The sequence below is a fragment of the Thalassospira profundimaris genome (assembly GCF_003326675.1).
GTDB classification, from domain to species: Bacteria; Pseudomonadota; Alphaproteobacteria; order Rhodospirillales; family Thalassospiraceae; genus Thalassospira; species Thalassospira aquimaris.
Window position 1 is genome coordinate 288,358 of record NZ_JPWF01000006.1, and the last position, 45,717, is coordinate 334,074.

General features: G+C 54.5%; 44 protein-coding genes (1 of these 44 only partly in view). 26 read left to right on the forward strand and 18 right to left on the reverse strand.

The window, feature by feature from the left end; all coding sequences use genetic code 11:
* Together TH19_RS11200 and TH19_RS11205 are read left to right on the forward strand one after the other, a co-directional pair.
* Nucleotides 1–902: the 3' portion of a phosphoethanolamine transferase gene (locus tag TH19_RS11200; RefSeq protein ID WP_114102431.1), read on the forward strand. The gene continues 811 nt to the left of window position 1, outside the view; the window shows 902 of its 1,713 coding nt (coding positions 812–1,713); the start codon falls outside the window, past its left edge; its stop codon occupies nt 900–902.
* Between the two features lie 65 nt (nt 903–967).
* Nucleotides 968–1,588, forward strand: a complete 621-nt coding sequence (locus TH19_RS11205; RefSeq protein ID WP_114102432.1) for a TetR/AcrR family transcriptional regulator — start codon at nt 968–970, stop codon at nt 1,586–1,588.
* Between the two features lie 21 nt (nt 1,589–1,609).
* Here the strand turns inward: TH19_RS11205 and TH19_RS11210 are convergent, their stop codons facing one another.
* A complete protein-coding gene (locus TH19_RS11210) occupies nt 1,610–2,032 on the reverse strand; it encodes a secondary thiamine-phosphate synthase enzyme YjbQ (RefSeq protein ID WP_114102433.1) in 423 nt (140 codons plus the stop codon).
* Nucleotides 2,033–2,235: 203 nt separating this feature from the next.
* On the opposite strand from TH19_RS11210, the gene TH19_RS11215 reads away from it, so the two are divergent.
* From TH19_RS11215 to TH19_RS11230, 4 genes are all read left to right on the forward strand, one after another.
* Complete coding sequence (locus TH19_RS11215) at nt 2,236–2,556, forward strand: hypothetical protein (RefSeq protein WP_114102434.1); 321 nt, start codon at nt 2,236–2,238, stop codon at nt 2,554–2,556.
* 124 nt (nt 2,557–2,680) lie between these two features.
* Nucleotides 2,681–3,238 (forward strand): cupredoxin domain-containing protein, encoded by a 558-nt coding sequence (locus tag TH19_RS11220; RefSeq protein WP_114102493.1) that lies wholly within the window; start codon nt 2,681–2,683, stop codon nt 3,236–3,238.
* A 79-nt stretch (nt 3,239–3,317) separates the two neighbouring features.
* Nucleotides 3,318–5,018, forward strand: coding sequence for a copper resistance system multicopper oxidase (locus TH19_RS11225; RefSeq protein ID WP_114102435.1), 1,701 nt, complete (start codon nt 3,318–3,320; stop codon nt 5,016–5,018).
* Nucleotides 5,019–5,024: 6 nt separating this feature from the next.
* Nucleotides 5,025–5,750 carry a copper resistance protein B gene (locus TH19_RS11230; RefSeq protein WP_114102436.1) on the forward strand — a complete coding sequence of 242 codons (726 nt, stop codon included), beginning with the start codon at nt 5,025–5,027 and terminating at the stop codon, nt 5,748–5,750.
* A 72-nt stretch (nt 5,751–5,822) separates the two neighbouring features.
* Here the strand turns inward: TH19_RS11230 and TH19_RS11235 are convergent, their stop codons facing one another.
* Nucleotides 5,823–6,650: a DODA-type extradiol aromatic ring-opening family dioxygenase gene (locus tag TH19_RS11235; RefSeq protein WP_114102437.1), complete on the reverse strand. Its 828-nt coding sequence runs from the start codon at nt 6,648–6,650 to the stop codon at nt 5,823–5,825.
* A gap of 208 nt (nt 6,651–6,858) precedes the next feature.
* Here TH19_RS11235 and TH19_RS11240 point away from each other — a divergent pair, with 208 nt between their 5' ends.
* A complete protein-coding gene (locus tag TH19_RS11240; RefSeq protein ID WP_114102438.1) occupies nt 6,859–7,911 on the forward strand; it encodes a helix-turn-helix domain-containing protein in 1,053 nt (350 codons plus the stop codon).
* Between the two features lie 35 nt (nt 7,912–7,946).
* On the opposite strand, the gene TH19_RS11245 is transcribed toward TH19_RS11240, so the two are convergent.
* Complete coding sequence (locus TH19_RS11245) at nt 7,947–8,510, reverse strand: isochorismatase family protein (protein WP_114102439.1); 564 nt, start codon at nt 8,508–8,510, stop codon at nt 7,947–7,949.
* 303 nt (nt 8,511–8,813) lie between these two features.
* Here TH19_RS11245 and TH19_RS11250 point away from each other — a divergent pair, with 303 nt between their 5' ends.
* From TH19_RS11250 to TH19_RS11270, 5 genes are read left to right on the forward strand one after another with little or no spacing between them, the layout of a single operon-like run.
* The gene (locus TH19_RS11250; protein WP_181846391.1) at nt 8,814–10,730 is read left to right on the forward strand and encodes a TonB-dependent receptor domain-containing protein; all 1,917 of its coding nucleotides are present in this window, start codon (nt 8,814–8,816) and stop codon (nt 10,728–10,730) included.
* 39 nt (nt 10,731–10,769) lie between these two features.
* Nucleotides 10,770–11,780, forward strand: coding sequence for an ABC transporter substrate-binding protein (locus TH19_RS11255; protein ID WP_114102441.1), 1,011 nt, complete (start codon nt 10,770–10,772; stop codon nt 11,778–11,780).
* A gap of 21 nt (nt 11,781–11,801) precedes the next feature.
* Nucleotides 11,802–12,614, forward strand: coding sequence for an ABC transporter permease (locus tag TH19_RS11260; RefSeq protein WP_114102442.1), 813 nt, complete (start codon nt 11,802–11,804; stop codon nt 12,612–12,614).
* A complete protein-coding gene (locus tag TH19_RS11265) occupies nt 12,614–13,354 on the forward strand; it encodes an ABC transporter ATP-binding protein (RefSeq protein ID WP_114102443.1) in 741 nt (246 codons plus the stop codon). The genes TH19_RS11260 and TH19_RS11265 overlap by 1 nt, the downstream gene beginning before the upstream one ends.
* On the forward strand, nt 13,354–14,553 hold the full coding sequence (locus TH19_RS11270; protein WP_114102444.1) for an NnrS family protein: 1,200 nt from the start codon (nt 13,354–13,356) through the stop codon (nt 14,551–14,553). Before TH19_RS11265 ends, TH19_RS11270 begins: the two co-directional genes overlap by 1 nt.
* A gap of 106 nt (nt 14,554–14,659) precedes the next feature.
* Here the strand turns inward: TH19_RS11270 and TH19_RS11275 are convergent, their stop codons facing one another.
* Nucleotides 14,660–18,373 (reverse strand): vitamin B12-dependent ribonucleotide reductase, encoded by a 3,714-nt coding sequence (locus TH19_RS11275; RefSeq protein WP_114102445.1) that lies wholly within the window; start codon nt 18,371–18,373, stop codon nt 14,660–14,662.
* A gap of 949 nt (nt 18,374–19,322) precedes the next feature.
* Here TH19_RS11275 and TH19_RS11280 point away from each other — a divergent pair.
* The 7 genes from TH19_RS11280 (at nt 19,323) to TH19_RS11310 (ending at nt 23,304) form a co-directional block, all read left to right on the forward strand.
* Nucleotides 19,323–19,685: an NADH:ubiquinone oxidoreductase subunit NDUFA12 gene (locus tag TH19_RS11280; RefSeq protein WP_114102446.1), complete on the forward strand. Its 363-nt coding sequence runs from the start codon at nt 19,323–19,325 to the stop codon at nt 19,683–19,685.
* A gap of 128 nt (nt 19,686–19,813) precedes the next feature.
* The gene (gene mlaD / locus TH19_RS11285; protein ID WP_114102447.1) at nt 19,814–20,266 is read left to right on the forward strand and encodes an outer membrane lipid asymmetry maintenance protein MlaD; all 453 of its coding nucleotides are present in this window, start codon (nt 19,814–19,816) and stop codon (nt 20,264–20,266) included.
* A gap of 149 nt (nt 20,267–20,415) precedes the next feature.
* On the forward strand, nt 20,416–20,658 hold the full coding sequence (locus TH19_RS11290; RefSeq protein WP_114102494.1) for a hypothetical protein: 243 nt from the start codon (nt 20,416–20,418) through the stop codon (nt 20,656–20,658).
* A gap of 8 nt (nt 20,659–20,666) precedes the next feature.
* Nucleotides 20,667–21,113, forward strand: coding sequence for a DUF2155 domain-containing protein (locus tag TH19_RS11295; RefSeq protein ID WP_114102448.1), 447 nt, complete (start codon nt 20,667–20,669; stop codon nt 21,111–21,113).
* Between the two features lie 330 nt (nt 21,114–21,443).
* Nucleotides 21,444–22,037, forward strand: a complete 594-nt coding sequence (locus tag TH19_RS11300) for a YceI family protein (RefSeq protein ID WP_114102449.1) — start codon at nt 21,444–21,446, stop codon at nt 22,035–22,037.
* An 89-nt stretch (nt 22,038–22,126) separates the two neighbouring features.
* Nucleotides 22,127–22,720, forward strand: coding sequence for a cytochrome b (locus TH19_RS11305; RefSeq protein WP_114102450.1), 594 nt, complete (start codon nt 22,127–22,129; stop codon nt 22,718–22,720).
* On the forward strand, nt 22,720–23,304 hold the full coding sequence (locus TH19_RS11310; protein ID WP_258547920.1) for a YceI family protein: 585 nt from the start codon (nt 22,720–22,722) through the stop codon (nt 23,302–23,304). Before TH19_RS11305 ends, TH19_RS11310 begins: the two co-directional genes overlap by 1 nt.
* 104 nt (nt 23,305–23,408) lie before the next feature.
* Here the strand turns inward: TH19_RS11310 and TH19_RS11315 are convergent, their stop codons facing one another.
* From TH19_RS11315 to TH19_RS11325, 4 genes are all read right to left on the reverse strand, one after another.
* Complete coding sequence (locus tag TH19_RS11315; RefSeq protein ID WP_114102451.1) at nt 23,409–24,143, reverse strand: glycoside hydrolase family 25 protein; 735 nt, start codon at nt 24,141–24,143, stop codon at nt 23,409–23,411.
* A gap of 243 nt (nt 24,144–24,386) precedes the next feature.
* Nucleotides 24,387–24,554 (reverse strand): hypothetical protein, encoded by a 168-nt coding sequence (locus TH19_RS22755; protein WP_181846392.1) that lies wholly within the window; start codon nt 24,552–24,554, stop codon nt 24,387–24,389.
* 275 nt (nt 24,555–24,829) lie between these two features.
* Nucleotides 24,830–26,530, reverse strand: a complete 1,701-nt coding sequence (locus tag TH19_RS11320) for a methyl-accepting chemotaxis protein (protein ID WP_114102452.1) — start codon at nt 26,528–26,530, stop codon at nt 24,830–24,832.
* A 320-nt stretch (nt 26,531–26,850) separates the two neighbouring features.
* On the reverse strand, nt 26,851–27,549 hold the full coding sequence (locus TH19_RS11325) for an alpha/beta hydrolase (RefSeq protein WP_114102453.1): 699 nt from the start codon (nt 27,547–27,549) through the stop codon (nt 26,851–26,853).
* 552 nt (nt 27,550–28,101) lie between these two features.
* Here TH19_RS11325 and TH19_RS11330 point away from each other — a divergent pair.
* Nucleotides 28,102–29,439, forward strand: coding sequence for an MATE family efflux transporter (locus tag TH19_RS11330; RefSeq protein WP_114102454.1), 1,338 nt, complete (start codon nt 28,102–28,104; stop codon nt 29,437–29,439).
* A gap of 174 nt (nt 29,440–29,613) precedes the next feature.
* Here TH19_RS11330 and TH19_RS11335 read toward each other — a convergent pair whose 3' ends face one another.
* On the reverse strand, nt 29,614–30,093 hold the full coding sequence (locus tag TH19_RS11335; RefSeq protein ID WP_114102455.1) for an Lrp/AsnC family transcriptional regulator: 480 nt from the start codon (nt 30,091–30,093) through the stop codon (nt 29,614–29,616).
* A 458-nt stretch (nt 30,094–30,551) separates the two neighbouring features.
* On the opposite strand from TH19_RS11335, the gene TH19_RS11340 reads away from it, so the two are divergent.
* Nucleotides 30,552–31,049 carry a GNAT family N-acetyltransferase gene (locus TH19_RS11340; RefSeq protein WP_114102456.1) on the forward strand — a complete coding sequence of 166 codons (498 nt, stop codon included), beginning with the start codon at nt 30,552–30,554 and terminating at the stop codon, nt 31,047–31,049.
* A 3-nt stretch (nt 31,050–31,052) separates the two neighbouring features.
* Nucleotides 31,053–31,505, forward strand: coding sequence for an Rrf2 family transcriptional regulator (locus tag TH19_RS11345; RefSeq protein WP_114102457.1), 453 nt, complete (start codon nt 31,053–31,055; stop codon nt 31,503–31,505).
* Nucleotides 31,506–31,583: 78 nt separating this feature from the next.
* On the opposite strand, the gene TH19_RS11350 is transcribed toward TH19_RS11345, so the two are convergent.
* On the reverse strand, nt 31,584–33,488 hold the full coding sequence (locus TH19_RS11350) for a DEAD/DEAH box helicase (protein ID WP_114102458.1): 1,905 nt from the start codon (nt 33,486–33,488) through the stop codon (nt 31,584–31,586).
* Between the two features lie 211 nt (nt 33,489–33,699).
* On the opposite strand from TH19_RS11350, the gene TH19_RS11355 reads away from it, so the two are divergent.
* On the forward strand, nt 33,700–34,260 hold the full coding sequence (locus TH19_RS11355) for a hydrolase (protein WP_114102459.1): 561 nt from the start codon (nt 33,700–33,702) through the stop codon (nt 34,258–34,260).
* A complete protein-coding gene (locus TH19_RS11360) occupies nt 34,257–35,018 on the forward strand; it encodes an alpha/beta fold hydrolase (RefSeq protein ID WP_114102460.1) in 762 nt (253 codons plus the stop codon). The genes TH19_RS11355 and TH19_RS11360 overlap by 4 nt, the downstream gene beginning before the upstream one ends.
* A gap of 11 nt (nt 35,019–35,029) precedes the next feature.
* Here the strand turns inward: TH19_RS11360 and TH19_RS11365 are convergent, their stop codons facing one another.
* Both TH19_RS11365 and parE read right to left on the reverse strand, forming a co-directional pair.
* Entirely contained in the window at nt 35,030–35,614 is a 585-nt protein-coding gene (locus TH19_RS11365; protein WP_147250755.1) for a hypothetical protein, read from the reverse strand.
* A 233-nt stretch (nt 35,615–35,847) separates the two neighbouring features.
* The gene (parE, locus tag TH19_RS11370) at nt 35,848–37,830 is read right to left on the reverse strand and encodes a DNA topoisomerase IV subunit B (protein WP_114102462.1); all 1,983 of its coding nucleotides are present in this window, start codon (nt 37,828–37,830) and stop codon (nt 35,848–35,850) included.
* Between the two features lie 293 nt (nt 37,831–38,123).
* Between parE and yciA the strand changes: the two genes are divergently transcribed.
* Both yciA and TH19_RS11380 read left to right on the forward strand, forming a co-directional pair.
* Nucleotides 38,124–38,549, forward strand: coding sequence for an acyl-CoA thioester hydrolase YciA (gene yciA / locus TH19_RS11375; RefSeq protein WP_114102496.1), 426 nt, complete (start codon nt 38,124–38,126; stop codon nt 38,547–38,549).
* Between the two features lie 34 nt (nt 38,550–38,583).
* Nucleotides 38,584–39,003 carry a hypothetical protein gene (locus TH19_RS11380; RefSeq protein ID WP_220151727.1) on the forward strand — a complete coding sequence of 140 codons (420 nt, stop codon included), beginning with the start codon at nt 38,584–38,586 and terminating at the stop codon, nt 39,001–39,003.
* 61 nt (nt 39,004–39,064) lie between these two features.
* Here TH19_RS11380 and TH19_RS11385 read toward each other — a convergent pair whose 3' ends face one another.
* From TH19_RS11385 to TH19_RS11410, 6 genes are read right to left on the reverse strand one after another with little or no spacing between them, the layout of a single operon-like run.
* A complete protein-coding gene (locus tag TH19_RS11385) occupies nt 39,065–40,072 on the reverse strand; it encodes a dipeptidase (RefSeq protein ID WP_114102463.1) in 1,008 nt (335 codons plus the stop codon).
* Nucleotides 40,073–40,105: 33 nt separating this feature from the next.
* A complete protein-coding gene (locus tag TH19_RS11390) occupies nt 40,106–40,870 on the reverse strand; it encodes an ABC transporter ATP-binding protein (protein ID WP_114102464.1) in 765 nt (254 codons plus the stop codon).
* An 8-nt stretch (nt 40,871–40,878) separates the two neighbouring features.
* Nucleotides 40,879–41,721, reverse strand: a complete 843-nt coding sequence (locus TH19_RS11395; protein ID WP_114102465.1) for an ABC transporter ATP-binding protein — start codon at nt 41,719–41,721, stop codon at nt 40,879–40,881.
* A gap of 2 nt (nt 41,722–41,723) precedes the next feature.
* Complete coding sequence (gene nikC, locus TH19_RS11400) at nt 41,724–42,647, reverse strand: nickel transporter permease (RefSeq protein ID WP_114102466.1); 924 nt, start codon at nt 42,645–42,647, stop codon at nt 41,724–41,726.
* A 2-nt stretch (nt 42,648–42,649) separates the two neighbouring features.
* Nucleotides 42,650–43,717: an ABC transporter permease gene (locus TH19_RS11405; RefSeq protein WP_114102467.1), complete on the reverse strand. Its 1,068-nt coding sequence runs from the start codon at nt 43,715–43,717 to the stop codon at nt 42,650–42,652.
* Between the two features lie 16 nt (nt 43,718–43,733).
* Nucleotides 43,734–45,323: an ABC transporter substrate-binding protein gene (locus tag TH19_RS11410; protein ID WP_114102498.1), complete on the reverse strand. Its 1,590-nt coding sequence runs from the start codon at nt 45,321–45,323 to the stop codon at nt 43,734–43,736.
* Nucleotides 45,324–45,717 lie beyond the last annotated feature (394 nt).

The following is a 45,717-nucleotide window of genomic DNA, read 5'->3' on the forward strand; positions in this document are numbered from 1 at the left end:
AAATCGACGGGCTTCTGGCGTTTCAGAATGTGCAGTCATGTGGCACGGCAACGGCGGTTTCGGTGCCTTGCATGTTTTCGCCGATGGATCATGCCAATTATGATGGCGAAGCCGCACGGCATAGCGAAAGCCTGATGGATGTTCTGAACCGGGCCGGGGTCAAGGTTCTTTGGAAGGATAATGACGAAGGATGCAAAGGGGTGTGTGACCGCATTCCGACCATCGAAATCGCCGCCAAGGATTTCCCGGAAGACTGCGCACTTGGCACCTGTTTTGACGAGGTGATGTTGCGCAATCTTGATCAGGAAGTGAGCGACAAGGCGCAGAACCAGTTGATCGCCTTTCACCTGATGGGCAGCCACGGGCCAACCTATTACAAGCGTTATCCTGACGCGCAACGCGCCTTTGGCCCGGATTGCCCGCGCAGTGATATTGAAAATTGCACGGCCGAGGAACTGGTCAATACCTATGACAACACCATTCGATATACCGATTATGTTGTTGCCCAGCTGGTCGAGAAACTGAAAACCTATCAGGACCGGTTTAATACCGTGCTGCTGTATGTTTCCGATCATGGGGAATCACTGGGCGAGGGGGGCTTGTATCTTCATGGGGCGCCCTATGTCTTTGCACCCGATGAACAAACCCATGTGCCGATGATGATGTGGATGTCGCAAGGCTATCAAACCGCACAGGAGATCGAGGCCGATTGCCTTGGCGCTGCGGCCCAGAATGCGGCGTTTTCGCACGACAATCTGTTCTCGACCGTGCTGGGTGCGATGAATGTTTCAACGGCGCTTTATCAGCAGCAAAAAGACATCCTGGCAACATGCAGCCGACCGGTGATCGAAACGGCACTTGAGACCGGTTCGACCACGCAGGACGCTCTTCAGCGCAATTGACAATGCGGGGCCTTCGTATTAGTTGAGTTTACTCAGTGAGTGCACTTGACCAATAGGAGGCCCCGATGAGCATTCGGGCAAACCAACGCCAAGAAACCCGCCAAAAGATCCTTGAGGCGGCACGCAGTTGTCTGGAAAGCGGTGATTTGCAAAGCGCATCAACGCGCGAGATCGCCAAGCGGGCCGGGGTTGCCGAGGGCACGATTTTCCATCATTTCGCGACCAAGGAAGAACTGGTTCTGTGCTGCATCGGTGCGCAGATGGCCGAGGCGATTGAAAAGGGTCTTTATACGATGGATCCGGAATGGTGCTTTGTCGACAAGCTGATGCATGTAGCATCCTATCGCTTTGCCCAGATCGGCCTGCATCCTGGGGTCTGGACCGTTATCATGCAACAGATGGCCTTTACCCCGCGCAAAGGGGCGGTCAATGACGTGATGAAAAGCAGCGGCCTGATCAGGGCGATTGATGATCTGATCGAGGAAGCCCAGTTTTGTGGCGAGCTAAATCCCAATCTTGCGCCTACCATGATCCGCAAAAGCCTGATGGCGCTGTTCCTGTTTACGGTCCACGAACATATGAGCACGCAGAATTTCGACTGCGAGGACATGTGCGCGACCCTGCGCGAATTGATTGAAGTGCAGACTGTGGGGCTGTGGGCCAGCAAGCCGGAACTTGCGGCCTAGGCACGGTGCAAAGCAGGCCGGTTATTCCCCGATCAGATGCAGGATGACTTGGCGGCGGTGCGGGGCGTGGCGGTGTTCGAACAGATAGATGCCCTGCCAGGTGCCAAGCATGGCAAAACCGTCAGCGACCGGGATGGTAAGTGACACATCGGTCAGGGCCGATTTGATGTGGGCGGGCATATCGTCCGGGCCTTCGCAGGTATGGCGATAGAGGCTTGGATTTTCCTGAACCAGCCGGGCAAAGAATGTTTCCAGATCAAGACGGACATCGGGGTCAGCATTTTCCTGAATGGTCAGGCTTGCCGATGTGTGGCGGACAAAGACCGTCAGTTGCCCGCAAGTGATGCCGGTTCGGGCAACCCATGACTGTATCTGATCGGTGATTTCAGTCAGTCCCTGATCATTTGTTTTGACGTCCAGCGTGAATTGATCCTGACGCAGCATGATGGTTCATCCGGTGGTGTTGTTGATGGCAATGTAATCGTAAAAGTCCGGACGGGATGTGACAAGTGTGCCGCCGTGAATATTGGCGATCTAACGAAAAATACAATCGAAACAAATGCGTAGGACGTGCCACAATATTGCCACTTGACCACGGCTGGTTGCGGGCTTAACGATTTGGCGTTTAATTTCGATGGAAAAATCCGTTGCGTTTTATTGCCTGTATCCTTGTGCTGATGATGAGCCTGACAGTGTTGCTGTCGGGGCATGGCACCGTGCAGGCGCATGACGGCGGATCAGGCCAGGCACATCACACGATGATAAGTGATATCGCACAGCCGGTTTCCCACGATCCATTTTCATCCCATGCCGATATTTGCGGCATGACGGTATGTGGACCGTTTATCGAAGATCACAGCGCAACCGCGATGTTCATGCCGGTTGTTACGACTGTGACCTATTGGGTCAAGGATTTGCCCCTTGTTTCCGCGGATGCGGATGGCAGCTATAAGCCGCCGCGCGCCTGAAAATAATCCCGTTTTAAAGAAAACGCCGTCGTTTGTTTGATCCCCAATGGGCAAACAGCAAAGCATGCGCACGTGTTTGTGCAACGGCGGCAATCATTCTGATGATTATTTTCAGGAGCATGATATGCCCAATTTCAAAACGTCTTTCGTTGCCCGTCTTGTCCTTTCAACCGCGATTATCGGCACCTTGATGACCGCCCCGGTGGCAAGTTTTGCCAGCCCCGGTCACGGGATGGAAAACATCAATATCGGCGCGCCGGGCAAGGCCGCCGATGTCACCCGCACCATCAAAATCACGATGGAAGACAATTTCTTTGATATGGAAACCATCGAAGTGCGGGCCGATGAAACCGTGAAGTTCCAGATCGAGAACAAGGGTGAATTCGTCCATGAATTCAATCTTGGAACGGCGGCCATGCATGCCAATCATCAGAAAGAAATGATGATGATGATGGAACATGGCGCGCTTGATGCCGACAAAATCCATATGGACAAGATGAAGATGGATATGGGCAACGGCATGACCATGGAACATGACGATCCCAACAGTGTTCTTCTTGAACCCGGAAAAACCGCCGAGATCATCTGGACATTCCCGGCTGATACCGAGCTTGAATTCGCCTGCAACGTGCCCGGCCACTATGAAAGCGGCATGATGGGCAAGGTCCGTTTGCAGTCATAAACCAGCCGGTTTGCGGTGCCAGAGGCCGGGGTTTTCCCCCGTGCCTCTGGCATTTCCGAGTGTTTTGGGAATTTATCAGATGAAATATCAAACTGTGAAAAGCACCCTTTTGGGGGCGCTGGCGGTGCTTGCGTTGTCTTCGGCAAGTCAGGCGGCGAAATATGACCTTTCGGTCGATTACGTGACCATTGATACCGGCGAGATGAAAACGCGCGGTATCGGTTATAACGGGTCATCGCCCGGGCCGACCTTGCGGTTCAGGGAAGGCGAGGAAGCGGTGATCAATGTCACCAATAATCTGGATGAAGCGACATCGATCCACTGGCATGGCTTGATCCTGCCCTATCAGATGGACGGGGTGCCGGGCATCAGTTTCCCCGGTATCGAGCCGGGCGAGACTTTTACCTATCGCATTCCGGTTTCGCAAAGCGGGACCTACTGGTTCCACAGCCATTCCGGTTTTCAGGAGCCGGACGGGGCTTATGGATCAATCATTATCGAACCGCAAAAGCGAGAGCCGTTCAAATTTGACCGCGAATATGTCGTGGTTCTGAAGGACAAGCATCCGCATTCCGGGGAGCGCATTTTGCGCAATCTGAAAATGATGCCGGACTATTACAACCGCAAACAGCGCACCCTTGGCGACTTCTTTGAGGATGTGTCGAAAAACGGTCTTGGTGCGACCCTGTCGGAACGCGGTGACTGGGGATCGATGCGGATGATGCCAACCGATATCGAGGATGTGCAGGGCTTTGTCGGCCTGATCAATGGCATGTCGCCCGATCAGAACTGGACCGGGTTGTTCAAGCCCGATGAACGAGTACGACTGCGTTTCATCAATGCATCGGCGATGACCTATTTCGATGTGCGGATACCCGGTCTTGAAATGACGGTGGTGCAGGCGGACGGCAATAATGTGCAACCGGTCAAAGTCGATGAGTTTCGCATTTCGGTTGCGGAAACCTATGACGTGATTGTCCAGCCCAAGGAAGACAAGGCCTATCCGATTTTGGCGGAATCGATGGGGCGGTCGGGCTTTGCCCTTGCCACCCTTGCACCGCGACAAGGAATGCGGGCCGAGATGCCGGAACTGCGCACCGAGGCACCGTTGCTGACCATGGCCGATATGGGCATGAGCCACGGCGATATGGCCGGAATGGATCATGGGGCGATGACAAGCGTTGATCCGTCCGGCGATGACAAGGATGCGATGGCCGGTATGGACCATTCGAACATGGCGGGCATGGATCATTCAAATATGGATATGGGCGAAAAGGCCGATCCGTTTTATGCCGCGGGCAGCGGTTTGATCCCCAAGGCGGCAAATGGCGGCAAGTTCCTGTCCTATGCCGATCTTAAGGCTCAAAAGCCGCTTTATGCCGAACGTCCGGCCACCCGCGAGATCGAGTTGCGCCTTACCGGGAATATGGAACGCTATAGCTGGTCGATCAATGGCGTGAAATACGAGGATGCCGAACCGATCCGTCTGAAATACGGCGAACGGGTGCGGTTCAAGTTTGTGAATGAAACCATGATGACCCACCCGATGCATCTGCATGGCATGTGGTCGATCCTTGATACCGGCAAGGGGAAATGGAACCCGGTCAAGCACACGATCAGCATCAATCCCGGCACCACGGTCTATTCGGAAACCGAAGTCGATGAACCCGGCGAATGGGCATTCCATTGTCATCTGAGCTACCACATGGCGACGGGAATGTTCCGCAAAGTCATTGTCGAAGGCGGGCCGACGGTCGCCGAACTTGAGAACGGGAAATAATCCATCATGAAAACACACAATCAGATGAAAAAGGGTGCGGTTACGGCCCTTGTGATGGCGTTTGTTCCGGTGGTCGGGCAGGCGGCAGAAGGCAAAATCTATTACGGGTTCCAGGCCGAGCAGTTTGAATATCGCATTGGCGATGAAAACGAAAAACGCGTGGTCTGGGATGCGGATGCCTTTGTCGGCACGGACGAGCTTAAGCTGCGCTGGCAAGGTGAAGGCGAACGCGACCTTGATGCCGATATCAATGAAAAACTTGAAAACCGGCTGGTGCTGCAAACCCCGATTAGCGATTTTTTCGATGCCAAGGCCGGGGTCCGGCTTGATACCCCGACAGGGACGGATCGCTGGTATGGATCGGTCGGGGTCATGGGGCTTGCGCCGCAATGGTTTGAAATTGATGCCGATCTGTTCGTGAGCGAAACCGGTGATGGTTCGGCGCGGCTTGATGTCGAATATGAGGGGCTGATTACCAACCGGCTGGTCCTGACACCATCGTTCGAGATCAATGCGGCCTTTTCCGAGGATCGGGAAATCGAGGTTGGCAAGGGGATTTCAAGTGCCGAGATTGGGTTGCGGCTTAGTTACGATCTGATTGACCGGGCTGTGTCGCCCTATATCGGTGTGTCCTATGAACGGAAGTTCGGGGATACGGCCGACTTTGCCAAACATGACGGCGAAGATTACGAGGCGACCTATTTCGTGACCGGACTTCGTTTGATGTTCTAGGGGCGTCATAGCGCATAAGGAAAGGCCGGAAGAGACCTCTTCCGGCCTTTTCGCTGGGGACGCGATGGCAGGTCAGGCAGCCTGGCGGTTGCCGTCGGGATCGTTAAAGCGCAATGCCGTCATGGCGAGGCTTCCGAATTCGTAGCTGTTGTGAAGCAGGGCGGCGCTGAAACCTTCGGGGGCGGCACCAAGTGCGACATAAAGCGGCATCAGGTGATCATCCTCGGGATGGGACATTTTTGCGCCGGGGGCCGTGCCGCGATAATCAAGCAGGGCATCGATATCGCCATCATTGATTTTACCCAGCATCCAGTCGGTGAAATCGGTTGCCCAGTTTTCCGGCGGGCCTTCGTTGAAATCAATGGCGCGCAGATTGTGGGTCATCGCACCACTGGCGACAACCAGAACACCAAGATCACGCAGACTGCGCAGTTTTTTGCCCAGTTCATAATGTTCTTTGGGGCCGCCACGACCCAGCATGGAAAGCTGAAACACCGGAATGTCGGCATTCGGGCGGGCCAGATACATTGGCATCCATGCCCCGTGATCAAGACCACGGGTGCTGTCGGTGGCGATGCCGATCTGATCGGCGATCTGCTGTGCCAGGGCCGGGTCGCCGGCAACGTTATATTGCAATTCGTAGAGCGGTTTCGGGAAACCATAGAAATCATGAATGGTTTCCTGGCGCGGTGCGGTCGAGATGGTCGGTTCACCGGTTTGCCAGTGGGCAGAGACGATCAGGATTGCGCGCACGCCATCGGTCAGACGCGACAACTCGCCGATAAAGAAATCATAGGCAGGTGTGCTTTGACGCGCGACCACCATCGGAGAGCCGTGGGAAATAAAAATCGGCGCAAGGCTTTGGGCGGTGCTGCCGGAATTGGGGGATGAATGGGTCATAAGCGTATCCCGGTTATGAAACTGTTGTCCTTAATATGGACCTGTCATGTGCCCGAGACCAGATGCGGTTTGGCAACAGTCTGTTGCCATCTGTGCGATGGGGGATGCGTCAGGTTTTCAGAGTGTAAAAGATGAATGACCTTGAAAATAGCCTGAAATTATAGTAGGTTAACAGGTGTGATTGTTCTTTTCGCAGGACGCATTTTGGATGGGCCAGCAACCGGCACCCAGAAGCAAGATACTTGAAAAATCGGTTTTCTCGCTTGATGAGCTTCCGACCGGGCAACAGTTTGAAGTCTGGAAAGACAGTATCAATTGCGTCTATGCCGTCGATACCAGCAGCCAGAACCGCAAGGACGGATTTAAGGCCAACCTGAATTCATGGTGCCACAAGGACATGGTGATGGTGCAGGCGCAAAGCCAGTCCCAGCAATTTGTCCGATCCGCCCAGATGGCAGGCCGTGATGGCCTTGATCATTACAATGTGCAGCTTTTTACCAGCGGACATGTCGCCGCCGAAAAAGGGCTGGGCGGTGATACCATTCGACATGGCGGGTTGCTTTTACTTGATCTGGCGCAGCCGACAGAGGCGCAAACCAGTTCCTTTAATTCCTTGCATCTGTTCTTGCCGCGCCGGCTTATGGAAGATCAGCTGACCAATCCTGATGACCATAATTTGCGCTTTATGTCAGAGCGTGATCCGCTGGTGCGGATGGTTCATGACCAGATTTTATCCCTGCATCATCATATTGATTTGCTTAATGATGAACAGATTGCGGTTGTGCAGCAGTCGATTGTCATGATGCTGGTGGCCTGCATGAACGGGGTGTCGGGCGAGAATGGCGAAAGCAATGCCATCCGCATGGACCTTGATAAGCTGGTCAGGGCGCGGCGCTATTTCCGGCAAAACATGTTATCGGCCGATTTGACGCCGCAACTGGCAGCATCCGATCTTGGCATGTCGCGCAGCCATCTTTATCAGCTGTTTGCGCAATATGGCGGGGTGAACCAGTATCTGCGCGATATGCGGTTGCGCCACGGGCTTAAATTGTTAAGTGATCCGGCCAAACGCAGCAGTTCGATCTATGACATTGCCCTTGAATGCGGCTATGCGACCGATGCCGGGTTTATTCGGGCCTTTCGCAATCGCTATGAGGTTACGCCGGGTGATGTGCGGGCAGGCGTCGCCCCGCGAACGAGCGGACCGGAAAGCGGGCCAATTGATCATCGTTATGAAAACTGGATCCATGGCCTGAGTTGATGCCAAATTGCCCGGCCCGGCCCGGACTGGTTCTGTCAGGCCAGGGCGGACAGGACGGCGGTGCTGTCTGTCAGTTGGCAATATTCCGACGCCAGAACCGCGGCGTAGAGATCAAAAACATCCTGTGCCGGGAAAGTCCGGCCGTTGGCATCGGTGACATCAATTGCCGTGGTCGCATCAAGCGGCAACCAGTTTTCAAATCCCAGACAATGGGCCATGCGGATGGTGACATCCAGCGAGTTATGGATCACAACCCCGGTAAAGATCAGGCGTTTGATGCCGTGGTCACGCAGATGTTGTTCAAGGGGCGTTCCGACAAAGGCGCAGTTTTGCTGCTTGGCAATCACGGTTTCGCCATCACGCGGTGTGACCTCGTCCTTGAACGGTTGTCCGGGGCCATTGACATAGAAGCTTGAGGCCGGATTGGCGTCTTCGTGGCGGATATGAATGACCGGAAGATTTTCCGACCGAAAGGCCGCCAGCAGTTTGGCAATCACATCGGCATAACCGGGATTGTTTTTGGCATTCCAGCGCGGATGATCCATCGCCTTTTGCACATCAAGAACGATCAATGCCGAAGAAGTGTCAAGCAGGGACATGACAGCAGTACCTTATGGTCACGGTTTCATCATTCCGTAGCCTGCAATTTCCAGCTTTGTTTTTCAAGAAAAGCCTGTATCGCACGGATTATACCGAAAATTGCCAACTTGTTGATTTGGAGGAGTTTTTATTGAGATTGAGACTTAGTATCGATTCTTGACCAAAATCAAGGATGCCCCCGATGGGGCCCTATATCTCCTGTTTATGAAAATGATTCGCAAAACCAGTTGCATTTGATTGGGCGTATTTGTGCCAGTCAATTTGGTCACTGATCACGGGAATGGGAATTTGATATGAGGCTCATGAAACGTTTGTCCGGGGGGACTGCCCTTGTTCTGGGGTGTGTATTCTGGATGACGCTGTCCGAGGGCGTTGTTGCACAGGAATTATTTGTTGATCCGCAGGAGGTGCAACGCCATGCCAAAGGTGGGCCGCCGAAACTGGTAACACCGGAAACATTGTTGAAGTCGGACCCGATGCATCAGTTCCGCCATGGTGTACTGGAAAAATCCGAAGGGGTTGAAGACAGTGTGCTGGACGCAAAGCGCCCGGTGAAGATAACGACCCGTTTTGACGGGGCCGGGGATACAAAAACCTATGCCGGGCAAGCTGCCATCAAAGGGGCCCAGGGATTTGCCATGGGAGGGTATCGATTGGAAGATTCCGGCACTTATGCAAGTGGTGATGGTGAACAGGTTAATGCCGGGTATCGCCGTGAGGTGCGTCAGTTTGTCACCGGGTGGACACCTTCGCCGTTGGCATCGCTGAAACTTGTCGGGATCCAGGATGATATTACCGATGAGAAACAACCCCATCATGGTCTGGATTTGCTTGAAACAGATCGCAAGGTTGGTCGGGGTATCCTTGAAACACACGATATTTTTGGCACAGGCGTTGATTTTAAAGCCGGTTTAAAAGTGATTGATCTGGATCGTCGTGCGGACAATTACAGCCTGCGCAGCAACAGCGGCCAGAAAATGCGGGTTGCGATTGATCGCCGGATTTGGGAAGGGCAGGGCAAGGCATCGTTTGAGAAGGAGGGCTGGGAAAATGTCCTGACATTTACCGGAACGCACGATAACCATGTCGCAAGGCGCTATAACGTCACAAATGGCGACAAAGTCAATTCCGTCCGAATCCCGGATGTTGATCGCGACACGCTGGCGCTTAATCTTGATACGGGAAAAAGTTTTGGCTCGGAGCAGGATCAGACCCTGAAGGCCGGCATTCGGTTTGAACGGGTCACTACAGCACCGGGGGCCGCTGACGAGGTGCCCGATGGCGGGCCAAACCCAGCATTGTTCAATATCAGCCCGAGAACCCTTTATAGCAGCTATTACGGAACCACCGACCTTGAGGCCACGGATCATAATCTGAGCGGGCGTTTGCGTTACGAGCAACTTGTTCATCCCGCCGGTCTTACGGTTTATGGAGACGCATCACGAATTGTACGATCAGCGGATAATATCGAGAAATACCATGCCGTAACCGGTGCTACGACATCGCGCTGGATCGGGAACCCACAGCTTTCAGCGGAAAAACATCACAAGTTCGAACTTGGCGCGGTCTTTGAAGACGATGCCTATCTTGACTATCAACGCAAGAAGCCGGGGGCCGGGCTGTTCCAATCCCTACGCCTGAGTGGATCGGTCTATTACGACCAGATTAATGACTTTATTACCCTTGATCGGGCGCGTGGACAAAGCGGGGTCCTGTTAAGCGACGGGGCCTATGTTTTTCGCAATGTTGATGCGAACTGGATGGCGGCAACCGCCGACCTGCAATGGAATGCGACACGTAATCTGTCGGGCCAGATGAATATGGTCTGGCAGCGGGCCGAAAACACAACGGACAATCGGGCTGTCTATCAGGTGGCCCCGCTTGAAGCCAATTTTCTCGTCGACTATCACGAAAATCTCAGCAGCCTTGGAACGTGGAATGTCGGTTCCCGGTTGCGTCTGGTGGCTGATCAGAACCGTCTTGATGATGACAGCAATAGGGGGAGTGGCTTTGACGAGCATACCGGTGGGTTTGGTGTGCTGGATCTTTACGCCGGAATGCAGGTTTACGACCGGGTGTCCCTGAGCGCGGGGATCGACAACCTGTTTGACCGTGATTACCGCGAATACATTAAAGGCAATCACGTCGAAAACCCAGGAAAATCAACGATCTATGCGCCGGGGCGGGCCATCTGGATACGCCTGTCGGGTAATTTCTAGTGCGGCACGAATGTTTGATGCTGTTTTAAGGAGATAAAAATGTTCAATGCCAAAAATCTTGATCGACGGAATTTCTTGGCTGGCGTAGCTGCCAGCGGTGCGATTGCATTGTCTTCGCGTTCTGTTCTTGCCGGGGCACTGAAAACGGGGGATGCGGTTGGCATTTGGGGGCCGCCGGTCGGCCCGTCGATTGCACTGGCACATTTGACGGAAAGCAGTGCGATACAAGACGCGGCACCGGGGTCGGTTTTTCGGGTCTGGCGGACACCCGATCAAATGCGGGCCGGGGTTGTTTCAGGTGAAATGGAAATCACGATTGTGCCGACCTATACCGGGGCGAACCTGTTTAATCGCGGATTGCCGGTCAAGATGGCGAATGTGATGACCTGGGGCCTGCTTTATATGATGAGCACGGATCGAGCCGTAACATCACTTTCCGATATTGGCGGAAAAACGATTGTCATGCCGTTTCGCAATGATATGCCCGATCTTGTGTTTCGCCATATTCTCAGCGCCAACGGGATATCGGCAGATAAGGATATTGAGATTGTTTACACGGCAACCCCGCTTGAAGCAGTGCAATATTTGTTATCGGGGCGGGTTGATACCGCGATTTTGCCGGAACCGCTTGCCACAGCATCTATTCTTAAGGGGCTTGGCGCATCTGTCAGTGTAGATCGGGTTTTGAGCCTTCAGGACGAATGGGGACGGGCGACCGGGCGGGCACCGTTTATTCCGCAGGCCGGTGCCGTGGTCAGTGACGGCCTTTTGGCGCGCAAGCCTGATTTTGTGACGGCATTCAACATACAGGCAGCACAGTCGACCGACTGGGTGAACAACAATCCGGCAAGTGCCGGGCGACTGGCACAGGATTATCTGGAGATTGGTGGGCCAGTAATCGAGAAATCCATTCCCTACTCCAATTTGCGGATGGTTTCGGCCGGAGATGCGCGCGCAGATCTTGAATTTTTCTTTGAAACGCTGGCGCAGCAATCACCCGATATCATCGGCGGTAAATTACCCGCAGATGAATTTTACCTTTCGCTTTGACCAGAGGCAGGAAAAGGCGTGATGGGCGTTGTAAAAGACATTGCTGTTTATTTCTGGAGTGTCTGGGGGGCGCTGGTTGGTCTTTTCCTGTTTGTTGCGCTTTGGGAAGCCGGGCATGCTGTGTATGGCGATTTTATCCTGCCAGCCCCGGCTGATGCTCTGGCGCGGTTTGGGGATTTTGTGCACGACGGATCGGCGGTATCGGCGGCATCCGATACGGCCATTCGCGCAATTGGCGGATTTGCGGTTTCCGGGCTGATTGGCAGTCTGGTCGGGGTCATGGCCGGGTTGTCGATAACAGCCGCCCGGGCAGTGCGCCCGGTGGTGACGGTATTGCTTGGTATTCCGCCAATTGCATGGATTGTGCTGGCGTTGCTGTGGTTCGGGCCGACCGGCATGACACCGATGTTTACGGTTATTGTCACCAGCATTCCGATTACCTTTGCCGGGGCGGTGGAGGGCACACGTACCCTAGACCGCGACCTTGAGGATATGGCGCGTATTTTTCGTGCTACCCGGTTACGCATTTTTGTTGATGTGCATCTTCCTCATATCCTGTCCTATCTGTTTCCTGCCTGGATTACGGCACTTGGCATGGCTTGGAAGGTTGCGGTGATGGCCGAACTTCTGGCGACCTCGGACGGGATTGGCGCCAGAATGGCAACCGCGCGGGTCAATCTTGACATGGCTGCGACGATGGCGTGGATTGTTGCGACTGTCGGATTGTTGCTGATGGTCGAATATCTTGTCCTGGAGCCACTTAAACGGCGTACGGAAACATGGCGTCAGCGTCCTGCCGGACACGGGAATTCCAGTCAGATGCGGAGGATGTGATGCTGGCGTGGAAATCCGTTTCGATCAGTCGAATGGGGCAGGAAATATTTTCTGATATCTCGCTGGAGATCGGGCAGGGCAAGATTGTTTCTCTGGTTGGGCCGTCGGGCTGTGGCAAGACGACATTGTTGATGATTGCGGCGGGATTGATGGATGCGGATAGCGGCAGTCTTGAATGTGGCTTTCGTAATCCGGGAATGGTGTTTCAGGAACCGCGTTTGTTGCCGTGGAAGCGTGCGGGGGACAACATGGCATTTGGTCTTGTTGCCCGGGGGCAGAAAAGCATCGATTTTCGCTGCCGGATTGAGGCATTGGCCGCCACGCTTGGCCTTGATCGGCGTGATCTGGACAAGTATCCACATGAACTGAGTGGCGGGATGCGTCAGCGTGTTGCCCTTGGTCGCGCCCTGGTGATTGAGCCGGATTTGCTGTTGCTTGACGAGCCGTTCAGCGCGCTTGATATCGGCTTGCGCCAGGAATTGCAGGATTTACTGGTGCGCCAGATTTCAGAGCGTGGATTGACGGCGGTGTTTATTACCCATGATTTGGTCGAAGCAGCCCGGATCAGTGACGTCATTGTTGTTATGGACCGGCATCCGCGCGGGATTGTTTATCAACACGCGATGCCCGGTATACCTGGTTGCCGTCCAGAACGAGACATTTTTAGCGCGGTTGGTGATTTGCTGGCTGTGCCGGTGGTGGCGCGGGCATTCCGGGCACAGGATATAGAGAAACTTTGATGGATCGCTTTTATCAGCATCCCGTTTGGGCTTATGCATTCAGGCCCTTCTTTCTTCTGGCAGCAGGTTACGCCATTGCGATCATTCCGGTCTGGGTCTTTGTTTTGTTTAGTGGTGCGGATCCGTTGCCCTTGACGTCACCGGGGCTTTGGCATGGGCATGAATTGATTTACGGTTTTATGGTGGCAGCCCTTGCCGGATTTATCCTGACAGCATTGCCAAGCTGGACGTCATCGGCGCCGCTTTGCGGACGGGGACTGGTTTGGCTTGTTGCGTTGTGGCTGGCCGGGCGTGGTGTGATGATGTTTGCCGCCATACTGCCAATTACCTTGGTGGCACTTGTTAATCTTGCGTTTTTACCGGTGCTTTTGTGGCTTGTGGCGCGGGCGATGATTGCTGCACGGATTTACCGCCATGCCGGATTTGTTTGGGTTATTGCGGGATTGTTTCTGGCGCAGGTTCTGTTTTTTGCCGGTGTTTCTTTCGAGGGGGAGTTTCATGGTGGTGCCGCATGGGACGGAATTGGCCTGAGATCAGCTGTTTTGTTGATGGTGGTGTTGATTGTGTTGTCAACGACGCGCATTGCGATGGTTGTGGTTAATTTCGCCTTGGAAGAAGACGGATGTGATCCGATCTTTCGCCCGACACCGCCGCGCCGGAATTTGGCAAACTTTGTGGTGTTGCTTTATCTGTTGGTTGATGGAGTTTCCCCCGGCCACGCGGTTGGGGGATGGATCGCCCTTGCCGCCGCAGCAGCCCAGCTCGACGTCATGAGCGATTTTCACATCGGGCGCGTTTTGCGCCGTCCCTATGTTTTGGGGCTTTATCTGGGACATGGCTGGATTGCGGCTGGTTTTGCCGGGATCGGGATATCGTCAATTTGGGGAATAGGTCTTGGGAGCGATTTTCTGCATGGATTGGGGATTGGTGCCGCGGGAATCGCGATCCTGACCGTTATGGGAATTGCCGGTCTGCGCCATAGCGGACGTGCATTGCAGTTTTCGACAGGACTTTATGGCGCGCTTATCCTGATCAATCTTTCGGCGGTGCTGCGGGTAGGGGGAAGCTATGTCGACGTGATCCCCTATGACGTAATGATCGGTACGGCATCGGTTTTGTGGGTTCTGAGTTTTGTTCTTTATCTTGTGGTGTTTGTGCCGAAGCTTTTGTCTGTGCGTGCGGATGGCAAACCGGGATAAGCGCAGTAGCCAAAGCGTGATGCAATGATAGCCTGAAAACAAAAACGGCCGGGGAAATCCCCGGCCGTTTTGCTGATCAGATCAGAAGTCGTTCGGGCCGTAACCCTTAGGAGCAACCGGTGGTCGCGCCGCAAGAGTCGCATTTCAGGCAGGTGCCGTTACGCACCAGGGTGAAGTTGCCGCAATCCGGGCAACCGTCGCCTTCGTAACCCTTCATGCGGGCTTCGCGAATTTTGTCCATCTTGTCATCGGTTTTGGCGATGACTTCTTCGCTGGTGGTCAGGATCGCATTGTTCTGCGGTGCTGACGGGGCAGCGGTGGTTGCGGCACTTGCGGTGGTTTCATGGCTGTGATTGTGGCCATGACCGTCGGTGCCGGTGGACTTGACTTCGATAACGCGTTCTTCGGTCTGTGCGCCGCCGTCAACAACATAGAGGTTGCGACGTACGAAGCCCGAAGAGGCAACCTTGCGGATGGTTTCGATCGCCTGATCGCCGGATTTCTTGGCTGCTTCGCCAAGGTCACCTTCGGCGACACCTTCGCCAACCGCATCCGGAAGGATGTCGGACGGCTGAACGTGGGCAAGATCGTTACGACCAAGGTAAGAGATCGCCAGTTCGCGGAACATGTAATCAAGAATGGAGGTTGCCATCTTGATCGCATCGTTGCCCGAAACCATACCCGACGGTTCAAAGCGGGTGAAGGTGAAGGCTTCGACATATTCTTCCAGCGGAACGCCATATTGCAGGCCGATGGAAACCGCGATTGCGAAGTTGTTCATCAGCGAGCGGAAAGCAGCGCCTTCCTTGTGCATGTCGATGAAGATTTCGCCAAGCTTGCCGTCTTCATATTCACCGGTGCGCAGGTAAACCTTGTGACCGCCAACGGTGGCCTTCTGGGTGTAGCCTTTGCGGCGACCCGGAAGCGAGCGACGATCACCACGGATGACGCGTTCGATGATTTTTTCGACGATCTGCTCGGATGCGGCGGCTGCCTTGGCGGCGGACGGCTGATCCGAGTAATCCTCTTCCTCGACGAGGGCAGAGTTCAGCGGCTGGCTGAGTTTCGAGCCATCACGATACAGGGCGTTTGCCTTCAGACCCAGACGCCAGGACAGCATATAGGCGTCCTTGCAATCCTGAATGTTGGCGCTGCTCGGCATGTTGATGGTTTTCGAAATCGCACCCGAGATGAACGGCTGAGCCGCGGCCATCATGCGGATGTGGCTTTCAGCCGACAGGTAACGTTTGCCGATACGGCCACACGGGTTTGCACAATCAAAGACCGACAGGTCTTCGTCACGCAGGTGCGGGGCCTGTTCGAGGGTCATCGAACCACAAACATAGGTGTTGGCAGCTTCGATCTGTTTCTTGTCAAACCCGAGGGCGGCAAGCATGTCAAAGTCCATCGAATTGATGGCTTTGGCATCCAGGCCAAGGGTGTTGATGCAGAAATCATCGCCAAAGGTGTATTTGTTGAAGACGAATTTGATGTCGAATGCGTTTTTAAGGGCGCCTTCGACCTTGGCAATTGCGTCGTCATCGAAACCTTTGGCGCGCAGATCGTCATGGGAGACGGCCGGCGAACCAACCAGCGTACCGTGACCAACCGCGTATTTTTCAATGTCGCGGATCTGGTTTTCGGTATAGCCGAGCGTTGCAAGCGCAACCGGAACGGTGCGGTTGATGATTTTGAAGTAACCGCCGCCAGCAAGCTTTTTGAACTTCACGAGTGCGAAGTCAGGCTCGATGCCGGTGGTGTCGCAATCCATGACCAGACCGATGGTGCCGGTCGGCGCAATAACGGTGGTCTGGGCGTTGCGGTAACCGTGTTTTTCACCCAGTTCCAGTGCCTTGTCCCAAGCAGCGCGGGCAGCAACCGGAAGATCGGCATAGGGGCTGTCGGCAGCAACCAGCGGAACCGGATTGATCGACAGGCCTTCGTAGCCTTCCTGTTCGCCATAAGCCGCGCGGCGATGGTTACGCATGACGCGCAGCATTTCAGAGGCGTTATCGCCATAGCCCGGGAACGGACCCTGTTCGCCAGCCATTTCGGCCGAGGTCGCATAGGAAATACCGCACATGATCGCGGTCAGGGACGCGCCAATCGCACGGCCTTCGTCGCTGTCATAGGAGATACCCATGCTCATCAGCAGGCCGCCAATGTTGGCATAGCCAAGGCCGAGCGTACGGTAACGATAGGAAAGTTCCGCAATACGATCCGACGGGAACTGTGCCATCAGAACCGAGATTTCAAGAACCACAGTCCACAGACGAACGGCATGTTCATAGGCTGCGATGTCCACACCGCCATCATCAGAACGGAAGTTCATCAGGTTAAGCGATGCAAGGTTACATGCGGTGTCATCAAGGAACATATATTCCGAGCACGGGTTGGACGCATTGATGCGACCCGAATTCGGGCAGGTGTGCCATTCGTTAATCGTGGTGTCGTACTGGATGCCCGGATCAGCACAAGCCCAAGCAGCTTCGCCAACCTTGTCCCAAAGATCACGTGCATTGACGGTTTTGGAGACTTTGCCGTCGGTGCGTCGGGTCAGGTTCCAGTCGGAATTATCCAGAACAGCCTGAAGGAAGTCGTTCGACACACGAACAGAGTTGTTCGAGTTCTGGCCGGAAACGGTCAGATATGCTTCGGAATCCCAGTCAGTGTCATAGGTTTTGAAGCTGATCTCGGTGAAGCCCTGACGAGCGAATTCGATGATCTTGTTGATATAGGAATCCGGGATCATGACAGCGCGGGCAGCCAGCACAGCTTCTTTGAGCTGCGGGTTGTTGCGCGGAATGAAGCGGTATTCCGAATCAGCGGCACCGTCCCAGTTGGTGCAGGCCGCAAGAACAGCGGTCAGGTGCTTTTCAGCCAGTTTGGAACCGGCGACGAGGGCAGCAACTTTCTGCTCTTCGACGACTTTCCAATCAATATATTCTTCGATGTCCGGGTGATCAATATCGACCACAACCATTTTGGCTGCGCGGCGGGTGGTGCCACCCGATTTGATCGCGCCAGCAGCACGGTCACCGATTTTCAGGAAGCTCATCAGGCCCGAAGAACGACCGCCACCCGACAGGGTCTCGCCGCCGCCACGAACGTTGGAGAAGTTCGAACCGGTACCGGAGCCGAATTTGAACAGGCGGGCTTCACGGGTCCAGAGATCCATGATGCCGCCTTCATTGACCAGATCGTCGGCAACAGACTGAATGAAGCAGGCATGCGGCTGCGGATGTTCATACGCGCTTGCCGATTTGGTCAGTTCGCCTGTTTTGAAATCAACATAGGAGTGACCCTGTGCCGGGCCATCAATGCCATAGGCCCAATGCAGACCGGTGTTGAACCACTGCGGAGAGTTCGGTGCACCCATCTGGTGGGAGAGCTGATAGCGCATTTCATCAAAGAAAGCCTGCGCATCGGATTCGGCATCAAAATAGCCGCCTTTCCAGCCCCAGTAGGTCCAGGTGCCAGCAAGACGATCAAAGACCTGGGTTGCGCTGGTTTCGCTGGTATAGCGTTTTTCAGCCGGCATTTTGTCAAGCTTGGCGGTGTCGGCAGTCTGACGCCACAGCCAGGACGGGACGTCCTTTTCCTTGACCGGTTTGAGCGCGACCGGAACGCCCGCCTTGCGGAAATATTTCTGAGCCAGAACGTCACTCGCCACCTGTGAGAAGGAAGCGGGCATGTCAATGTCATTCATCGCAAAAACGACGGAACCATCCGGGTTTTTGATGACGGAAGATGACTTACGAAATTCGATGTCGGCATATGGGCTGACACCGTCCTGAGTGAACTTTCTGGTAATCCGCATGGTCTGCTCCGGTTTTGATCAGCCGTAAGGAGGCGCTATCTGGTAATGCGCCAACATCGCCTGATTTTATATAGTTTGCTCATTGCTATTGCGCTGCCCCAATTACCGATATTTTCCGGCGTTTCTGGTGCGTCGCAGATGTCTGTATTCGGTGGTGTGGTCCCCCCTTGGAACCATCCGGTCCGTGGGGGAATATATAATGGCAAAAATTCGCCACAGTCCACTAATCTTTGTGGTTGACAGCAATTTTTACCACAACATGTAGTGGGTTGGTTGCTGTCTTGCTGATTCGATGCTGAGGGGATTCTCGTTAACAATCTCTGAATCAGGGCGGGAAGCCCGGAAAACTGCGGTTTCAAATCCCGCAAGATTGTGTGCCGGTCACAAGACTCGGACTAGATGTTGTGTCGGCACGAGTGATCCGCCACAACGTAGAGACAAGCTAACGCCGTTTGCCGCCGATTTCCAGTCCGAACCTGAAAATGTGGCTGTTCATACGTATAGTTAACATGCGAACCGGCGATAACAGTTTGATATTTATATTAAAGTCTCGATTTATGCGCAGGCATGAAACGACGCGGATCAAGAAGGGCGACATACCATATATATGGGCACGATTGTGGATAACCGGGTGGACAGATGCCCCAGATATATGCGGATCAATGAGTCGTCGCACTACAAGCAGTTGTGGGTTGTTTTGAACCGGTAAATATCAGTGTTTCCGCACCCCGGTTCCGGTTTGGGTTGAGCTTGCCGATGCCCATAGACGGGGCAGGGACCAAATATGGTGATATCGTCGTTGGCAATGTCCTTGAAACATTGACTTTCAAACAACATCGCGACATATAAGTCTCTTGTTCGACAGGGGACACACCGCATGTGCCCTGTTCCGCCTGAAACATTCCTTGTGATGCCGGGCGGACAAACCAGATCTGGAGAGAGACCCAACATGGCCACCGTCGGCACCCGTATCTTTACTGCGCTGTTTGGCAAGCGCGTTGGCGAAGACCGTTTCGGCAATGTCTATTACACCGAAAAGACTCCGGCCAAGGGCCGCCGCACCAAGCGCTGGGTGGTTTACAAAGGTGTTGTTGAAGGGTCGAAAGTTCCGGCTGAATGGCATGCTTGGCTGCATTACACCGTTGATGCGCCGCTGTCTGAAAAGGCCGAGGATCGTTACGACTGGCAGAAAGAGCATCTGCCGAACCTGACCGGGACCAAACATGCATACCGCCCGCAGGGCCACGAATATAATGGTGGCAAGCGCGCGAAAGCGACCGGTGACTATCAGGCATGGTCGCCGGAAGGCTGATCGGCCAAAAGAACTGAAAAATACGGCGGGCGCGGGGTAACTCGCGCCCGTTTTTGTTTTGGGCGGTTGTGTTTTGACGCTGTGCAATACAATATGCCCGTCAAAGAGATACAGATCGGATAAGGTCCATGAGCAACAGACTGATCGAAACCCTTGCCGGTGCTGCGGTAATTGCCGTCGCGGTTGGATTTGCAGCCTATTCATATAGCCGTGCCGGTATCAATACGGTTGACGGATATGAAATTAAAGCCAGCTTTAACCGTATTGACGGTCTGGCTGTTGGCAATGATGTCCGTATTTCCGGTGTGAAAGTCGGTAGCGTCACCGCACAGGAACTTGATCCGAATACCTATATGGCCGTTGTCAAAATGTCGCTGCGATCCGATCTGGCCCTGCCGATGGACAGTTCGGCCAAGATTGCGTCTGACGGTTTGCTGGGCGGCAAGTTTGTTGCGTTGGAGCCGGGTGGCGATATCGATATGATCGAAGCTGGCGGCGAGATCGAATACACCCAGGGATCGGTGAATCTTGAAGACCTGATCGGTCAGGTGATCTATTCGAGCACCAATAGCAAAGAATAGAAAAGTTTCGTAGAATATGGACCTGTCCCCTGTCGCAAGGCATTTGAAACAGGGTAAGCAGCAAGCGTCATGATTTTGCCGGTTTTACCGGTAAAGGTGCACAGCAGGGCAATCAGAAAGATTGCCGCGCAGAAATGTCGGAGCGGTTGATGAAAAAAACCGAACAGATGGACCATTTTCCAACCTGGCAGGCGACCGATGGCTCGCCGCTTTCCTGCGTGGAAAAGATCAAGGTTTTGAACGACAATTTCGGCGAGTTGCGCGACATCATGCAGGATGCGCTTGAAGATGCGCTTTTGATGGGCTGTGACGAAGAACAGTTCCGCAAGGTGATGCGCGATCTGGTCGCCGAGCTGCACAATCCGTATGACACCAGCGATACACAGGACTGAATAACAAGATGAAACGATCCTTTGCGATTGCCGCGATCTGTTCGACATGTGCAATGATCGGTACGGCCTATGCCGCCCTTGATTATCGTCCGGCACCGGTAGCCCAGCTTCAGGGGCTTGATAAAATCACGGCACGCATTTCGACGTTCGAGGTGCCGGTCGGGCAGGTGGCAAGTTTCGGCACATTGTCGATCCGTGTTGATGCCTGCTATAACACGCCGCCGGAAGAGCGCCCGGAAAGTGCCAGTTTCCTTGAAATTGCCGATGTTCGTGATGACGGACAATCGACCCGTGAACAGCTGTTTTCCGGCTGGATGTTTGCATCGAGCCCCGGCCTGTCGGCACTTGAACATCCGGTTTATGACGTCTGGCTTAAGGAATGTTTGAACCCCGCCGATCAGAGCGATGCGGTCCCAGAAGCCCCGCAGGGCAAACCGGCCCCGGAAGATCCGTGATATTGTCGCCGAAACGGGCATCATGATCGTTTTCGGTTTGGGCCAAGTCGCGTTCAAAGCATGAAATAACAGATACCGACCGGGGCAGGTGCAGATCGCAACTGCCCCGGTTTTCTGTATGTTTTCGGCGATTATGCAGGCCGGGACCCTATATTCAATTGTTTGGAACTAGGCGTAAATAGGGCAAAGTTGCCAATTATTGTTTCCGCATGGGAAAATATATGTTGCCGCAGCACTGGCTTGAGAGCCGCGCGCGCGACTGGCATCCTCGGTTCACAAATTTTGCGACGCAGCATGGCTGCATGTACGTCGAACATGAGGGATTAGACAATGTTTAAAGTGATGAAAAAAGCCGGTTTGGCATTTGTTGTTGCAGCGGGTATTTCCGGTGCTGCTTTTTCGGCGCAGGCAGCCGAGAGCTACAAACTTGATCCGGCGCATACCAGCGTGATCTTTATCGTAAACCACCTTGGTTTCTCGAACTATCAGGGCCGTTTTGGCGGTGTTTCGGGCGAGTTGACCCTTGATCGTGAAAATCCGGCTGCATCGGCAGCGGTGATTTCGATTGATCTCAACCAGGTTGACAGCGGTCTTGAAGCGCTTGATAACCACATGAAAACCGCAGACTTCCTGAATGTCGAAAAATTCCCGACCGCGACCTTCAAAAGCACCTCGGTTGAGCTGGTTGGTGACAAAGCTGCGAAAATCACCGGCGATCTGACCCTTCTGGGTGAAACCAAGCCGCTGGTTCTGGAAGTTGTCCTGACCGGCGAAGGTGATCATCCGATGACCGGCGACCATGTTCTGGGCTTTGGTGCAACCGGCACCGTAACCCGTTCGGAATATGGCATGAACTTCTTGGTTCCGGGTGTGAGCGACGAAGTCGAATTGCAGATTTCTTCGGAATTCCTCAAGCAGAAGTAAGCTTGTAAATTCCTGAATGTGGCGGGTTGTGCCGGGCTGAAAAGCGGCAAACCCGCCATTTTCGTCTTTTGCGTGGAAGGGATTGGGTTATGGCGTTGCGCAGTAACAAGACCGGGTTCGGCAGCATTACCAAAAGCCTGCACTGGGTGATGGCGGCACTGTTTATCAGTGTGTTTGCCATGGGATGGTATATGGATTTCCTGCCGCTTGGCATGGCGAAACTTGAATGGATGTCCCGTCACAAATCGTTCGGTGTGACGATCCTGACGCTGGCGGTTTTGCGCATTGTGTGGCGGCTGAGTGAACCGACCCCGGATGCACTTGGCAAACATGCGATTGAACGGCTTGCGGCAAAGGTTGGTCATCTTGGGCTTTATGCCGTGATGTTGGCGATGCCTTTGACCGGTTGGATGATGTCATCGGCGGCAAACTTCCCGGTCAGTGTTTTTGGCCTGTTTACCCTGCCAAATCTGGTGGCACCGGATCAGGGTTTGTTCGAGGCTTTCAAAACCGCGCATTTTCTTTTGTCATGGGTGATTGTCGCCCTTGTGCTTGGCCATGTGGCCGCCGCCCTTAAACATCATTTCATTGATCGCGATGCGACGTTGCGCCGTATGTTGCCGGTATCTGGCAACAATGACGCGGATATTGACGCAACCGGTACGGCCAAGGAGAGTTCCTGATGGATATGAATTTCAAATCGAGTTTGATGCGTCCGCTTGCGGTTGGCGTTGTGGCTGCACTGATGGCTTTTGGCACATCGGCACAGGCCGCGGATCTGTGGAACGTGAATGCCGATGACAGTACGATTGCCTTTACCGGCAAGCAGTTGGGGGCAGATTTCAACGGGGCGTTCGAATCGTTTAACGCCACCATTGCCTTTTCACCAGATGACCTTGCCGCATCGTCGGTCGAGGTGCTGATTGATATTGCATCGGTCAATACCCAGAACGGTGATCGCGACAGCCAGATTGTTTCGGCAGACTGGTTCAATGCCGGTGAATGGCCGACCGCGAAATTCGCCACCAAATCATTTAGCGAAGTCGCACCGGGTTCCTATCAGGCGGTTGCCGATCTGACGATCCGCGATGTTACCAAGGAAGTAACCTTGCCGTTCGATCTTGTGATCAATGGCAATGAGGCCGAGGCCAAGGGTTCGGTCACCATCAAGCGCACCGACTTTGGCGTCGGGCAGGGCCAGTGGGCCGATGTCAGCCAGGTTGGTGACGATGTGACGATCAATATCACCATCAAGGCATCGAAATAACACCGGTCAAGGGTGTTGGACGCCAAATGATATAAGGTGATGTAAAGCTGTGCAGGGGGCGGAAAGGAAACTTTCCGCCCTTTGTCTTTGCGCGGGAACCGGATTTATCGGGCAGGAATTAGGATTTCGCCCAGCCGTTTGGAATCGCCATTGAAATAGGTGCCATCGACACTGGTCGGGACACCCGGCACTGTGAGTTCTTCGGTATATTGCCAGAAGCTCCATTGTGCCCATTCGACCGGAATGGTCGGTTGATCGACGCCATATTCGGCAATCCACAGGCGGTTGCCCGGGAAATGTTCCTTCATGGCATGTTCCCAGAATTTGCGGCCGGTATAGATGATCGGGCGGCGGTGATAATGCTGTTCGAGTTTGGACAGGAAGGTTTCAAACTCTTGATGTAACTGGCCTTTGACCGGGGCCTTGATCCGTTCGATATCGACCACAGGTGGCAAGTCACCCGGTTCAAGTTTGACATTCTTGATGAACCAGTCGGCCTGGGCGGCACCATCATCATTGGTTTCATAGAAATGATAGGCGCCGCGCAACAGCCCGGCTTTTCGGGCAGCAGCGAAATGTTCGACAAAGGTTGGGTCAAGATAATCCAGCCCGTCGGTTGCCTTGACGAAGGTAAAGGCGATGCCGCTATTCTGGACCTGTTGCCAGTTGATATCGCCGTTATGGTGCGATGTATCGATGCCATTCAAGGTCAGCTTGCCTGCGCCATCATCGGCCATTGCAACATCTGTTGCCATTGTGACCCCAAAGCAGCCAAGGGCAAGGCACAGGAAAACGGTGCTTCGTTGCAGACGGGATATCGAACGCGAAACAGACATCATTTCAAATCACCAGACAATGAACGGGCAGGGCGGGATCGAGACATCTGGGCGCTAGGCCATACCAGCACCCCAAGCGGGCACTATGTCACATCACCATGTTTTCTGATTTGAAGTGTAAATCCGGCGTTGCCGTGATGCCAGAGCCATATGCGCGGGATTGGGCGTTGGCGTAGGCATTTGCCCGAAACGACAAAAGGCAGCCCCGAAGGACTGCCTTTTGCACAAGACGGATTACGTCGAAGATCAGGCGGCACTTTTGCGCAGATCGTGCAGGAAGTTATCAGGCACGTCGCTGAGCGAACGGGCTTCCTGCACCAGCGTATCGGCGGACTGGGCCAACTGGCTGGTGCCGGACGATAGCTGAACCGCGTTTTTGGTGGTCTTCTGCCAATTTGTCTTTGCGGTCTTCAAGCAAGGTTTACCGAAGGTTCATCAGTTCGAGCACACGTGTGTCCGTATGTCTTCGATTGATCGATCCCCAAGACAAAATCAATATATTGTTAGGTGCTTATTGGTGGTTTTGCCGGCATTTAACTTGTTGAATAAGCTGACATGGCAGCCATTTTGTGCGCCGAAACAGCGACCTGAAACGTCCATGAAAAATCCCCCGACACGCGAAGTCTCGGGGGATTGTTTGTTTCGAGGGCCGGACGTGCAAATTTCCCGGCCAAATCGATTGAATGCGATTACTTCAGGGCACTTTGGCGAAGGTCATTGAGGAAGTTTTCAACGGCTTCGTCCAATGAGCGGGCTTCGTCGACCAGCTTTTCCGCAGAGTGGGCAAGCTGGCTTGTGCCCGATGAGACGCGCCCGGCGTTCTCGTTTACGGTTTCAATACGCTGCGACACTTCGGCGGTGCCGTCAGCGGCCTGTTGAACGTTGCGCGAAATTTCACCGATTGCGGCATGCTGTTCCTCGACCGCCGCGGCAATGGCGGTTGAGCTGTCGGCAACGCGGGCGATGGTTTCGGAAATCAGGCGAATGGCATCGACGGCTTCGCCGGTTTCATTCTGGACCGACAGGATTTGCTGATTGATTTCCTCGGTCGCCTTGGCGGTCTGGTTGGCAAGGTTTTTGACCTCGCTTGCGACCACGGCGAAACCTTTGCCCGCGTCACCGGCACGGGCGGCTTCGATGGTTGCGTTCAGGGCCAGCAAGTTGGTCTGTTCGGCGATATCACCGATCAGTTTGGCAACATCGCCGATTTTCTGTGCCGCATCAGCAAGGCCTGTGACGGTTTGGTTGGTACGGGCAGCCTGTTCGTTGGCCTGATTGGCGATGTCGGCCGACTGGGCGATCTGATGGGCGATTTCGTCAGAAGAAGCCGTCAGTTCCTCGGTCGCGGCAGAAACGGTTTGCACGTTGGTGGATGTCTGGGTGGTTGCAGAGGCCACAGCGGCGGAAAGCTGGCTGTTGGTGTTGCTGGCATCCTGCATGGTCGAGGTGGCCTGTTTCATCTCGGTGATGGAACCCGAAATCGCATTGATCAGGTTTTTCACACGCTTTTCCAGGCTGTCGGCCATATCGGTGATGTCCTGACGGCGCTGTTTGTCAGCCTGTGCTTCGAGCTGTTTTTGCCGGTCTTGCAATTCGCGGTTTTCGACGGCCTGTTGGCGGAAGGAAACAACGGTACGTGCCATATCGCCGACCTCGTCGCCACGGTCCTGACCTTCGATCTCGCCGGTAAGATCACCTTTGGAGATTTTGGTCATGCGTGAGGAGAGTTCGCTTAGACCGACCGTAATATTGCGTCCGATTGCCACGGAAATCACGATCATCAGCACAAGAGTTGCTGCAATCAGTACGAGGACAAGGACAGCCTGTTCCCAAAATGCGGCATCGACATCGTCAATGTAAATGCCCGTACCCATCACATGGCCCCACGGCAAGGAGAAGGCGTATGACAGCTTCTCGAACAATTGTTCTTTGGGCTGGTTGGGTTTTGGCCACCAGTAAGAGAAGAACGCACCACCGGGTGTTTTGCCCGCTTTGATGATGTCCTGAACGATATAGGCGCCAGTAGGGTCCTGAAGCTGAAGCAGATCTTTGCCAACCAGTGCGGGATTGGCGGCATGCATCTGTCCGATACCTTTGTCATTGTAGGCAAAGAAATAACCGGTACCGTCATCAAACTTGGTTGTTGCCGAGACACGGTAAAATTCAGCGATAGCTTCTTCCTGAGTCATCTCGCCACTGGTGACGCGGGCTTGATAGGCGTTGGCCGCAGTCACGAGCATTGATGATGTCGCGCGGACTTTGTCTTTGCGGTCTTCAAGCAGCGCATCGCGCAGCGTGAAGAGTTCAAAAACTGATATCGCCAGCAAAGCAATTAAAGATAGCAGCGTCAGGCTGGCTACCTTTTTACCGATCCGGATATTTTGAAGCATGGTCTGTTCCCTATTTTTGCCTGTTTTCGCTCAAGCTTGGCCGGAAGCTATACCGATGTTTTGTTGTTATTCTTATTGGATAGTGCGAATACTCAAAAAGTATAGGCTTTGGGGCGAAAATCCGCATCACTTATTTTGGGGCGCCTGTTGCTCTATGGTTTTGATCCTAAAGGTATTTAACCCTCAGATTTGCGTCGGCCTGCATGTTCGAGGAGTGTTTCAGTCGCGTTACAGCTGATATGTTGGCGTTGATTCCAATAAAAAAAGCACCTGCCAGCAATGACAGGTGCTTTTTACGTCCTGTTAGGACGCAGTAAGGTTTATCCTAGGTGTTTGCGCAGGAATTCAAGCGCCAGCCCCAGGCCTTCTTCGTCGATACCATGTTGCAGGCCCGGGCGTTCATGCAGGGCGACTTCGATATTGTTGGCTGCAAGGGTGTCCCTGGCGATGCGGGATGCCTCGATCGGGACAACCGGATCGGCGGTGCCATGCACCAGAAGAACGGGCGGGCGGGACTGCAATTCCGCACCAAAGGCCGCATCACCCAAAAGCGCGCCCGAGAAACCGACAACGCCGGCAATCTGGTCGGCGCGGCGCGGTGCGGTCTGAAGCGACATCATCGTACCCTGCGAGAAACCGACCAGTGCGATCTTGTCGGCACCCAGTCCATGGGTTTCCATCAGGTGGTCAATGAAGCTGTCGACATAGGATGCGCTTTTATTGGCACCTTCGGCCATTGCGGCAAGGGCACCGGACATGGTTTCAGGCGCACGGCGCAGGAATTCCGGATCATATTCGGCCAGGCTGAACCATTGACGGCCAAATGGCGACATTTCACAGGGAAACGGTGCATTCGGGGAATAGAAGCTGGTGTCGGGCAGGGCGCGGGCCAGATGCGGGGCCAGCCCGATCAGGTCATTGCCATCCGCGCCATAGCCATGCAGCAGGATGACAACGCTTTTTGTGGTGCCCGATGAAGCCACAAGGGTCGGGCCGGACAATAAATTATCGATGCTCATAATGACTTTCCTGAAAAATCCTTTCCCCCTGATTAGCAACGCAGCGATCCGGCGACCAGCAAATTTTGTTACATGAACAGTTGGTCAGTTTCTTGCGGTGGCACCGAGAGGGGGGATTTTACATCCGTCCTGTGGATAACTTTGTGGATGGAACCGGAGGTATAGATAAAATTCTGAAATCCAAGACTGTTTCTATCATCTCATTGTCTAAGCTGTTATCCGTTGGTATCGGTTTTCGCAAAGCGTCCTTTCGGAGCGCCATGGAACTGTGAATTTAAATTTTTCTTATAAAAACAGCCATTTGTAGCGACGTCCGGTCACTTGCGAAATTTTGTTTTTCCGAAAATTCGCTCTGTCGGCGGATAAATGAAAAACATCATATTCAAAATGATAGGGGCAAGTTCCGGAGAAATTCAACGATGTGGATTTTTTGAGTGCGGTTGCATCAATAACCCGTCTTTTGTCTTGGTGTGATCTGTGCGACAAGAAATCTTCCGGTGATCCGGAAGTCCCGCATAACGCCCCGCACCAAGCCCAAGTTAGAGGCCGTAAATGAACCGTACCCGCCGCTGGTTCGGCAAGGGGGATCGACGTGTATTGGCGTTGACCCTGCCGATTATTTTGTCCAATGCGACTGTGCCGTTGCTCGGCGCGGTGGACACGGCTGTGGTCGGGCATCTTGATAGTCCGCATTATATCGGGGCGGTGGCGGTTGGCGCGCTGATCTTTTCCTATGTGTTCTGGAGTTTCGGCTTTTTGCGCATGGCCACCACCGGCCTTGCGGCACAGGCCTATGGACGGCGTGATCCCAACGGGGTTCGGGCGGTGTTTGCACGTGCGGCCCTGATTGCGGTGACGGCGGGGCTTGCGGTGATGGTGTTGCAATGGCCGATCATTGAGCTTGCCATGGCGCTGATTTCGCCGTCATCGGCGGTCGAAGCTGCTGCGCGGGACTATTTCCATGTCCGTATCTGGGCTTCGCCGGCGACATTGATGCAATATTGCATGCTGGGCTGGTTGCTTGCGATGCGCGACAGCCGGGCGGTGTTCATTTTCCAGGTGGTGCTGAATTCGCTGAACATCATTCTTGATATCCTGTTCGTGCAAGGGTTCGGCTGGGACGTCAAGGGCGTGGCCGGGGCGACGGTGATTGCCGATTATTCCGGCGTGGTTCTGGGCTGGTTCTTGATGCAGCCGCATCTGAAACGTTTGGGCGGGACCTGGCGCGGGATCGGGGTGCTTGACCGGGCGCAGCTTGCCAAGCTGATGAAGATCAATGGCGATATCTTTGTGCGCACCATGGCGCTGACATCGGCCTTTGCGCTGTTTACCAGTTTTTCGGCCCGGTTTGGCGAGGTGACGCTTGCGGCCAATGCGGTTTTGCAAAACTTCCTGATGTTCGGATCCTTTGCGCTTGATGGTTTTGCCCATGCCGCCGAAACCCTTGTCGGGCAGGCCTATGGCGCTGAAAAACGCAAACAGTTCCTGTGGGCGGTGCGCAAGACAACCATCTGGGGTCTTGTTTCGGCCGTGGTGATGGTGGTGATCTTTGCCGCCATCGGGCCGTGGGTCATTGATGCCCTGACCAGCATCCCCGAGGTGCGCGAAGCATCTTATGAATATCTGTTATGGGCGGTTTTGTTGCCGCTTACCGGTGTATTGGGTTTCCAGTTTGACGGTGTGTTTCTGGGCGCGATGCAGACCAAGCATTGGCGCAATATGATGCTGGTGTCGGTCGGGATTTATGCGCTGATGGCGTGGGGGGCGGTTGTGATGGACAGCAATCATTTGCTGTGGGGCGCGTTTAACGCCTTCTTCCTGCTGCGTGGTGTGACGCTTGCCATCCTGTTTCCGACGATCATTCCGGACCGACGCGTGTCAATGGCGTGATTTTGCGGGGGATAGTTCCGCAGCCGTGATAGCTTGACAGCGCGTGCTGTTGTATTGCCGGGGAATTGAACTGGGCATGATGCTGCGAACCGGGGCCGGGTAACAGGTCGCGGATTTCGAGCAGATTTTGGCAGTGATGGATTGTTGGCGTGCCTGTGACGGCGGTCGGCCGGATCAGTCGGTCTCGGAAACCGGCAGCGTGGTGCTGTTTTTGACTTCGTGCAGGGTGAAGCTTGATTTCATATTGGCAACGCCGGGAAGCTTCATCATCACTTCGGACAGGAAACGCTGATAGGATGCGGGATCGGGAACGACAATACGCATCATATAATCCTGGTTGCCGACCATGGCATAGCAATCAACGATTTCCGGATGGGCCTGAACCGCGGTTTCAAAGCGGCGCAGCGACGGTTCGTCATGCTGGGTCAGGGAGACCGTGACAAAGACATTCACGCCAAGATGCAGATGTGCCGGATCAAGCAGGGCAACATATTTGCGGATGACGCCGCTTTCTTCGAGCTTGCGCAGACGCCGCAGGCAGGGTGATACAGACAGGCCAACCTTGTCAGCCAATTCGACCATCGAAATACGCCCGTCTTCCTGAATTTCACGAAGAATTTTGCGATCAATTGCGTCGAATCCGTTGCGCGCCATGGCGTGCCACACTCCTTTGGGTCATAGATAGCCAGATTGCTTTCGTTCCGGAAAGGATCGAAATGCCGTTGGCGGATTTTGCCAAATTTCGGACAATCTGTAAGTATTTTCTGCTGCGCGATAAGCCATGACTTCGGTGTTCTGTCAATCTTTGCTTGGTTGAAGGCCGCATTTTTTACGGGCTTTGACTGTATATGATTGATGTCAAACAGCTATCGCTGGGCGGGCCTTTGGTCTTGCAAGAACAGATGAATGCAAGTATGTCCTTCAGCGGCTTGAAATGCTTGGCTTAGTGCAGCATTGGCCCTCGCACCTGCAGCGGAACTTATCATTGCCGCGTGCCACCTGTGCAGTGTAGTATAATCGTACCAATTTACTTATTTTGATTGTGGTTATTCTCCTGATCAGAAGCCGGGAGAGGTTGGCAGGGCCAACCGCGTTACTGAAAGGCACATAAGGTGGACGCTGCGCAAAATGCACCGGGATATAACCTGGTTACGATTGGCGAGCATAAAATCAATATCCGTCCAGCGGTTCTGGAAGACCTTCCCAATGTTGTCGGTCTGGATGATCGAACCACCGGTTTGCGTAAACCGGAATATTGGGACGATCTGTTTACCCGTTACGGCAATCGCAAGGATTCCCGGTTTTTCCTGGTTGCGGAAGAAGGCGACAAGCTGCTTGGCTGTATTTTCGGCGAAGTACGGTCGTGGGAGTTCAATTCCGTGCCGTGTGGCTGGGTCGGGACTGTCAGTGTCGAGCCGGACCTGCGCATGGGCGGGATCGGGACCATTCTTTACACTGAAATCTGTCGCTGTTTCCGCAAGGCCGGTGTGACCAAGATCCGCACCATGATCCCGCGCGATGCAACCGATCTGATGTCGTTCTTCCGTTCACAGGGCATGATGGCCGGACCGTTCATCCAGCTTGAAACCGATATGGAAGAGGGGATCTAAGCCATGATGTCCTTGCAAAAGGCAACCCTGTTTGCCCTCTATGCCGTGCTTGAACTGGCCGAAGATACCGAGCGTCAGCTTTCGGCATCGGAAATTGCCGAACGGTATAATATCTCGACCAACCATCTGGCAAAGGTCCTGCGTGATCTTGGCCGGGCGGGATTGGTTGAATCGGTTCGTGGTGCCGGTGGCGGGTATCGTTTCTGTGGCAATGCCAAGCGTACGACGCTTTTGGATGTGGTGCAGCTGTTTGAAGAGGTCGGCACAGGCCCGTCCAACAGTATCGTGCAGAACACCAATGCGGGCAGTGCGCTGTCGCTGGTGATGGATGAAATCGAAGAGATTACCCACGCGACGCTGTTGTCGATCACGCTTGAGACCATGCTTAAACTGATGCGCAAACGTCGCCCGGAAAAGCAAAAGCCGACATCGACTGGATTGTTCCGCGCCGTTTAACAGCGCAAAACATCGATCAGCAAAAAGGCCGTCAGATTTTTCTGACGGCCTTTTGTTTTTGGTGTGCAGTCGGTGTGCCTAGCCTTCGCTTGGTGCGGGGGCCGGGGCTGCTTCGACAGGTGCTGCGGCCTCGGCCGGTTCAGCGCTTGCAGCAGCTTTGGGGGCTGCTTTTTTGCGCGGACGGCGTGGTGCACGCTTTTTCTCTTCCTTGGCCGGTGCTGCCGGAGTTTCCGTTGCCGGTGCGGCGTCGGCTGCTTTGACCTCGGTCACGGCGATGGCGGGTGCCTCGGTTGCCGTTGCGACCGGGGTGGCATCATCGGAAGCCGGTTTTTCCGCACTGGCCTTTTTGGTCGTGCGGCGCGGCTTTCTGGTCGCCGTGCTTTTCGCAGCACTTTTCGCTTTGTCAGCGGGTTTGCGCTTGGTGACCTTTTTCGGCGCTTCTTCTTCTTCGTCAGAAGGTTTCTTGCCGAGGCTGGACGCCGGAACCGCCGTCAACAGGAAGGACGGGGTATGATCGCCAAAGCCAAGAACCGGCTTGTCATCATGATCATCGCGATCACGACGGTTGTTGCGGTGATTGCCCCGATCATGACGGTCATGACGTTCGATGCGATCATTGCGGTCATTACGATCTGGGCGTTCAGGACGCTCAAAGCGCTCGTTGCTGCCTTTGGTGTCGCGGGCAGCCGGGGCCTTGTTCTGATCGGGCTTGGCCGGTGCTTCGGGCTGTGCCTTTGCCGCGGTGTCGGCATTGCCGCGATCATTTGACTTGTCCGAACGGGCGGATTTGTCATTACGATCATTGGACTTGCGGCTTTTCTTGTTACGCCGTTTCTTGCCGGTAAAGTCCAGCTCAAGCGTTTCAATGCCTTCAAGTTCGGTCAGCGGAATGTCGATATTGATCGTCTTCTGGATCGCTGCAACCAGCTTTCCGTCTTCGGGCACGGCCAGAGTAAAGGCCTTGCCATCACGGCCCGCACGACCGGTACGACCGGTGCGGTGGACGTAATCTTCGGAGTTGAACGGAACGTCGAAGTTAAAGACGTGCGAGACATCGGCAACGTCAATACCGCGCGCGGCAACATCCGAACAAACCAGCAAGGTGGTCTCGCCCGATTTGAATTTCGCAAGCGTTTCGGTACGTTCGCTTTGTGCCAGATCGCCATGCATGCGGCCGGCATTAAAGCCGTGCTTGGTCAGCGATTTGAAAAGGATGTCGACATCCTTTTTGCGGTTGCAGAAAACGAATGCGTTTTTAACGTCTTCGGTACGGATCAAACGGCGAAGTGCTTCGCGTTTGTCCATGTCATCCATCACCAGAAGTTTGTGTTCAACCGTTGATGCCATGCTGGACGGCCGGGCAACGGTGATTTCCTTGGGATTGGACAGGAACTTGTCGGCAAGACGACGGATTTCTGCAGGCATGGTTGCCGAGAAGAAAAGCGTCTGACGCTGCTTGGGCAGCATGTTGACGATCTTTTCGATGTCGGGGATGAAGCCCATGTCGAGCATACGGTCGGCTTCGTCGATCACCAGCAGTTTGCAATCAGACAGAAGCAGCTTGCCACGTTCAAAGGTATCAATCAGGCGACCCGGGGTCGCGATGATGACATCCGCGCCCTTTTCCAGGATTTTGCCCTGTTCGACAGCAGATTCGCCACCGATGATCAATGCCTTCGACAGGGACATGTATTTGCCATAGGTGTCGAAGTTTGCAGCAACCTGGGTCGCGAGTTCGCGGGTCGGTTCCAGAATGATGGAACGCGGCATGCGCATACGTGCGCGACCATGATGCAGGATATCAAGCATCGGCAGGGTGAAGCTGGCCGTTTTACCCGTGCCCGTTTGTGCACAGCCCAAAATGTCGCGTGCCATCAGCACCGACGGGATTGCTTGAGCCTGGATCGGGGTTGGGGTGTCGTAGCCGGCGTCTGCGACGGCTTTGAGGATATCTTCGCTCAGACCGAGATCGGCGAAATTCATATGGTTCGTTTTCCCGCAATGGAATGCGTTAAGTGAAGCGGATATGCAAAAATCTGTTTGCGTCGTAAAGCCAACCCTTAATTAAGTCAAGAAAAACGCCTCAAATTTACATTGGAAAACCGATAAACACCCTGTTGAGAGGCTTGTTTGCAACAATTTGGCGGCGTAACCTGTCTAAACAGATAATACACAGGGGAGAAATGTCGTGCTGATGGATGCGACACGCGCAAGTTTGCTGATTATCGATGTTCAGGAAAAGCTTTACCCGGCATGCCAGGAACCCGAACAGATCATTGCCAATTGCTGTTTTCTGGTCAAATGCGCCAATCGGCTTGGTGTGCCGGTGGTTGTGACCGAACAATATCCGAAGGGGCTTGGGCATACGGCAAAAGCCATTCTTGATCTGGTCGAAAAGCCAAGCGACGCGTCCGAAGGCGGCAATGTTGTGTCCAAGGTGGCGTTTTCAGCCATCCCCGCCGATGGCTTTATCGAAAAAATGGAAGAAAATCCGGGCCGTGATCAGGTGGTGGTTGCGGGCATGGAAACCCATGTCTGTGTGCTTCAGACCGTGATGGAGCTTCTGGAGCGCGGGCGCGAGGTTTATGTGGTTGCCGATGCGGTAACGTCACGCAGCACACAGGACAAGATTTTCGGGCTTGAGCGGATGCGCGATGCCGGGGCAAAGATCGTCACCCGTGAAAGCGTGATGTTCGAATGGCTGCGCGTTGCGGGCACCCCGGAATTCAAGGAATTGAGTGCCCTGATCAAATGACATTGGTCGACAATCAGAAAAGCGGGCGCGTCGCCAAACGTGACGTGCCCGTTGTGTTTTTATCCGGGATGCTGGCCGATCAACGTATGTGGGATCGGGCGATTGATGCCTATAACCGGCTTCATTGCGAAGGCCGACCCGATATCACGCCGGTTCACCAAAACCTGTTTGATCAGGATCGGGTCGCGGATATGGCGCGGACCATCCTTGATATCGCGCCAGATCACTTTGCCCTGGTCGGGATGTCGATGGGGGGCTATATCGCGTTTGAAATTTTGCGTCAGGCCCCGGAGCGGCTTAGCCACCTGATGCTGGTCAATACCCGTGCCACAGCCGATAGCGAGGCGGTTAAACGCCGCCGCATATTGTTGGCACGGATTGCCGGGCGCAGTCAGCCGTTTATCGGGATCAATGACACATTGCTTGATGACATGATCCACCCGGATCATCGCGGGGATGATGAATTGATCAGGCTGTTGGCCGATATGGCCGAGGACGCGGGGGCGGGTGTTTTCCTTCGGCAAAGCATGGCGGCGGCCCATCGCCCGGATAACATTGACGTGTTGGGCGATATCAGCATTCCGACCTGTGTGATATCGGGCGAGGCCGACCGGGTCATCAGCCCGGCCAGCCACGCAGATATGGCCAGCCGGATCAGAAATGCCGAGTATCTGGACGTCGCCGGGGCAGGGCATTATGTGCCGCTCGAGCAACCCGCGATATTTGCAGAGGCGCTTGCGCGGTTGTTGGAGCGTTGAGGGCCAAGTGCCTAGCAGTTCACCTGGAAACGACCACAAGAACGATCGTCATCGTTGCTTTGGATGCGCCGGGGGAACAGCTGGTAGCTTAGCACGGCGGCATTGTTAAACAGCTGTTCTTCGAAGTTTTCCTTCACAAAGCGGGCCCGGGTTTCCGAGATCAGGTTATCGCCGTTACAAAAGCCGAAGCGAACGATCAGGCGTTCTGAAATGCCCTCCATCCCGCCGGTTTGCGGGGATGTGCATATTGCATCGCCAAAGGTATTCTGGGATGGATTGACCACAGCGACCAGACGGTTTTCCGGTTTGATGGTTTCATTGGCCGCAATATCGGCGGGATTGGTGACAAAGCGTAGGCGCGGTGCAAATCCGTGATTGGACAGGGCATCGGTCCATGTTTTGGCGGGCAATGTCTTTGCCGGATCAGCGATTTCGAGCATCATGACATTGCTTGGCGCGCCCGCGGTCTTGAAGCTTAGGACTTCGGTTGTCTTGTAGGTGGGCGCTTCGATCAGGGCGGCACTGCATCCGCCAAGCAGCAACATGGTTGTAGCGGCGGCTACAAGCGGAAGTCTGGAAATGGTGCGCGCGATCATTGGACAAGTCCTTTGGCAGCGTTTGAGGCATCCCTTTGTCATACGGCCAGATCGGGTCGGGTTGGGCCGGGTCAGGCCGATCATATCAGGACTGATTATGAAAGGTGCGGGGATGCTTTGTGATCATCGGTTTCAATCATATCATTGTCTTGTGGATTTACGGCGATGTCATGGCGCGTTGGCATAAAAAAAACCCGGCACAATGGCCGGGTTTTTGTGGATCAGTTTGCCGATCAGACGTCGATATCTTCGACAAAGCGGGCATGTTCCTGAATGAACTGGAAACGCAGTTCCGGTTTCTTGCCCATCAGGCGATTGACCAGATCCTTGGTTTGACCGCGTTCATCGGGTTCGGCCGCATCGGGCAGGGTGACGCGCAGCAATGTCCGCTTTTTATGCGCCATTGTGGTTTCACGAAGCTGCTGCGGGGGCATTTCACCCAGACCCTTAAATCGGGAAATTTCGACCTTGGAGCGGTTTTTGAACTCGCGCTCAAGGATGACTTCTTTTTCGGCGTCATCCATCGCATAGATCGATTTGCCACCCTGGGTCAGACGATAAAGCGGCGGCATTGCCAGATAAAGATGGCCACTTTCGATCAGACCGGGCATTTCCTGATAGAAGAAGGTCATCAGAAGTGATGCGATATGCGCGCCGTCAACGTCAGCATCGGTCATGATGATGATGCGTTCGTAGCGCAGGTCATTAAGGCGGAAATCATTGCCAGAACCGCAGCCAAAGGCCTCGATCATGTCCTTGATTTCCTGGTTGGCCATCATCTTTTCATAGGTCGCAGACGCAACGTTCAGGATTTTACCGCGCAGTGGCAGAACAGCCTGTGTTTCGCGATCACGGGCCTGCTTGGCAGAACCACCTGCCGAGTCACCCTCGACCAGGAAGATTTCAGTGCCAGCCGCAATTGAGCGCGAACAGTCGGCAAGTTTACCCGGAAGGCGCAGACGGCGGGTCGCCGACTGACGCTTGGTTTCCTTTTTCTCCTTGCGGCGCTGACGTTCCTCGGCGCGCAGGATGATGCGTTCAAGCAGACGTTTGGCGTTTTCGGTGTCGCCGGTCAGCCAGTGATCAAAATGGTCACGAACCGCGGTTTCAACCAGCTTGGTTGCGCCCTGTGTGCCGAGCTTTTCCTTGGTCTGGCCCTGGAACTGCGGGTCCGGGATAAAGACCGACAGCATGACACAGCCGCCGCCAAAGACGTCTTCGGCGGTGATGGCTGCGGCCTTTTTCTGGCCTGTCATGTCGCCATAAGCCTTGATCGCCTTGGTCAGGGCATAGCGGAAACCGGCCTCGTGCGTGCCGCCAAGCGGGGTCGGGACGGTGTTACAGTAAGAATGGAAATAGCCTTCGCCGCTTTCGGGCCAGCCGATTGCCCATTCAACGCGACCGGGACTGTCGGAGAACTTGGCTTCGCCGGCAAACGGGCGTTCGGTGACAAGGTCGCGACCCTCAAGGGTCATTTCCAGATAGTCGAGAATACCGTTCGGGAATTTCAGGACTTCCTGCTGCGGGGTCGGGTCATCACTTGTCAAAAGCGACGGATCAACCGACCAGCGGATTTCAACGCCCTTGTAGAGATACGCCTTGGAGCGCGCCATGCGGAAGATGGTCGCAGCTTTCAGCTTGGCGCGGGCGCCAAAAATCTCGGGATCGGGTTTGAAAATGACCGTGGTGCCGCGGCGGTTATTGATCGCACCGCCATCCTGAAGCGGCATCTGCGGCACGCCACGGGAATATTCCTGGAACACCATCTTGCGGTCACGGCAGACCTCGACACGGAATTTTTCGGTCAGGGCGTTCACCACCGACATACCCACACCGTGCAAACCGCCCGACGTTTCATAGGCCTTGCCCGAAAACTTACCACCCGAGTGCAGGGTGGTCAGAATGACTTCAAGCGCCGATTTGTCCGGGAATTTCGGATGAGGATCGGTCGGAATACCACGACCGTTATCGCGGACAAGGACCGTGTTATCGGGTTTCAGCTCCAGTTCGATCCAGTCTGCATGGCCTGCGACCGCTTCGTCCATGGAGTTATCAAGAATTTCCGCGACCAGGTGATGCAGTGCGGCATCATCGGTGCCGCCGATATACATACCGGGACGCCGGCGCACAGGCTCCAGGCCTTCGAGAACCTCGATATCCTTGGCGGAATAGGCTTTATCTGTGGATTGGTTTGAATCTTCAAAAAGGTCGGTCATGCCCCGGAACGCAACTTCTTTTAATTGTGTTAAAACAAGGTCCAACAACGCATATCTGTTGATCGATATTCAGCATTGGATGCCTCGGCGCTAAACGAGTAACATAGATGTATTGGTCAGTGCCACATGTCGGTGCGCACGGACCATAAAAATGTGTTTTCAAGTCCAATGCAAGTGGTGGTCTTTGCCAGAGATCACATTTTTGGGGCTGCGGCGCAGAAAACCGTGACCGGGAGGTCCAATAAAAAGATTGGCGTGTCATGAATGACAGGCCCGAAACAGGAGTGAGCCTGATGGCGACTGATATTGAGCAGACCATGATGAGTGAAAACACCATGCCGCGCGGGGACCTTTGCACCCGTACCTTGGCGATGCCTGCCGACACCAACCCGAGCGGGGATATCTTTGGCGGCTGGCTGATGTCGCAGATGGATATTGCCGGTGGTGTTCTGGCAAGCCAGATCGCCGAGGGCCGAATTGCGACCGTCGCCGTCGATGGCATGACCTTCCTGCGTCCGGTCTATGTTGGCGATACGGTTTGTGTGTATGGCGATATCGAACGGATCGGTAATACATCGATCGTGCTGCATCTTGAAGCATGGGTGCTTCGCCGCAACCAGCCGCCACGCATCAAGGTCACCGAGGCAACCTTTACCTTTGTCGCCATCGACGCCGAGGGCCGCCCGCGTCCGGTGCGGAAGGACGAAGCTGACGTCTAGGCAAACAAACCTTTAAAGTTACAGGAGCCCTGTCATGCATATCCGGTTTGGAGCACGTCACGTGATCTATCTGGTGGTTGCAGGCGGGGCTTTTTTGTTTTCAAACGCCCTTCTGGCGGGCGAGGCGGATGTGGTTGCGGCCACTGTCACCAAATTACCGGATGGTTCTTATCACTTCGATGTGACTGTGGCGCATGCAGATACCGGTTGGGATCACTATGCGAATGTCTGGCAGGTTGTCGGGCCTGATGGTGTCGTTCTTGGCGAACGGGAACTTATGCATCCGCATGTCGAAGAACAGCCGTTTACGCGTTCGTTGTCGGGGGTAAATATCCCGGCGGATATCAAGTCCATTATCATTCGAGCAGGAGACTTGGTACACGGGTACGGCGGGCAAGAAGTGACGCTTGGGCTGCCAAGCGAAGCTGGGAAGTCGGTTTCGTCAATAAAGTAAGTTCGGGGAACCAAGTTCTGGCAGGGCAGGGATCATCAAAAGATGACCCCTGCAGTTCTTTTTACCAGCTTGCCTTGGCAACCCGGATGAAGTTTTCACCCATGATTTTATCGACATCATCGGTCGAATAGCCGATGGCGATCAGTGCATCGGCGAGGGCAGGGAGCTTTTTGGCGTCAAACACCGCAGCACCACCCGCACCGGGGCCATAGCCGCTGCTGACCGGCCAGTAGTAGGAACGGTCGACACCATCGGGGAAGTCGCTGCATCCGGCGACTTCGGGCATGGTATCAAGACCGATGCCGACATGATCGACCCCGACCAGATCAACCGCATATTTGATATGGCGGACCATATCGGGGACTTCGGGGGCGTTGGGGGACTTGATGAAACGCTGGAAGCCGCAAATGCCGATCACGCCGCCGGTATCGGCGCACGCCTTGATCTGTTCATCATCAACGCAGCGTTCATGACCGCCAAGGGCCTTTGGGTTGGCGTGGCTGAAGACCACCGGCTTGGAAGATACCCGCATGATATCAAGCGAGCTTTGCCGTCCGGTATGGGAGCAATCCATGATCATGCCATTGGCATTGACCGATTTGACCATCTCCGCCCCAAGATCGGTCAGCGGGATGTCGACATCGTGACAGCCACCGGCGACCGAGTTGTTGCGGTTATAGGCAAAGTGGATTTGCTTGACGCCAAGCTTGGCAAAGACCGGGATCATTTCGGGCAGGTCTTGCAACATCACCGAACCTTCAAGATCAAACCCGACGCCCAGCAACCCCTTGGATTTGGCAATGGCGAGATCATCGAACTTTTCGATCTGCATATATTTGTCGGGGTGGGCGGCGATCTTGGCCCGGAAGGCGGCAATGACGCGCAGGATGTGGGGGATGCTGTTCATATCCATGCCGACATTGACACAGACATAATCGATATTTCCCGCCACATAATCGTCAAGCAGGCTTATGGGGGTTTTTTCATCCAAAGGAAGGCATGCATGTGCATCCCAGGTGAAGCTGGGGCGATAGGTTCCGGTCCGCGACGGATTGGTGGCAATCGTCATTTATCAGGGTTCCCGTTTCAGGATGTCAGCAGATCAGTCCCAGTCCACAAAGCTGTCAACGACGGCGCGGTCATAACCGCCCGCGGCCTTGTAAAGCTGTTGCGAATAGGGATGTTCAAGTTTGCCCTCGGCAAGTTGCCCGGCGGTGGCGCGTTCAACGATGCGGCCATGGTTCATGATGGCAATATCGTCACACATATGGGCAACAACCGCGAGATCGTGACTGACCATGATATAGGTCAGGCCAAGTTCGCGACGCAGACGAGCCAGAAGATTAAGGACCTCGGCCTGAATGGAGACATCAAGGGCCGATGTCGGTTCATCAAGCAACAGGATCTTCGGTTCAAGGATCAGGGCACGGGCAATTGCCACGCGCTGACGCTGGCCACCCGAAAGCTGGTGCGGATAGCGGAAGCGGAAGGAGTTATCCAGACCAACCTGTTTAAGGGCCTGTACCACGCGGGCATCGGAATTGCCAAGCCCGTGAATATCGACCGGTTCGGACAGGATGCGGTCAATGGTGTGGCGCGGATGAAGCGATCCGAACGGGTCCTGAAAGACCATCTGTGCCAGACGGTAAAAGACCTTGTCGCGTTTGGCGCCAAGTTCCTTGCCATTGACCTTGATGCTGCCTTCCCAGTCTTCAACCAGACCGGTGATGGTGCGCAAGACAGTCGACTTGCCCGAACCCGATTCACCGACCAGACCGAACGAGCCGTTTGCAGGCACCGTGATATCAACGTCCTTGAGAACGTGATGATCATCGAACCATGCATTGAGTTTTGAAATCTCGATCATTTTGGTGCTTAACCTTCTGCCCAGCTTGCTTCGCGTTCAAGGATCGGCAGATCACCGTGATCGCCATCCATCTTTGGCAAGCAGTTCAAAAGGCCCTTGGTATAGGGGTGTTTGGCTTCGTGCAGGGCGGATGCTTCGAGTTCTTCGACCACCAGCCCCTGATACATCACCAGTACCCGGTCGCAGAAGCTTGAAACCAGATGCAGGTCATGGCTGATAAAGACCAGAGCCATGCCGCGATCACGCACCAGATCGTCAAGAATTGCCATCACCTGAAGCTGCACCGTGACATCAAGGGCCGATGTCGGTTCATCGGCAATGATCAGTTCGGGTTCGGGGATCAGCATCATGGCGATCATGACGCGCTGACCCATGCCGCCCGATACTTCGTGCGGGTAGGAATTGAACACGCGTTCGGGATCGCGGATTTTGACCGCTTCAAGCATATCAATGGCGCGATGACGGGCTTCCTTGGCGTTCACCTTGTGGTGTTCGCGATAGGCCTCGATGATCTGGTCGCCAATGGTCATGACCGGGTTCAGCGAGTATTTCGGATCCTGCATGATCATGGAAATACGCGCACCGCGCACCTTGCGCCATTGTTTGGGCGTCAGGTTGGCCAGATCAACATCGTGGAATTGCAACTGATCAGCGGTGATATAGCCGTTGGCCGCCGTCAGGCCAAGGATGGCGCGCCCGGTCTGGGATTTGCCCGAACCGGATTCGCCAACAATGCCAAGACGTTCACGGCCAAGCGTAAAGGACACGCCGCGAACGGCATTCACAGCCCCCTTGGGGGTGTTGAAAGTGACCTTGAGGTTTTTGACCGACAGAAGGGGTTCGTTACTCATGATCAATCCCCTCCACGCGGATCAAGAACATCGCGCAGGCCATCACCCAGAAGGTTGAAGCCGAGGCTGACGACGAAGATGGCAATACCGGGAACCGTGGCAACCCACCATTGTTCAAGCAGGAACTGGCGACCGTCCGAGACCATCGCACCCCATTCCGGCATTGGCGGCTGTGCGCCAAGACCAAGGAAGCCAAGACCGGCAGCAATCAGGATCATGCCCGCCATATCAAGGGTAACGCGCACGACCAGCGAACTCATGCACATCGGCATGATGTGACCGACAATCAGACCCATATTCGACGCACCCTGAAGGCGGGCGGCCTCGATGAAGTCGGATTTGCGCACGGTGATGGTTTCAGCACGTGCGATACGGGCATAGGGCGGCCAGGCGGTAATCGCAATTGCCAGAATGGCGTTTTCAAGTCCCGGACCGAGTGCAGACACAAAGGCCAGTGCCAGGATCAGTTTCGGGAAGGCCAGGAAGATATCGGTGACGCGCATCAAGGTCGCATCGACCCAGCCACCAAAGAAACCGGCAGCTGTTCCGACCAGAAGGCCAATCGGTGCGGCGGTGATGGCAACAAGCCCAACGATCAGAAGGGTATATTGCGCGCCATAAATCAGACGCGACAGAATATCACGGCCAAGCTGATCGGTTCCGAACAGATGGTCGGCACTTGGCGGCTGAATACGGTTGGTCAGATCAGCAGCCAGCGGATCATAAGGAGCCAGAAGTGGCGCAAAAATCGTGACAAGGATCAGGCCAACCACAATCGACAGGCCAATCATTGCCAGCTTGTTTTCGGTGAACTTGATCCAGCCAAGCCAGGCACGGCCGCATTTGGCCTGCCAACGCGAATGTGGCGTGTCGGATGTCAGCCATTGTTTCAGGCCCGGTTTGGAGATGTTGGTTTGTGTTGTCATGATTATCTCCGCGCTCTGGGATCGAGCAGGCGGTAAAGCACATCAGAAAGCATGTTCACGCCAATAAAGACCGCGCCCACCACAACCGTGCCGCCGAGAACAGCGTTCATATCGGCATTCAGCAGCGAGTTGGTGATGTAAAGACCCAGTCCCGGCCATGCAAAGATGATCTCGGTCAGAACCGATCCTTCGAGCAGGTTGGCATAAGACAGGGCAATCACGGTCACAAGCGGCACCAGAACGTTGCCAAGGGCATGACGCCAAATGATGCGATGTTCGGAAATGCCTTTGACGCGGGCGGTCAGGATGTATTCCTGGCTTAGTTGCTCGAGCATGAAGGAACGGGTCATGCGGGCGATATAGGCCAGCGAGAAATAGGCAAGGATCGAAGCGGGCAGGATGATATGCGATACCGCATTCCAGAACAGCTCCATGTCGCCTTCGATCAGGGTGTCGATCAGCATCAGGCCGGTGGTCGGCTCGATATAATCGATATAGAAGGCATCCAGACGGCCGGGACCGGCAACCCAGTCCAGTTTCATATAGAAGACCAGAAGACCCATCAGGCCGAGCCAGAAGATCGGCATCGAGTATCCGGCAAGGCCGATGACACGCACAAGGTGGTCAGGCCATTTGCCTTTGTTGATCGCGGCGAATACGCCAGCGGGGATACCCAGAACAACGCCGATAATTGTTGCAATCGTTGCCAGTTCGAGTGTCGCCGGGAAAACGCGCTTGATGTCATCAAGGACCGCGTTCGACGTCAGCACCGAGCGGCCGAAATCGCCCTGAAGGATATTGGAAATATAGATAAAGAATTGCTGCCATAGCGGAAGGTTCAGACCCATTTCCTCGCGGACGCGGTCATAGACTTCTTGCGGGGCGCGGTCACCAACAGCAGCCAGAACCGGATCAATCGGCAAGACACGACCGATCAGGAAGGTGACAAGCAACAGGCCGAAAAATGTGATAGCGAGCGAAAAGGCAATACGCAGGAGGCTTCCTGCCTTGCCCGAAAGGAGACGGGCGCGTTTGCGCCCGTCCCGGTTTTTGCGTGTAACAGCGGACATTACGACCGTTGTCTCCTTAGTCTTTGGTGACAAAGCGATAGTAGTTGGTGTCGAACGACGGACCGAGAACGAAGTTGTTCACATTGCCACGCATGGACGCGATTTCAGTTTCCTGGAACATGATCACGAACGGGCCATCTGCCAGAACTTTTTTCTGAAGTTCAATATACATGGCTTCGCGTTTTGCGTTGTCACGTTCCAGAATGGCGGCATCGGTTTCTTCGGTCATGCTGCCCGGGTTCCAGGAGTTACGCCATGCAAGCGGCTTGGCCGATGCATCGTCGGAATTGTCCGGGTTCCAAGCGAAGGTCGATGCGTTGGTGTGCGGATCCTGATAGTCCGGACCCCAGCGACCGATATAAATGTCGTGCTGACGGGCACGGTATTTGGTCAGGGTCTGTTTGTTATCACCCGGAATGATTTCCAGATTGATACCAGCCTGCGACCAGGTTGCCTGGATCGACTGTGCCATTGCCATAACAGCGGTGGTGTTACGGGTATCCATGGTCACGGAGAAACCGTCAGCAAAGCCTGCTTCTGCAAGAAGCGCCTTGGCTTTTGCAACATCAAGGCTGTACGGGTTTTCATTGTACGCACCAAGGAAGCCTTCCGGCAGGAATGCCTGATGGGTCTGGGCACGGCCCGCCATGATGGTTTCAGAAATACCTTTGTAATCGACGAGGTATTTCAGAGCTTCACGAACTTTCGGGTTCGAGAGATATTCGTTTTTCTGCGACAGACCAAGATACCACAGAGCACCTTTGCCCTTCGGCATGACTTGCAGATCGGCGTTGCCGGAAATGGCCGCAATCTGGTCAGCTTCGAGGTTACGGGCGATATCGATGTCGCCTTTTTCCAGCAACAGCTGCTGGGAAGCGGCTTCTTTGACGTTACGAATGATCACGCGCTTCATTGCCGGCGCGCCATCCCAGTAATCTTCGTTGGCGGTCAGGCTCAGCGTTTCGCCCGGGGTCCATTTGTTCAGTTTGAACGGACCGGAACCGGCATAGTTGGTTTTCATCCATTCTGCGCCAAGGTCGCCATTTACTTCGTTTTCAAGGACAACCTTTTTGTCGACAACAGCACCGACGCCAGCGGTCAGGCAATACAGCACGAAGCTCGGTGCGTATGGCTGATCAACTTCCATCGAGAAGGTGTAATCGTCGATAACGCGGATTTTTTCTTTGACGTTGTCCGGGGTCAGACCGAACTGGCCAAGGATAAAGGCAGGGGAACCGTCAATCAGGATCACGCGCTGCAGGGAGAAGGCAGCGTCTTCGGCGGTCAGGTCATTGCCCGACGCGAATTTGATGCCTTTGCGGATGTGGAAGGTAAAGGTCTTGCCATCTTCGGAGATGTCCCAGCTCTCGGCGGCCTGGCCAGAGATTTTGGAGACATCGTCATTGTCGAAGGTAATCAGGCGGTCATAGGTGTTGCCTTCATACTCAAGTGCTGAGAATTCGAACATGCCAGCAGGATCAAGGGTGATCATGTCGTCAATGGCGTTTGCCATGACAAGCGCGTTCTTCGGCGTTTCAGCCTGTGCCGCCAGCGGCATGGTAGCGAGCGCGGTCCCCATGACCAGCCCTGCGATTAATTTGCGCATGATGCGCCTCCCGTTATGTTTGTTGTGGGACATGCAGGCCAAGGCGAAGACCGATAGACAATCCAACAACAATCCGGCGGCCAAGACCCGGAGGAGCGGCCCGACAGATCGCGGTCAATGCCTACAAGCCCGGAAGTGGGGCGGCCTGCAAGTATTTCGCTAAATGCCTGGGAAGCTGAGCATAATTTATACGATTAATCAATGACCAGACGGTCAGGATTGCCACAAAACTGCCCAAAAGACAGATTTCACCAGAATTGGGCGTATAAATGGTTGATTAGTCGAACGGGTGTTTTGCGTCAGCATTGTTGTCCTAGTTGAAACCACTGCTGAACGACAGGCATATGGATGATTCCAGAGCCGAAAAACAAAAAAGCACCATCGGATAAACCGT

Bases quoted from the DNA above. Each gene is read 5' to 3' on its own strand.
- mlaD (WP_114102447.1), top strand. From the start codon at position 19,814: ATGAGCAACAGACTGATCGAAACCCTTGCCGGTGCTGCGGTAATTGCC.
- TH19_RS11205 (WP_114102432.1), top strand. From the start codon at position 968: ATGAGCATTCGGGCAAACCAACGCCAAGAAACCCGCCAAAAGATCCTT.
- TH19_RS11240 (WP_114102438.1), top strand. From the start codon at position 6,859: ATGGGCCAGCAACCGGCACCCAGAAGCAAGATACTTGAAAAATCGGTT.
- parE (WP_114102462.1), bottom strand. From the start codon at position 37,830: ATGACCGACCTTTTTGAAGATTCAAACCAATCCACAGATAAAGCCTAT.
- yciA (WP_114102496.1), top strand. From the start codon at position 38,124: ATGGCGACTGATATTGAGCAGACCATGATGAGTGAAAACACCATGCCG.
- TH19_RS11280 (WP_114102446.1), top strand. From the start codon at position 19,323: ATGGCCACCGTCGGCACCCGTATCTTTACTGCGCTGTTTGGCAAGCGC.
- TH19_RS11325 (WP_114102453.1), bottom strand. From the start codon at position 27,549: ATGAGCATCGATAATTTATTGTCCGGCCCGACCCTTGTGGCTTCATCG.
- TH19_RS11225 (WP_114102435.1), top strand. From the start codon at position 3,318: ATGAAATATCAAACTGTGAAAAGCACCCTTTTGGGGGCGCTGGCGGTG.
- TH19_RS11220 (WP_114102493.1), top strand. From the start codon at position 2,681: ATGCCCAATTTCAAAACGTCTTTCGTTGCCCGTCTTGTCCTTTCAACC.
- TH19_RS11300 (WP_114102449.1), top strand. From the start codon at position 21,444: ATGTTTAAAGTGATGAAAAAAGCCGGTTTGGCATTTGTTGTTGCAGCG.
- TH19_RS11270 (WP_114102444.1), top strand. From the start codon at position 13,354: ATGGATCGCTTTTATCAGCATCCCGTTTGGGCTTATGCATTCAGGCCC.
- TH19_RS11335 (WP_114102455.1), bottom strand. From the start codon at position 30,093: ATGGCGCGCAACGGATTCGACGCAATTGATCGCAAAATTCTTCGTGAA.
- TH19_RS11320 (WP_114102452.1), bottom strand. From the start codon at position 26,530: ATGCTTCAAAATATCCGGATCGGTAAAAAGGTAGCCAGCCTGACGCTG.
- TH19_RS11315 (WP_114102451.1), bottom strand. From the start codon at position 24,143: ATGATGTCTGTTTCGCGTTCGATATCCCGTCTGCAACGAAGCACCGTT.
- nikC (WP_114102466.1), bottom strand. From the start codon at position 42,647: ATGACAACACAAACCAACATCTCCAAACCGGGCCTGAAACAATGGCTG.
- TH19_RS11305 (WP_114102450.1), top strand. From the start codon at position 22,127: ATGGCGTTGCGCAGTAACAAGACCGGGTTCGGCAGCATTACCAAAAGC.
- TH19_RS11390 (WP_114102464.1), bottom strand. From the start codon at position 40,870: ATGATCGAGATTTCAAAACTCAATGCATGGTTCGATGATCATCACGTT.
- TH19_RS11350 (WP_114102458.1), bottom strand. From the start codon at position 33,488: ATGAATTTCGCCGATCTCGGTCTGAGCGAAGATATCCTCAAAGCCGTC.
- TH19_RS11235 (WP_114102437.1), bottom strand. From the start codon at position 6,650: ATGACCCATTCATCCCCCAATTCCGGCAGCACCGCCCAAAGCCTTGCG.
- TH19_RS11405 (WP_114102467.1), bottom strand. From the start codon at position 43,717: ATGTCCGCTGTTACACGCAAAAACCGGGACGGGCGCAAACGCGCCCGT.
- TH19_RS11385 (WP_114102463.1), bottom strand. From the start codon at position 40,072: ATGACGATTGCCACCAATCCGTCGCGGACCGGAACCTATCGCCCCAGC.
- TH19_RS11250 (WP_181846391.1), top strand. From the start codon at position 8,814: ATGAAACGTTTGTCCGGGGGGACTGCCCTTGTTCTGGGGTGTGTATTC.
- TH19_RS11380 (WP_220151727.1), top strand. From the start codon at position 38,584: ATGCATATCCGGTTTGGAGCACGTCACGTGATCTATCTGGTGGTTGCA.
- TH19_RS11295 (WP_114102448.1), top strand. From the start codon at position 20,667: ATGAAACGATCCTTTGCGATTGCCGCGATCTGTTCGACATGTGCAATG.
- TH19_RS11365 (WP_147250755.1), bottom strand. From the start codon at position 35,614: ATGATCGCGCGCACCATTTCCAGACTTCCGCTTGTAGCCGCCGCTACA.
- TH19_RS11230 (WP_114102436.1), top strand. From the start codon at position 5,025: ATGAAAACACACAATCAGATGAAAAAGGGTGCGGTTACGGCCCTTGTG.
- TH19_RS11310 (WP_258547920.1), top strand. From the start codon at position 22,720: ATGGATATGAATTTCAAATCGAGTTTGATGCGTCCGCTTGCGGTTGGC.
- TH19_RS11265 (WP_114102443.1), top strand. From the start codon at position 12,614: ATGCTGGCGTGGAAATCCGTTTCGATCAGTCGAATGGGGCAGGAAATA.
- TH19_RS11355 (WP_114102459.1), top strand. From the start codon at position 33,700: ATGGATGCGACACGCGCAAGTTTGCTGATTATCGATGTTCAGGAAAAG.
- TH19_RS11330 (WP_114102454.1), top strand. From the start codon at position 28,102: ATGAACCGTACCCGCCGCTGGTTCGGCAAGGGGGATCGACGTGTATTG.
- TH19_RS11210 (WP_114102433.1), bottom strand. From the start codon at position 2,032: ATGCTGCGTCAGGATCAATTCACGCTGGACGTCAAAACAAATGATCAG.
- TH19_RS11260 (WP_114102442.1), top strand. From the start codon at position 11,802: ATGGGCGTTGTAAAAGACATTGCTGTTTATTTCTGGAGTGTCTGGGGG.
- TH19_RS11255 (WP_114102441.1), top strand. From the start codon at position 10,770: ATGTTCAATGCCAAAAATCTTGATCGACGGAATTTCTTGGCTGGCGTA.
- TH19_RS11290 (WP_114102494.1), top strand. From the start codon at position 20,416: ATGAAAAAAACCGAACAGATGGACCATTTTCCAACCTGGCAGGCGACC.
- TH19_RS11275 (WP_114102445.1), bottom strand. From the start codon at position 18,373: ATGCGGATTACCAGAAAGTTCACTCAGGACGGTGTCAGCCCATATGCC.
- TH19_RS11245 (WP_114102439.1), bottom strand. From the start codon at position 8,510: ATGTCCCTGCTTGACACTTCTTCGGCATTGATCGTTCTTGATGTGCAA.
- TH19_RS11360 (WP_114102460.1), top strand. From the start codon at position 34,257: ATGACATTGGTCGACAATCAGAAAAGCGGGCGCGTCGCCAAACGTGAC.
- TH19_RS11345 (WP_114102457.1), top strand. From the start codon at position 31,053: ATGATGTCCTTGCAAAAGGCAACCCTGTTTGCCCTCTATGCCGTGCTT.
- TH19_RS11410 (WP_114102498.1), bottom strand. From the start codon at position 45,323: ATGCGCAAATTAATCGCAGGGCTGGTCATGGGGACCGCGCTCGCTACC.
- TH19_RS11395 (WP_114102465.1), bottom strand. From the start codon at position 41,721: ATGAGTAACGAACCCCTTCTGTCGGTCAAAAACCTCAAGGTCACTTTC.